This is a genomic window from Propionivibrio pelophilus DSM 12018 (genome assembly GCF_059569095.1).
This window is the reverse complement of sequence record NZ_JCANUT010000024.1, coordinates 1-49,968: the sequence shown is the minus strand read 5'-3', so window position 1 is coordinate 49,968 and position 49,968 is coordinate 1. Positions and strand designations below refer to the sequence as shown.

Genomic DNA, 49,968 nt, shown 5'->3' with positions numbered 1-49,968 from the left:
TGACCGAGGCCGACAAAGCAACGAACCGGCGCAAGTCCAGTATTCGTTCCAAGGTCGAGCATCCCTTCCTGACGCTCAAACGTCTCTGGGGCTTTGCCAAGGTGCGTTATCGCGGTCTCGCCAAGAACGCCAACCGGGCCTTCGCCATGCTGGCGATGATCAATCTCAACAAATGGGGCAGACCTCTGACAGGAGAGGTGCGTCCGGCATGAGCCGGATACGGGGAAATTCCCCGCATCCGTGCCCAAAGCCGGCGACTTATACGATGAAAAATCGATTTCTTTCACCATTTCGGCTCAATATTGAAGCGCCGCCAAGTTTTTCAGTGGCTTGTTCGGCGTTTCCTTAGATTCTTCAACGCCGAGGAATTCTTGTAGCACCTTTATATGCCGATAGTTCTGGTGCAGAGGATTTTGGAATCTGTATTTCTTTCCAAACAGGCTTTGCGTCCATTGAGGACTTTTTGCGTCTCCAAAAATCCAGCCGTCCATGTTTTTCGATTCAATGACGAATATTCCGTACTTCGAGACGATGACGTGGTCAATCTGTGTCGTGCCGTTTCTGGTCTGAAGAGTGACGTTGTTGAGCGGAAAGTAGATCTTCGGGTCCAGCAGCAATTTGTGCGCCACTGATCCGACGGCCTCGCCGATCCAGCCTTTGACGAATGATTTTAATGACATGTTCAAAAGTGTCGCTGTATGCCAGAAAGTTGGCCAAGCAAAAGGATAAACAGGGATGCGCGGCATTGGAAGCGCCATTCTTCGGGACCATGCGTAATTGGGGACGCACCACAATTGTTTTTGGCGATCGATTGTTACTCACCCGCGCTACGTTGCTACTAGTTTTAAAATGAGCTTTATATTGCGCAAAATTAGTTTTTAGTGCAAATTTACGCTCATGAAGATCGATCAAAAGTCCGCCATCTCCGAAGAGTTGCTTGCCCAGTTGCAAGACCTCGGTTTGCGCCTGTCTCGGCTCCGGATTGCGCGGGGCGTCCGGCAGGAGGAGGCCGCGCTGCGGGCCGGGATTTCCCGCCGTACCGTTGTCGCCATTGAAAGCGGGGCGCCGAGCGTTGCCATTGGCCAGATCATTCGGTTGCTGGACGCGATAGCGCCCGGCAAGACGTTGTTCAGCCTGTTCGTGGAAACCGATCCCGCGGTCGTCGCGCTGGCGCACGCCGAGCAACGTCAGCGCGCCCGCAAGCTTTCACCGGATCGCTTGAAGGAGCTGGATTTCTGATGCGGAAAGCACAGGCCGGGAAGACGCTGGGCGTTTTCATCCATCTGGCGGGCGATTTCGTTCCCGCGGGCTTGCTGACGCTGCTGGAGCAGCACGGCGAACTCCTGGCGTCGCGTTTCAGCTATGGCTTGCGCTATCTCGACCGGCACAATGCCGCGCCTGTCGATCCGGTGAGCCTGCCGATTCATGGCGCGAACACGCCCGAGAGAGGCACCGAGCTATTTCCGGCGGAAGGGCTGGTGCTGTTCGGCGGCATCCGCGACGCGGCCCCGGACGGCTGGGGGCGGCGGGTCATCGAATCGCGGCTTCAAGCGCCGCTGAACAGCCTGCCGGAATCGACCTATCTTCTGGAAGCCGGAAGTGAACGCGCCGGGGCGCTGGATATCCGCCCGTCGATTGCTTCTGCCGCCAAGGTGGCGCACGGCGCAAGCATCCAGAGCCTTGACTATCTGCTGCAGGCCGCCGAGCGGATCGAGGAAGGATTGCCGGTTCCGGGGAGTCTTGAAGACTTCTTCGACGCGGCCAGTTCGATGGGGGGCATGCGGCCCAAGGCAACCGTCCAGGACGCCGAGGGGAATCTGTGGCTCGCAAAGTTCCCGGCCCGCAGCGATACGGCGATCGATGTGCCCGTCATCGAGGCGGCGACGATGCTACTGGCGAAGGAGGCCGGCCTGGACGTGCCCCCCATCTACACCGAGGCGCTCGGGAAGAGAACGGTCATGCTGATCCGTCGTTTTGACCGGGTCCGGCAGGATGGCCGGATGCACCGTCGCCACATGGTCAGCGCGCTGACCCTGCTGGGATGCCATGAATCCGAGTCGCCGCAGCGCAGTTACGGCGATATCGCGGATCGCATCCGGCGCTACGGCGTGGCGGAAAAAATCGTGGCCGATCAGGAGGAGTTGTTCGGACGCATGGTGTTCAACATCTTCGTCACCAATGACGACGACCATCTTCGCAACCATGCTTTCCTCTGGGATGGCGAGCGTCGGGGATGGGCGCTATCGCCGCTCTACGATGTGATGCCGCGCCCGATGCTGGCCACGCAGCGAAACCTGCATCTTGGCATCGGCGCGCAAGGGCGGTTGGCGACCGTCGACAACGCGTTGTCTGCCTACGCGCGTTTTGGCCTGACGCGGGTTCGTGCTGAGGAAATCATCGATCGCATCTGGCGAATTGTGCGTCAATGGCGGATGCACTTTGAGGGTTACGGCGTACCCGGTGGGCAGATCGAGAAGGTTACCAGCGCCTTCCGGCACATCGACGAGATCCGGGGGCAATGACAAGTCATGGCGCGCAAGCGCCGCCGAGCGCCTGTTTCTACTGCCCGAAATACCGCCCCGGCCGGTGATTGACGATCAGCACCAGGTTCATCACCAGCGCGCCGAGGACCGACAGGGCGGCGCGGCGCAGGTCGGTGATGACGAAGGCGGCGCAGACGATGGCGACGTCGGTGGCCATCAGCAGCTTGCCGGCACTCCAGCCGTGGCGCTTCTGCATGAAGATCGCCAGGATGCCGATGCCGCCGAGGCTGGCCTGGTGGCGCATCAGGATCAGCATGCCGGCCCCGGCGAGCAAGCCGGCGAGGGTGGCCGAGAAAGCGGGTTCAATCGAAGCGATGGCGAACCAGCGCGGCAGCATTTCGCTGAAGACTGACAACATGAGCACGGCGCCGAAGGTCTTGAGCGTGAAGGTCTTGCCGAGGGCGCGCAGGCCGAGGGCGTAGAACGGGATGTTCAGCAGGAAGTAGAGCAGGCCGTACGACCAGCCGCTGGCGTAGTGCGCGAGGAAAGTCATCCCCGGCGTGCCGCCGGTCACCAGCCCGGAATAGCGGAAGAAGTTGACCGCCAGGGCCACCAGCAGGGTGCCTGTCAGCAGAGCCAGAAAATCCTCGAACGGGCTGTGTTTTGCTTCCTTGCGCATGTTGTTTTCCTTGGCGAGGGCGCGAAGGGTAATGGAGGTTCGGCGGCGGCGCAACGACGCATCGTTCACGGGGGACGCGGCGATTCGGGATAAACTCTCGGCTTTGCGTCCCGGGTTGTTTTCCCATGCGTCTTTTCCGTCTCGCCAAGATCTTCAGTGTTGCCCGTCGCCACGGCATCGACGAGATGATCGTCGAACACGAGCCGAGCGGCCGCCTGGCGGCGCTGTGTCGCGCCTTGCGTCTCTGGCGGCGGAACGGCGAGCCGGACGCCGTGCGCCTGCGCCGCTTTCTGGAGGATCTGGGGCCGATCTTCGTCAAGTTCGGGCAGGTGCTGTCGACGCGTCGCGATCTGCTGCCGCTCGACATCGCCGACGAACTGGCCAAACTGCAGGACCGGGTGCCGCCGTTTCCGGTAGAACTGGTTCGCTCGCAGATCGAAGCCGCCTACGGAAAACCGGCCAGCGAGGTGTTCGCCGAGTTCGACGAGACGCCGGTGGCCAGCGCGTCGGTGGCGCAGGTTCACTTCGCCCGCCTGCATCCCGAAAACGGTGGGCATGAGGTGGCGGTCAAGATCCTGCGTCCGGGCATGGAAGGCGTCATCGCTCACGACATCGCCTTGCTCGAGACGGCCGCCGGCGTGCTGGAACGCTTCTGGAGCGACGGTCGGCGCCTGAAGCCGCGCGAAGTCGTCGCCGAGTTCGCCAAATACCTTTACGACGAACTCGATCTGATGCGCGAGGCGGCGAACGCCTCGCAACTGCGGCGCAACTTCAAGGATTCCAAGCTGCTGCTGGTACCCGAGATCTATTGGGACTTCTGCACAACGACGGTGATGGTCATGGACCGGATGCACGGCATTCCGATCAGCCACACCAAGGCGTTGCTCGGGGCGGGCATCGATCTGACCGAGCTGTCGCGGGCGGGGGTGGAGATCTTCTTCACGCAGGTGTTTCGCGACGGCTTCTTCCACGCCGACATGCACCCGGGCAACATCTTCGTCGCGCTCGACGGGGCAAATCGTGGCAAGTACATCGCCCTCGACTTCGGCATTGTCGGCACGCTGACCGACGTCGACAAGAACTATCTGGCACAGAATTTCCTGGCCTTCTTCCGCCGCGATTACAAGAGCGTGGCGACGGCTCACGTCGAGGCAGGCTGGGCGCCGGCCGATACGCGGATCGACGAGTTCGAGGCGGCGATCCGCGCCGTCTGCGAGCCGATCTTCGACCGGCCGCTGCACGAGATTTCCTTCGGCAAGGTGCTGCTGCGCCTGTTCCAGACCTCGCGCCGCTTCAACGTCGAGATCCAGCCGCAGCTCGTCATGTTGCAGAAGACGCTGCTCAACGTCGAAGGGCTCGGTCGCCAGCTCGATCCGAACCTCGATCTCTGGAAGACCGCCAAACCTTTCCTCGAACGCTGGATGAGCGAGCAGCTCGGCTGGCGGGCGATGCTGCGCGGGATGCAAGACGAGGCGCCGAACTGGGCGCGTACCCTGCCGCAGTTGCCGCGGCTGGTGCATCGTGCGCTGAGGCGCGAAAAGGCAGCCGACCTCGCACCGGTCCTTGCCGAGCTGAACGCCACGCAGCGCCGCCAGAACGGCCTGCTGGCGTTGATTGCGGTCCTCCTGCTGGTGTCGCTGGCGCTGCGTTACCTGTAAAAGCCAGTTCTGGCGCCGGCCGGGCGGTGTTCCCGGTCGGCGCCGTGTTTTATCCCGAAAAACTCAGTTCTTCACCGCAAAGGCGCAAAGACGCGAAGGTTCGCAAAGAAAATCAATGGGTTGTTTGCTTTGCGATCTCTGCGTCTTTGCGGTGAGGTTTTTAAGTTTATTTGTCGTAGATCCTGTATTTTCAAGATGCCCGCCTTACTGAATCCTCCCCAGCGTGAAGCCATCCGCTACCTCGACGGCCCCTTGCTCGTCCTTGCCGGCGCCGGTTCCGGCAAGACGCGGGTGATCACCCAGAAGATCGCCTATCTGATCAACGACTGCGGCTTCAATCCGTGCAACATCGCCGCGATCACCTTCACCAACAAGGCAGCGCGCGAGATGCAGGAACGGGTTGCCTCGCTGCTTTCGACGAAGCCGGCCGGGTTGACCATCTCGACCTTCCACTCGCTCGGTGTGCGTATCCTGCGCGAAGAAGCGAAGGCGCTTGGCTACAAGCCGCAGTTCTCGATCTTCGATTCGACCGACTGTTTCGGGATCATTTCCGACCTCTCCGGCAGCGTCGACAAGGCGACGATCCGCCGCCTGCAGTCGCTGATCTCCAACTGGAAGAACGCGCTGGTCTCGCCCGACATGGCGCTGAAGGACGCGCAGAACGACACCGAAAAGCTGGCGGCGCAGGCCTACGCCAGCTACGCGGCGACGCTCAAGGCCTATCAGGCCGTCGACTTCGACGACTTGATTTCCCTGCCGGTGGAACTGTTCCGCACGCAGCAACAGGTGCTCGACAAGTGGCAGAACCGTCTGCGCTACCTGCTGGTCGACGAGTACCAGGACACCAACGCCTGCCAGTATCACCTGCTCAAGCTGCTGGCGGGGCCGCGCGCGGCGTTTACCGCGGTGGGCGACGACGACCAGGCGATCTACGGCTGGCGCGGCGCCGACATCGAGAACCTGCGCGGCCTGCCGCGCGACTACCCGCAACTCAAGCTGATCAAGCTCGAACAGAATTACCGCTCGACGGTGCGCATCCTCAAGGCGGCGAACACCCTGATCGCGCACAATGAAAAGCTGTTCGACAAGAAGCTGTGGTCCGACCTCGGCCAGGGCGACCCGATCAGCGTGACCGCGTGCAAAGACAACGAGAAGGAAGCCGAGCAGGTGGTGATGAAACTGCAGGCGCACAAGTTCGAGCACCGCACGAAATTTTCCGACTACGCGATCCTCTACCGCGGCAATTTCCAGGCGCGCGCACTGGAACAGCACCTGCGCGACAACCGGATTCCCTACCTGCTCTCGGGCGGACAGTCCTTCTTCGACAAGGCCGAGATCAAGGACATCACCTCCTATCTGCGCCTGCTGGCGAACAGCGACGACGACCCCGCCTTCATCCGCGCCGTGACCACGCCCAAGCGCGGCGTCGGTGGCTCGACGCTGGAAGCGCTCGGCAAATACGCCGGCGAGCGGCACCTGTCGCTGTTCGCCGCCGCCTTCGAGGAAGGCTTCGCACACCGCGTGCAGCCGCGCCAGCTCGGGCCGCTGCTGGAGTTCTGCCAGTTCATCAACCGCTTCGAATATCGCGCGGCCAAGGAGCCGGCGGGGCAGGTGATCGGCGACCTGCTCGCGGCGATCGGCTACGAATCCTGGCTGTACGGCGAGGAAGAGCGGCGCGTCGCGCAGACGCGCTGGGACAACGTGCAGGAACTCGCCAACTGGCTGACGCAGAAAAGCGCGGAGGATGGCAAGACGCTGCTCGAAATGACCCAGATGATCGCCCTGATCAACATGCTGGAAAAGCAGGAAGACGGCAGCCAGCCCGATGCCGTTCAGCTATCCACTCTGCATGCCTCGAAGGGGCTGGAGTTCAAGCACGTATTCCTGATCGGCGTCGAGGAGGGCGTGTTGCCGCACCGTGAATCGCTCGACCCAGTGAAGATCGAGGAAGAGCGCCGGCTGATGTACGTCGGCATTACCCGCGCGCAACGTTCGCTGCACATCAGCTACGCCGAGAAGCGCAAGCAGGGACGCGAACTGATCCCGTGTGAGCCATCGCGTTTCATCACCGAAATGGGCAAGGACGACCTGCGCTTCTCCGGCGGCAAGAGCGACGCGCCGCCGGACAAGGCGACGGGCGCAGCGAGGCTGGCGGCGATGAAGGCGATGCTGGCGGGGAAGTCAGGGTAAGGTCGCGTTTGGTGATTTCCTCAAGAGGTTGAATTCGTCATTCCGGCGAAAGCCGGAATCCATAAAATTCAACGAACTGGACCCCGGCCTTCGCCGGGGTGACGAATAGTTCAGCGTTTCCTTAGGCAATCGGCTAGTTTTGGGCCGTTGTGCTATGACCCAGATAGGACATCAAGATCAAAGGCTTGACCGTATCCAGATCTGCCAGGCTTGTCAGAGACAATTCCACGTCGCCAGTACCCCAATGGCCCTGTTGGCTGACGTCACGACCGATGGCAGGCATTGACGATAGCTCTACAGGATTCAGGTGTAGGTAGAGGAGCAGCCGGTTCTTTTGCGCCACCACCGTGGCGAAGTTCTTCAGACGCTTGAACGCCACGTACAGGCGCAGCTCTTTGCGCTGCACATCGTCGCCCAGAGTCATCACGTAGTCTTCCAGCGACGCCAGCAGTTCAGTCAGATGCGCCGGCAGCAGGGGCAACCATTCGGCAAAGGAACGGTCACGAGGCGTCGATTTGGGCGGAGCAACTTCGCCGGCCACCGGCTTGGTCTCGTTGCCGCCGACCGGTTTGCCGTTGGCGCTGCTCGTTGCATTGGCCAGTTCCAGCAACAGCAATTCGTCGCCGAAACAGCGGTAACGGATGAGCTCGATATTGCGGTTGATCTGCTGCACCGCATGCCCGTCGTATTTGGTGAAATCCGCCGCGATGCACACCAGACGCGGCGCGCTCCAATCGATGGCATCGGCCGCCGCCTTGCCGAGCTTGTCCATCGTCAGCAGCTTGAACTCGGCCTGATGGTCCATCAGCCAGTCGAGATAGAACAAGCTCTGGTTGATGACGTTCTCTCCAACCGAACGCTTGTACATCCAGGATCACCGGGCAATTGTTCTCGTCCAGCCCCAACGAATCGATGCGTCCGCCATGGGTCTTTCCGGTGGAGTATTCGGTCGCCAGAAAGCGGATGCCGAGCAAGGGGTCGAGGTTGGCTTCGATCAAGGTTTGCAGCGGTTTTTCCAGATCGGAGGCATCGCCTTGCAGTTCGGTCGCAAGAGATTGCGATGTCCAAAGCTGGGTGCCATCGCCGTCAGTGCGATCAGTCTCTCAGTCGTGGCGCTGATGGGCGTGACGTTCTACCTGATGTTCAGGAAGCCGCAGTCGAAGAAGGGTCGTTGAAAAAGGGTAACAATGGCGCGAAGGGGGCCGTACTCAGGAAGCTACTTTTCGCTCTTGTGGAGACGGCGCACGATCGGTTGCAGCAACTCCTGCTGGTTGATCGCCAGTCCGAGCAGGATCAGCGCCGTGCCGAGGCCCAGACTGGACGTGATGTCCTCGCCGTTCAGGAGGCTTCCGAGCAGCAGCGCCATCACGGGGGTGATCAAGGTGATCAGTGCGATCCGGGTGGCGCGCAGGTGCTTGATCACGTAGTAGTACATGGTGAAGGCGACGGCCGAACCGAACACGCCGAGATAGACGATCGCCATCCCCGAGCGCCAGGGCACGGAGGCCGGGATTTCGCCGCTGGTCGCCAGCCAGAGCAGGGCGAAGCACGGCGTGGCGACGCCTAGCGAGCCGACGGTAGTGGCCAGCGGCGGGCTGTCGTCGCCGATGCGCTTGAGCCAGACGAGACAGGTCGCGTAGAAAAACACGGCGAAGAGCAGCACGGACAGTCCAGTCCTGAAATGCGTGCCGCCGAGACGGGTGCCGTCAAGGAAAATGATGCCGAGGCCGCTCACGCCGAGGAGCATGCCGAGCACCTTCCATGGCGTGATCGCCTTTTCGCCGAGCAGAAAGGTGGCCAGGATGCTGGCCATCAACGGTGAAAGGCCGAAGGTTACCGAGATCAGCCCCGAATGGACGTATCGGGAGCTCCAATAGGTCAAGGCCATCGAGCTGAAAAGACCGAGACCGCCGACGACGTAGGAGTTCAGGGCGCGGGCATGCACGGGAAAGCGGGTTCGCCCGCCGAGAAGCAACACGACCGCGGTTGCCAGCCCGATCACCATGCGTGCCAGCACGGCGAATGCGAAGTTGGTTCCTTGCGTACTCCACTGGATGGTCAGCGGCGTGGTCGACCAGATGAGGATGATGCCGAGGTACGCGGCCGGGACGGGCATGTCGGGAATGCTCCGGGAAATGCATGCGCATGAGGCGTCCGGACGGGCCCTCGACGCGGACGATACAATAGCACTTTTGGCCAGCTCACATGACCGGCTGTAATTACCCCTTTGGGAGATTCACATGACAACTCCGCGCTATTCCGTCGCCTCGCTCAGTCAACTCGCCACCGAACTTTTTACGGCTGCCGGCATGGAGGCCAACAAGGCGCAGGCGGTCGCCGAAGTGCTCGTGACCGGCGACATGGTCGGGCAGCGCACGCACGGCATGGCGCTGTGTCCGCAGTATCTGGAGCAGGTCGAGAAGGGACTGATGGCCACGACCGGCGCGCCAGAGGTCGTCCGCGACTCCGGAGCGGTGTTCGTCTGGGACGGAAATTACCTGCCGGGTCCGTGGCTCGTATCGCAGGCGCTGGAGCTGGCGGCCTCGCGCGTCGCCGAACACGGGGTGGTGACCGCGGTGATTCGCCGCAGCCACCACATCGCCTGCTTGACTTCGCTGATCAAGCAGGCTACCGACCGCGGGCTGGCGGTGATCCTTGCCTCGTCCGACCCGGCCTTCGGCTTCATTGCCCCCTACGGCGGCAAGGAGCCGTTGTTCACGCCGAACCCGATCGCCATCGGCTATCCGGGCACCGAGATGCCGGTGTGGATCGACGTCAGCACCTCGATTACCACCGTCGGCATGGCGCGGCAGAAATCGGCGGCCGATACGCCGTTCGCACATCCCTGGCTGATGGACGCCGAAGGCAACCCGACGAATGATCCGCATGTTCTCGATCCGGGGGCCAACGGTTCCCTGCTGCCGCTCGGCGGGCGGGAGTACGGGCACAAGGGTTTCGGCCTGTCGCTGATGGTCGAGATGCTGACCCACGGTCTGGGCGGCTTCGGCCGTCCGGACAGCGAGAAACGCTGGGGCGCCAACGTCTTCCTGCAGCTGCTCGATCCCGACGCCTTCGCCGGGCGGGAGGCCTTCCTGCGCCAGATGGACTACCTGACCGGGCGGTGTCACGCCAACGCGCCGATCGACCCGGCCAATCCCGTGCGCATGCCCGGCGAAATGGCCCAGCGGCGGATTGCCGAGGCGCAATGTGCGGGCCTCGATGTGGCGCTGAAGGTGTTTGAGGCATTGACCGTGGCGGCAGGGCGCTATGGCGTCGCCATGCCCGCAACGCTGTAACCCGCGGCAAGAAACGAAAAAAAGGGGAGCCCGGGCTCCCCTTCCTGCCGGCAGAAAAAGGCTACCTGGCCTTGCCGACCAGGAGCGCGACCGCGGCCTTGAGTTCGTCGTCGGTCAGGCTGGCATCGCCGGCGCGCGGAGGCATGGCGCCCTTCCCGTTGATCACTGACTGGAGCAGGCTCGAATCACCGAGGGCGATGCGCGGGGCCCATGCTGCCTTGTCGCCGGTCTTCGGCGCACCGGCGACGCCGGTGTCGTGACAGGCCTTGCAGATCGTGGTGAAGACGGCTTCCGCGCTGCGTGGTTTGCCATCCGACGGTGCGACGGCCTTCTTCAGTTCGACGCGGGCGACCGGCTGGATGCGCAACTCGGCCTCGTCGGCGCTCTCCGCCGAGGGGTCACCCTTGCCGATCATCGACAACGGCCAGATGATCACGGTGAGCAGGATGCCGACTGCGATCGAGGCCAGCATGATCGTGCGGGACGAGTTTGCCGAAGACTTGGGTGTGCTTTCCATGATTTTCCCCGCGAAGCTATTAGTGGTTGCGATTCGTTTGACCGAAACGTGATCGTACCGGTTTTTGCTGTTGATTCAATCTGCTTCGTCCATGTCGAGCCAGCAATAGGTGCCGTCGAAAAACACCAGCGGCGAGGTGGCCTCGCCGCGGGCGAAGCGTTCGACGCGCCCGAGGAAGATGACGTGGTCGCCGCCGGGGTAGTGCGCTTCGTGCGTACACTCGAACCAGGCGCAGCAACCGTCGATCAGCGGCGCGCCGCCGGGACCGGTGCGCACCGGCACATCGGCGAAACGGTCGTCGTTGCGCGAGGAAAAACGGTTGGACAGGCCGCGCTGGTCGGCGGCGAGGACGTTGATCGCGTAGCGCTCGGCCTGGCGGAACGCTTCCAGTTTGGGCGAGTTCGTCGACAGGCTCCAGAGGACTAGAGGCGGGTCGAGCGAGACGGAGTTGAACGAGCTGATCGTTACGCCGATCGGCTTCCCTTCCGGGCCGAGTGCGGTCACGATGGTGATGCCGGTAGCGAAACGGCCCAGCGCGTTGCGGAATTCGCGGCTGTTGAATGTGGCGTCAGAGGGAGCGGAGGCGGTCATCGGTCGTCCGGGGCGGAAATAACGGCATGCTAAGATCGGCGCGGATCTAGGAAGTTCAGTACTGCCGCGCCCGCTCGGCGGCCATTATAGACCCGTCATTTCCTGCCTTTGTCGTCTCATGCATGATTCAGCCGTCTCCTTCGCCGCGCGCCTGATCCGCTGGCAGCGCCAGCGCGGTCGTCACGACCTGCCCTGGCAGAACACCCGCGACGCCTACCGCATCTGGCTCTCCGAGATCATGTTGCAGCAGACGCAGGTGGCGACGGTGATTCCCTACTATCAGCGTTTTCTCGAAAGCTTTCCCGATGTGCAAACGCTGGCCGCGGCGCCGGTCGACGCCGTGCTCGAACACTGGGCGGGGCTCGGCTACTACGCGCGGGCACGCAACCTGCATCGCTGTGCACAGGCCGTAGTCGAAAGGCATGGCGGCGCTTTCCCCGCCGATCCGCAGCTGCTTGCCGCCTTGCCCGGAATCGGCCGGTCGACGGCGGCGGCGATTGCCGCGTTCGCCTACGGCACGAAGGCGGCGATCCTTGATGGCAACGTCAAGCGGGTCCTGGCGCGCTGCTTCGGCATCGAGGGCTTCCCGGGGACTGCCGCGGTGGAAAAGGAAATGTGGCGCCTCGCCGAATCACTGTTGCCGGCAACGCAGATCGAAGCGTACACGCAGGGAATCATGGATCTCGGCGCGACCTTGTGCACCCGGGCGAATCCGGCGTGTGGCGATTGCCCGATGGTCGATGTCTGCGTTGCCCTGCGCGACGGACGTCAGGCGGAACTCCCGGTGGCGAAGCCTGGCAAACCCTTGCCCCGGCGGGAAACGTCGGTGCTGGTGCTGACCGATGGTCACCACGTGCTGCTGGAGCGTCGTCCTCCGGCCGGAATCTGGGGCGGGTTGCTGGCGTTGCCGGAAGAGCCGGACGCCGGGGCGGACAGTTTTGCGGCGCGTCACGGCTGCCGGTTGCTGGAAGCCAGTGAACTGCCCGCCGTGCAGCACAGCTTCAGCCATTTCCATCTGACGATCAGGTCGAAACTCCACCGCGTCGAGCGCGAGGAAAACCGGCTCGGGGAACCCGGGTGGACGTGGCTGGCGGTGGATGCCATCGATTCGGCGGCGTTGCCCGCGCCGCTGAAGCGGCTGCTGCTCGGCGCCTTCTGAATGAATCAGGAAGAATCAGGATAAGCCCGGGCCGCGGTTGCCCAGCGGCGTAACCTCGATGCCGTACTTGCGGGCGGCCTGGTAGTACAGCTCGCGCGCGGAAACGACCTTGGCGCTGCGACTGTCCTTGGTTTGTGCCAGTTGCAGGTAGCGCAGCCCGCGTTCGGCCATTTCCTCGTTCCAGCCCTTGCGGGCGAGCAGGGTGAAGATGGCCTTGCTGGCGTTGACCAGAAACTGCAGGTTGGGCACGCGTTCGGCCGCTTCGATCAGCATCCGTACCGCGGCCTCGAGGTCGCCGCTGCGCGCCGCCAGTACCCCGCGGTTGTTCAGTTCGACGATCTCGCGGCCGACCTTGGCGAGCAGCGACTGCCCGGCCTCCTCCTTGCCGGTCTTGGCGAAAACCCCCTGGATCTGGGCGATCATGCCGCGGTCCTCGTGGTTCTCGGCGGCGACCTTGCCGAGGATGGCCTGGGCGTTGGCCTCGTCGCCGGCAGCGAGGCAGGCGTGCGCCAGATCCACGGCGATCTTTTGCGAGAGAGCTGACTTGCTGCCGCCGTCGTGCATCTCCTCGTGCATCGCCAGCGCCTTTTCCAAGGCCTGCCTGGCCTTGGCCGGTTCGCCGGCCTGGTTGGCGCACAGGCTGTCCATGACCAGCGCCGCGAGTTCCCCTTGCGGGTTGCCGCGCCAGTCGCGGCGCAGTTCCTGGGTCACCTTGCGCGCGCCGTCGGTATGGCCGCGGTCGAGCATCACCCGCGTCAGGTTGGTGTAGTCGTCGATGACGCGCAGCGACGACCCCCGATGCCGTTCGAGGACCTTGCCGTAGGCCCGTTCCGCGACGTCGAGCGCGTTGTTGCGTACCGCCACGTCACCGACGACGCGCTGCCGCGTCGAATTGTTCGGCGAGATGGCCGCCGCCTTGAGCAGGGTTTCCTGCGCTTCGCCCAGCCGGCCCATTTCCTCGCGGACGCTGGCGACGAAGTCGTAGGCGGCGAGGTATTCGGGGAAGTCGTCGATCAGCGCGCAGCCGATGTTCTCCGCTTCGGCGAGTTCGTCGAGGCCGCGCAGGGCGATAGCCAGGCCCATGCGCGCCCAGGGTACGACGGCGTGCTCGAGCACCTGCTGGTAGACCGCCTTCGCTTCCTCGTGCCGCCCCAGCGCGTTGAGAATTTCCCCCTTGAAGCGGAGGATGTCGTAGAGGAACTGCTCGTCCGTACCGAGCAGTGACTCGCACGCCGCCAGGGCATCGTTGAACGCGCCGGCGTCGAGATGCCGGAAAACCCGCTCGAAGAAGCGTTTCTTGTACAGCGCCTTGATCAGCCGGGCCTGCAACTGTTCTGCGGTGAACGGCTTGATCAGGTAGTCGTCGGGGGCGAGCTCGGCGACGGAGACGACGTTCTGGTAGCTTCTTTCCGCGGAGACGACCATGTATACGGTCGACAGCGGAATCAGGTGGTTCTGCCGCAATTCCTCGAGCAGCTGCTGGCCGTCGCGCCCGTCGTCGAGGATGTAGTCGGCGAAGATGATGTCGAAGTCGTAGGCCTTGACCTGGCGCAGGACTTCGGTTGTCGTCCCCGCGTTGTGGATGGCGCTGATGTCGAGCGTCGACAGGATCATCCGCAGCGAATTGCGTGCGCTGCTGTGTCGGTCGACGATCAGCACGCGCAAGCGTTCGAGCTCCTTCCCGAGCTTTTTCCGGAGTTCGGCGGTATCGTTGGAATCGGCGGCGCCCATGGGTCAGGCACCTTACGCGACTGCCGCCATCCGATCAAGTTTCGTCGGTCGCCGCCTGGCTGCCGGCCATGCCACGGCTCTTGAAAAGGCTGAAACCTGTTATTTTTCAGCGGATTGGCGTAGAATCCCCGGCCTTCTGCGCAACCCTTCCACCCTTCCCGGACTCTCCAGAACCGATGCAGTATCCAGACCCTTTCGACGTGATCGTGGTCGGTGGCGGCCATGCCGGCACCGAAGCGGCACTGGCGGCCGCGCGCATGGGGGTGAAAACCCTGTTGTTGACGCACAATCTCGACACGCTCGGCGCGATGAGCTGCAACCCGTCGATCGGCGGCATCGGCAAGGGGCATCTTGTCCGGGAAGTCGACGCGCTCGACGGCGCGATGGCCGTGGCCACCGACGAGGCCGGCATCCAGTTCCGCATCCTCAACGCCAGCAAGGGCCCGGCGGTGCGGGCCACCCGCGCGCAGGCCGACCGCGTGCTCTACCGCCAGGCGATCCGCTCGCGGCTGGAAAACCAGCCGAATCTCACGCTGTTCGCCCAGGCCTGCGACGACCTGCTCGTCGAGGGCGACCGGGTCGTCGGCGCGGTGACGCAGCACGGTATCCGCTTCGCCGCGCGTGCCGTGGTGCTGACTGCTGGAACCTTCCTCAACGGCAAGATCCACGTAGGCCTGTCGCAGTCGACCGGCGGTCGCATGGGCGATCCCCCTTCAGTGTCGCTGGCGGCGCGTCTGCGCGAATTGCAACTGCCGGCCGGCCGGCTGAAAACCGGGACGCCGGCGCGCCTCGACGGCAAAACGATCGATTTTTCGGTAATGGCCGAGCAGCATTCGGATGATCCGCTGCCGGTGTTCTCCTTCCTCGGCAACGCGGCGCAGCACCCGCGCCAGTTGCCGTGCTGGGTGACCAGCACCAACGAGCGGACGCACGAGATCATCCGAGGCGGTCTCGATCGTTCGCCGATGTACACCGGTGTCATCGAGGGCGTCGGGCCGCGCTACTGTCCGTCGATCGAGGACAAGATCCACCGATTCGCGTCCAAGAACAGCCATAACGTCTTTCTTGAACCCGAAGGACTGAATACCCACGAAATTTATCCGAACGGTATTTCGACGAGCCTGCCGTTCGACATCCAGCTAGCGCTGGTGCGCTCGATGAAAGGCCTGGAAAACTGCCACATCCTGCGTCCGGGCTACGCCATCGAGTATGACTACTTCGATCCGACCGGCCTGCATGCCACGCTGGAGACGAAGTCGATCCGGGGCCTGTTCTTCGCCGGCCAGATCAACGGCACGACGGGTTACGAGGAAGCCGCCGCGCAGGGCCTGCTCGCTGGCGCCAACGCCGCGCTGCAGGTGACGGGCAAGGAAGCGTGGTCGCCGCGTCGCGACGAGGCCTACCTCGGCGTGCTGGTCGACGATCTGATCACCCGCGGTGTGGCGGAGCCGTACCGCATGTTCACCAGTCGTGCCGAATACCGCCTGTCCTTGCGCGAGGACAACGCCGACATGCGCCTGACCGAGATCGGGCGTCAGCTGGGGCTGGTCGGCGAGGTCCGTTGGGCCGCGTTCTGCGAGAAGCGTGAGGCGATTGCCCGCGAGCAGGAGCGCTTGCGCTCGACCTGGGTGCATCCGGCCAAGGTCGACATGGACGCCGTCACCCGACTGCTCGGCAAGCCGATCGAGCATGAGTACACGCTGTTCGACCTGCTGCGCCGCCCGGACGTGAACTACGCGGGACTGATGTCGCTGAACGTCGGTGATATGCCCGGTGCGGCCGGCATGGCCGACCCGCTGGTGATCGAACAGGTCGAGATCCAGGCCAAGTACCAGGGCTACATCGAGCGGCAGGCCGACGAGGTGGCGCGCAACCAGGCCAACGAGGAAACGCGGCTGCCGGAGGGCATCGATTACACGACGATCGGCGGCCTGTCGGCGGAGATCCGCCAGAAGCTGACCCGGCATTGCCCCGAAACGATCGGTCAGGCGTCGCGCATCCAGGGCATGACTCCGGCAGCGATTTCAATCCTGCTCGTCCACCTGAAGCGGCTGGCGCTCGAAGCGGAGCGCCGCGAGACATGAGTCAGGCGGAGCAACTGGCGCAGGGTGCAGCCGCGATGGGCGTTGACCTGCCCGCCGATCGGCAGGAAAAACTGCTCGCCTACGTGGCGCTGCTCTACAAGTGGAACCGGACCTACAGCCTGACCGCGTTGCGCGAGCAGGAGAAGGCGGTGAGCCATCATTTGCTGGATTCGCTGGCAATCCTGCCGTTCGTTCCGTCGGGCAGCCTGCTCGATGTCGGCAGCGGCGGCGGCACGCCCGGAATTCCGCTGGCCATCGCGCGTCCCGACCTGCAGGTTACCCTGCTCGACAGCAACTCCAAGAAGGCAGCGTTCCTGCAGCAGGCGGTCATCGAACTCGGTCTGGCCAATGTTTCCGTTCACTGCGGGCGCGTCGAACAGTATCATCCGGCGATTGGCTTTGCCGCGATCACCTCGCGCGCCTTCGCCGAACTGGCCGATTTCGTGACGTTGACACGCCACTTGCTGGCGCCCGGCGGCGTCTGGTTGGCGATGAAGGGAGTGTGGCCGCACGAGGAAATTTCCGGCTTGCCCGGCGATGTGCGTGTCGGCGCCGTACATGCGCTGCCGGTACCCGGTATCGATGGCGAGCGGCATCTCGTGGTGATGCACCGCGGCGCTGCGCAGTAGACAGAGCAGGACACAAGGGAGAAACGAGTTGGCAAGAATTCTGGCGGTGACGAACCAGAAAGGCGGGGTCGGCAAGACGACCACTGCCGTCAACCTGTCGGCCTGTCTGGCTGCCCTTGATCAGCGCGTGCTGATGATCGACCTCGATCCGCAAGGCAACGCCACGACCGGTTGCGGCGTGGTCAAGCGCGAAGCGTTGCCGACCGTGTACCAGATCCTGATCGGGCGTTCGACGCTGGAAAAGGCCCGCATCCGTACCGAATTCGGCTTCGACATCCTGCCGGCGAATCGCGAACTGGCCGGCGCCGAAGTCGAGTTGATCGACATCGCCGGAAGAGAGTTCCGCCTGCGCGACGCGCTGGCGCCGGTTGTCGACGATTACGACTTCATCCTGATGGACTGCCCACCGGCGCTCAACATGTTGACGGTCAACGGGCTCGTTGCGGCCCAGGCGGTGATGATCCCGATGCAGTGCGAGTATTACGCGCTCGAAGGGCTGACCGACCTGGTCGCGACACTCAAGAAAGTGCGGGCGAAACTCAATCCGCGGCTGGAGATCGAGGGGCTGTTGCGGACCATGTTCGATCCGCGCTCGACGCTGACCCAGCAGGTGTCGAACGAACTGGTCGGGCATTTCGGCGACAAGGTGTATCGCACGATCATCCCGCGCAACGTGCGCCTCGCCGAAGCGCCATCCTACGGCAAGCCGGTCATCGCCTTCGATCGCCTGTCGAGAGGAGCCCAGGCGTACGGCGCCCTGGCGCAGGAACTGCTCGATCGCCGGGAGGGCTCGCTCCCCGAGGTTGAGGTGCAAGGAGTGGCGGTATGAAGTTGAAGGGACTCGGCCGCGGCCTCGATGCCTTGCTGGGCGGCAACGACGTGGCGGGCAAGGAGCAGCAGCGGACGCTGCCGGTCGGCAGTCTGCAGCCGGGTAAATACCAGCCGCGCACGCGCATGGACAAGGACTCGCTGGAGGAACTGGCGGCGTCGATCCGTGCGCAGGGGCTGATGCAGCCGATCCTGGTGCGACCGATTGCCGGCAGCCTGGGTGACGATCGTTTCGAGATCGTCGCCGGTGAACGCCGCTGGCGTGCCGCGCAGATGGCCGGACTGAGCGAAGTGCCGACGCTGATCCGCGAGATTCCGGACGAGTCGGCGCTGGCCATGGCGCTGATCGAAAACATCCAGCGCGAAAACCTCAACCCGCTGGAAGAGGCGCAAGGCCTGCAACGCCTGATCGACGAATTTTCCATGACGCACCAGCAGGCGGCGGATGCCGTCGGACGGTCGCGGCCGGCTGCGTCGAATCTGTTGCGCTTGCTGCAGCTGGTTCCACCGGTGCAGGAACTGCTGATGTCCGGCGAGCTCGACATGGGGCACGCGCGCGCGCTGCTGCCATTGTCCGGGGCCTTGCAGATCCAGTTGGCGCAGCGTGTCGTCCAGAAGGGGTTGTCGGTACGGGAGGCGGAACGGCTTGTTCAGCATGCATTGAAACTTCCGAAGAAAACCACGGTCGAATCGCCCGACCGCGACGTCCTGCGCTTGCAGGAAGAGCTTTCCGATGCACTCGGCGCGCAGGTCGAAATCAAGACGGGCAAGCGTGGCGCGGGAAAAATACAGATTCAGTTCGCGAGCCTTGATCAACTCGACGGACTCCTGCAGCGGCTGCGTTAATTAATGCGAAACGGAATCCCGTTTTTTGTGCTGCGACAGACGGGGCTTTCTGATATAAGAAGGGATTGCGGAAATCCGTAGCTCCCAGATTTATCTTGTAATGGGACAATGTACAGGGTTATCTTTATGCAGTTGGCGGCTACCTTGATCGCGGTTGTGGGATCGGGGTTATTCCTTGGCCTGGAAGGCGAGGTTCTAGCGGCTGAAGAAGCAATTGTCCTTTGGGAACTGGAGCAGTATTTCAGTTTGCGTGGGGGCGGGTCGGCAGCAATTGGCGGATTGATTTGTGTGATTCCCAACCTGCTGTTTGCGTTGAGATTGAAATTGGTGGCCGGGCGTCGCAAGGCATCGTTTCAGGCCAATTTCATCCTTGGCGAGCTTTTCAAGGTGATGCTGACCGTCGGATTGCTGGTGGTCATCGCGAGGGGCTATCCCGGCGCACATTGGCCGTCCCTGCTGATTGGATTGGCGCTTGCTTCGCAGGCGGTGTTTTTGGCTTTTTTGAAAAAGAACTAGACATGACGACGGCTCATGACGCAGTGGAGGCGGCACCAAACGCAGGGGAATACGTCCTGCATCACCTAGGCAACCTGAATTCATCCGGCCATCCCCAGGCCACGATGTTCGATTTTTCGATCATCAATTACGACACCGTGTTTTTTGCCGTCATCAGTGGCGGACTGATGCTTTTCCTTCTCTGGCTGGTGGCCCGCAAGGCGACTTCGGGGGTTCCCGGGCGCGCCCAGGCGGCAGTCGAGATTCTTGTGGAAATGGTTGGCGGGCAGGCCAAGACGATTATCCATAACGATAACTCGCGGCGATTCGTCGCGCCGCTGGCGCTGACCGTGTTCGTCTGGGTCTTCGCGATGAACTCGATGGACTTCCTGCCGGTAGACCTGTTGCCGATGCTCTGGCAGAAAGCTACGGGTAATCCGCACGCCTACCTGCGCGTCGTTCCCACGGCCGATCTCAACGGTGCCCTCGGCCTTTCGTTGGGCGTGCTGCTGACCTGTTTCTTCTACAACATCAAGATCAAGGGGCTGGGGGGCTGGCTGCACGAACTGATCACCGCGCCTTTCGGCAATCACCCCTTGCTGTACATCCCCAACCTGGCGATGCAGATCATCGAATTCACCGCGAAAACCGTTTCGCACGGCATGCGGTTGTTCGGCAACATGTATGCGGGCGAACTGCTGTTCCTGCTGATCGCTCTGATGGGCATGGCGTTTCCGGCCATGAGCCCCGGAAGCGGCGCGATGCTGTGGTTCGGCCACGTCATCACCGGAACGCTGTGGGCGCTATTCCATATTTTCATCGTCATCCTGCAGGCATTCATCTTCATGATGCTGGCGCTTGTCTACATCGGCCAGGCGCACGATAGCCACTAGGAGACTTCCGGTTTCGCAGTACTGTTCTGTTTGTGTCATTTACCATCTGAAGGAGGAGTTATGGAGCAAGTTTACGGGAATGTGGCTATTGCCTGCGCGATGATCATCAGCCTTGGTGCCGTTGCTGCTTGTCTCGGGATCGCCCACATGGGCGGCAAGTATCTGGAGTCGTCGGCACGTCAGCCCGAACTGATGAACGATCTGCAGGTGAAGATGTTCATCCTCGCCGGTCTGATCGACGCCGCCTTCATTATCGGAACCGGTATTTCCGTCTGGTTTGCCATTTCGACGTTCCTCAAATAAGTCAGTTCTTCCTGACCTTTTCAGTAACTTTCACGGAAGGCAACGGACGTGTTTCTCAACGCTACGCTTTACGCACAGATCACTGTGTTCATCGTGTTTGCCCTGTTTACGGCGAAGTTCGTCTGGCCGCCGATCGCCAAGGCGCTTGACGAGCGGGCCGCGAAGATATCGGAGGGGCTGGCCGAAGCGGAGCGCGGGCGGCAGAGTCTGTCTCTGGCCGCCAAGCGTTCCGCGGATACGATTCGCGAAGGCAAGGAAAAAGCTGCCGAGGTAATCGCCCAGGCCGAACGGCGGGCGGAGCAGATCATCGAAGAGGGCAAGGTGCAGGCGCGCTTCGAGGCCGAAAAGGTGATCGCTTCCGCCAAGGCCGAAATCGAGCAGGAAGCGGACCGCATGCGCGAGTCGCTGCGCAGTCGCGTTGTCGATCTTGCCGTCGCCGGAGCGGAAAGGATTCTTCGCCGCGAGGTCGATGCCAAGGCGCACGCAAACATGCTGGCAGAAATCCAGAAGGATCTCTAACGCTCATGGCCGACACAGTCACCATTGCCCGCCCCTATGCGCTGGCGGTATTTCGTCTTGCCCGGGAGAAACGGGAACTGACCGAGTGGTCGAATCGTCTGCAACGCCTGGTGTTGATCGCGACGGATCCGGAGATGACCAAGGTCATCGGAAATCCCCGCTTTTCTGCGGGGCAGGTGGCCGACCTTTTCGTTTCTCTCTCAGGCGAGGCCGATAGCCGGGAGCTCAAGGCCTTCATCGGGTTGCTCGCCGAAAACGAGCGGTTCGACGTCTTGCCCGAGGTCAGCGAAATCTTCGAGCAGTTCAAGGATGAGGATGAGGGGCTCAAGGATGCGCTGATCACCAGCGCGTTCCCGCTCGATGATGCGCAACTCGCACCGCTGATGACGCAATTGGAAGCGCATTTCGGGTGCCGCCTGCAGCCGAGGATTGAAGTGGATTCGTCGCTTATCGGTGGCGTGATGGTCGCGGTCGGCGACCGAATACTCGATGCCTCTGTGCGTGGCAAGCTCGACGCCATGGCGACAGCGCTTAAGAACTAGGAGAACTAAATGCAGTTGAATCCTTCCGAGATCAGTGAACTGATCAAGAACAAGATTCAGAGTCTGGACGTTGGCGCCGAAACCCGTACCCAGGGGACGGTGGTTTCCCTGACCGACGGTATCTGCCGCATTCACGGCCTGGCCGACGTAATGCAGGGGGAAATGCTGGAATTCCCTGGCGGATCTTACGGCATGGCCCTCAACCTCGAGCGCGACTCCGTCGGCGCGGTCGTCCTCGGCGAATACGAGCACATCAGTGAAGGCGACACGGTCAAGACGACCGGGCGCATTCTCGAAGTCCCGGTTGGTCCGGAACTGCTCGGGCGCGTGGTGAACTCGCTTGGCCAGCCGATCGACGGCAAGGGGCCGATCAACGCCAAGCTGACGGACAAGATCGAGAAGGTGGCGCCGGGCGTCATTTGGCGTAAGTCGGTATCGCAACCGGTGCAAACGGGCCTCAAGTCGATCGACTCGATGGTGCCGATCGGACGCGGCCAGCGCGAGCTGATCATCGGTGACCGGCAGACCGGCAAGACGGCGGTGGCGGTCGACACGATCATCAACCAGAAGGGCAAGGATCTCATCTGTATCTACGTGGCGATCGGCCAGAAGGCCTCGACCGTCGCCAACGTCGTGCGCAAGCTCGAAGAGCACGGCGCCATGCATTACACGATCATCGTCGCAGCCACGGCCGCCGAGTCCGCTGCGCTGCAGTACATCGCGCCGTACGCTGGCTGCACGATGGGCGAGTACTTCCGCGATCGCGGCCAGGACGCCCTGATCATCTACGACGACTTGACCAAGCAGGCCTGGGCCTATCGGCAGGTGTCGCTGCTGCTGCGCCGTCCGCCGGGACGCGAAGCCTATCCGGGCGACGTCTTCTACCTGCACTCGCGCCTGCTGGAACGTGCTGCACGCGTAAACGAAGAATACGTCGAGCGCTTCACCAACGGTGAAGTCAAGGGCAAGACCGGTTCGCTGACCGCATTGCCGGTGATCGAGACGCAGGCGGGCGACGTTTCGGCGTTCGTGCCGACCAACGTGATTTCGATTACCGACGGCCAGATCTTCCTCGATACCGACCTGTTTAACTCCGGCGTGCGTCCGGCCATTGATGCCGGTATTTCGGTGTCGCGGGTTGGCGGTGCTGCGCAGACCAAGATCATCAAGAAGCTCGGTGGTGGCGTTCGTCTGGCGCTGGCGCAATACCGCGAACTGGCGGCCTTTGCCCAGTTTGCTTCCGATCTCGACGAGGCGACGCGCAAGCAGCTTGATCGCGGCCGCCTGGTGACTGAACTGATGAAGCAGCCGCAGTATGCGCCGATGACCGTGGCCGAGATGTCGATCACGTTGCTGGCCGTCAACAAGGGCTACTTCGACGGGATTGAGGTCAGGAAGGCGCTGGACGTCGAGCGACAGATGCAGGCCTTCGTCAAGCAGAAATACGCCAGTCTCGTCGATAAGATCGAGGCGACCAAGGAACTTGATGCCGACGCCGAGCAGGCGCTGTCCAAGGCGATCGAGGAGTTCAAGGCCACGTTGGTCTGATCGTCGGGGAGACAGTTGCCATGGCAAGCGGCAAGGAGATTCGTAACAAGATCAAGAGCGTCGAAAGCACGCGCAAGATCACCAAGGCGATGGAAATGGTCGCCGCGTCCAAGATGCGCAAGGCGCAGGACCGGATGCGCGCGGCTCGCCCCTACGGCGAGAAAATCAGGCGTGTGGCAGGAAACCTGTCGCATGCCCTGACCGACTACAGCCACCCGTTCCTCGAGCCTCGGGAGACCCAGAAGGCTGTCGGCGTCATTGTCGTCACCTCCGACAAGGGATTGTGCGGCGGACTGAATACCAACGTCCTCCGGATGGTTCTGGGCAAGATGAAGGAGTGGGACGCCGAGGGAAAGAAGCTGAAGGTCACCGCGGTTGGAAACAAGGGTTTCAGCTTCATGATGCGCACCGGTGCGGAAATCGTTTCGCACATGGTCGGCCTGGGCGACACGCCGCATCTGGAAAAGCTGATCGGCCCGATGAAGGTGCAGGTCGATGCGTACATGAATGGCGAAATCGACGTGCTCTATGTCGCCTATACGCGTTTCATCAACACGATGAAGCAGGAACCGGTTATCGAGCAGTTGTTGCCGTTGTCGGGCGACCTGGTGGGTGGTAACACCCGCAACCGCTGGGATTACATCTACGAGCCTGACGCGAAGCATGTGATCGACGACCTGCTGTTGCGTTACCTGGAAGCGGTCATGTACCAGGCCGTGGCCGAGAACATGGCCTCGGAGCAGAGCGCCCGGATGGTAGCGATGAAGTCGGCGTCGGACAATGCCAAGAACGTGATCGGGGAGCTCCGGCTCGCGTACAACAAGGCGCGGCAGGCGGCGATCACCAAGGAACTTTCGGAAATCGTCAGCGGCGCCGCGGCTGTCTGACCGACCGAACCAGTTAATCGATTGAGGATACGACGATGAGTCAAGGAAACATTGTTCAGTGTATCGGCGCGGTGGTGGACATCCAGTTCCCCCGCGAAGCCATCCCGAAAGTCTACGAAGCGTTGCTGCTCGACAAGTCCGAGGAGCACGGAGGGTGCGAGGCTGACCTGATGTTCGAAGTGCAGCAACAACTTGGCGACGGCGTGGTGCGCACGATTGCCCTCGGTTCGTCGGATGGCTTGCGCCGCGGGATGAAGGTCAACAATACAGGTGCGGCGATTTCCGTGCCGGTCGGTGACGCAACGATCGGCCGGATCATGAACGTGCTCGGGCGCCCGATCGACGAAGCCGGTCCGATTGCCACCGAAGAGCGTCGCTCGATTCACCAGCCAGCGCCGAAATTCGACGAGCTTTCCCCGTCGGTCGACCTGCTCGAAACCGGCATCAAGGTCATCGACCTGGTCTGTCCGTTCGCCAAGGGCGGCAAGGTGGGTCTGTTCGGCGGTGCCGGTGTCGGCAAGACCGTGAACATGATGGAACTGATCAACAACATCGCCAAGCAGCACAGCGGCTTGTCGGTGTTCGCCGGGGTCGGCGAGCGGACGCGTGAAGGCAACGACTTCTACCACGAAATGAAGGAGTCGAACGTTCTCGACAAGGTGGCGATGGTCTTCGGCCAGATGAACGAACCGCCGGGCAACCGTCTGCGCGTGGCGCTGACCGGTCTGACGATGGCCGAGCGCTTCCGCGACGACGGCCGTGACATCCTGTTCTTCGTAGACAACATCTACCGTTACACCCTGGCCGGTACAGAAGTCTCGGCGCTGCTTGGCCGGATGCCTTCGGCGGTGGGTTACCAGCCGACGCTGGCCGAGGAAATGGGCCGTCTGCAGGAGCGCATCACCTCGACCAAGGTCGGCTCGATCACATCGATCCAGGCCGTGTATGTGCCGGCGGACGACTTGACCGACCCGTCGCCGGCGACGACCTTCCTGCACCTTGACTCGACCGTCGTGCTGTCGCGTGACATCGCCGCGCTCGGTATCTACCCGGCGGTCGATCCGCTCGACTCGACCTCGCGTCAGCTCGATCCGCAGATCGTTGGCGAGGAGCACTACAAGGTCGCACGTGCGGTGCAGATGACCCTGCAGCGTTACAAGGAACTGCGCGACATCATCGCCATTCTGGGCATGGACGAACTCTCGCCGGAAGACAAGCTGAGCGTGTACCGTGCGCGGAAGATCCAGCGCTTCCTGTCGCAGCCGTTCCACGTGGCTGAAGTGTTCACCAACTCGCCGGGCAAGTACGTGCCGCTCAAGGACACCATCAAGGGCTTCAAGATGATTGTCGACGGTGAGTGCGACAACATCCCCGAACAGGCTTTCTACATGGTTGGCAGCATCGAGGAGGCGCTCGAGAAGGCCAAGACCCTTTAAGCGCAATCGGTCAATCGGTCGTCCCGTGCGCCATCGGCGCGCGGGCGCATGAAAGGAAGCCATGCCACTCAGAGTTCATGTAGATGTCGTCAGCGCCGAGGAGCAGATTTTCTCCGGTGAGGCGGAGTACGCGGTATTTCCGGGCGAAGCCGGCGAACTGGGGATCCTGCCGCGGCATTCGCCGTTGCTGACCCGAATCAGGCCGGGAGCGGTTCGCCTGAAACTGCCGGACCGTGAAGAATACGAACTGGTCTATGTCTCCGGCGGGATTCTCGAGGTCCAGCCCACCTTGATTACGCTGCTGGCCGACACCGCGATCCGGGCCAAGGATCTGGATGAGGCGGAAGCGCTCAAGGCCAAGAAAAAGGCCGAGGAAGCGTTGCAAAACCGTTCGGCAGACGTCAGTTACGCCAGTGCCGAAGCGGAACTGGCCCAGGCCATGGCGCAGTTGCAGACGCTCAGGAAGGTGCGCAAGAAGTAGTACCGGCGCCCCGTTTCTTCGGCGAAGGAGCGGGGAGTTGTCCCATTTCCTACTGTGAGGAACGGTGGCCGGCTCGTGCCTCGAGCGATGCGATGCGCTCTTCCACGCCGGATAGTCGGGTAGTGATTTCGCCCAGTTCGCTACTGAAAGCAGCTACCTCTTGGTGCTTCACCAGCACTGCTTGTTCCTCGGAGAGGTAATCGGTCACATTGCGGGTCAGGCTGGCGAAGGCACCTGACTGCCAGGAGGCAAAGGCGCGAGCGCCCTGAACCAGTCGACGCGCGGCAATGCCACCAACCACGGGGTCGAGGTCCCCTTCGACGTCCCAGCTCAGGTTCCGGAAGACGAAACCCAGGCAATCCGCCAGATCCGCCGAGCCGCTGATCTGTGCCGCAGACAAAAGCGCCGCGCGATCGCCCTTTCCTGAAAGTATCCGCAACGGCAGGTCGGCGGGCAGCGTCAGCGTCACCGTGGCCTTGCTGCCTTCGACTGCGCGGCGAAAGAGCCCTTCCGGGCTGATTTCAAGGCTCAGTGCCAGCGGCGGCATCTGCAGTGATACCACTTGGCCGCTGAATGGGGCGAGGTGCTTGCGCGCCCAGTCTTCGGCACCGATGAGGTGATTCAGCGCGGCAAGTGGAACTACAGCCAGCACGGCCTTGCCCTAATTCGTCTGCTGGATGCCGGCGATGGCCCAGCCGCGCGAGTCGTCGACCGGCTTGCTCAGGTGCCAGACCTCGTCGAAAGCCGTCGCCGGCGTGTCGTCGGCTTCGCGGATCATGCCGCTGAAGCGGACACTGGCGATGTGCCTGGTGCCATCGGTGAGCAATTCGAGCAGTTCGGCGTTCAGGGTGACGACATCCGTCTTTTGCCCCGCGTCGCCGCGCTCGGTCATCTGCATCTTGATCTCGGCAAACACCTCCGGCGTGGTGAATTCGCGAACGTCGTCGAGGTTCTTTGCGTCATTGGCGGCTTGCAGGCGAACGAAATTGAGCTTGGCGACGCGCAGGAAGGCTTCGGTATCGAAGTCGCCCGTAACGGGGGCGGCCGCACCAGCGCTCCCCGACACTGCCGGATCGACGCCGTGTTCGGGATGGTTTCCCACGGCGCCGGCATATTGCATCGGCGCCCGGGAAACCTCGGGGCGACGCTGGAGCATCCTGGAGATGGCCATCACGCCCATGACCAACAGCGCGAGCATGAGAAGTCCGCCAAATTCCTGGCTCAGGCCGAAATGCGAAAGCAGAGCACCAAGACCCAGTCCGGCGGCGAGTCCGCCGAGCGGTCCCAGCCAACTGCGGCGCGGTGTCGTCGCTGAGGTGGGCGAGCTTGGCGTACTCGGCGCAATCTGTCGCGAGGGGGCTGGCCGGGGAGCGATCAATTGTCGCTGCATGCCAAACGAACGGCTGCCCCCGAATCGTGCGGCTTCTGCTTCGTTGCCGGTCAAACCGGCGGAGAAGAATACGACCAGAACGGCGATCACCAGGTTCAAGAGAGGTCTCACGGCGTCACTCCATCAGAATTTGAACCCGCGATGCAGGGCAACGACACCCATCGTCAAGTTGAAGTAATCAACGTTCTCGAACCCCGCCTGTTCCATCATCGCCTTCAGCGTGCCCTGGTCCGGGTGGACGCGGATCGATTCGGCGAGATAGCGGTAACTGTCGGCGTCCTTGGTGACCAGTTCGCCGACACGCGGGATGATCTTGAACGAATAGAAGTCGTAGAACGGGGCCAGCGGCTTCCATACGTGCGAGAACTCGAGAACCAGCAGCCGGCCGCCCGGGCGGAGGACGCGGTACATCTCGCGCAAGGCATTGTCCTTGTGCGTCATGTTGCGCAGGCCGAAGGCGACGGTGACGCAATCGAAATAGTCGTCGGGGAACGGCAGCTTCTCCGCGTCGCACTGCGTGACCGGAAGGAGAAAGCCCTTGTCGGCGAGGCGGTCGCGGCCATTGGTCAGCATGGCGTTGTTGATGTCGGTCAGCCAGACCTGACCGCTCTTGCCGACGCGCCGCGCGAATGCCAGCGACAGGTCGCCGGTGCCGCCAGCGACATCGAGAACGCGGTATCCTTCGCGGACACCGCTGCGGTCGATGGTGAATGCCTTCCACAGCCGGTGCAGGCCGCCCGACATGAGGTCGTTCATCAGGTCGTAACGCTGGGCGACGGAGGTGAAAACGCCGGCCACGCGCCGGGCCTTTTCGGCCTCGGCGACCTGTTCAAAGCCGAAATGGGTCTGGTTCTGATCTGTCATGGTGGCTGGCAAATGAGGGCAGGAGCCGGAAATTCAACGCTTGAGCCCGCAACTCGGTGCGGGCGCGGGAGGCAGTTCGGGGCACTCGGCGGGATCGCGGCTGGCGCCGGCTTCCTTGAGCCTGTCGAGATAGGCTTGCCACAGTTCGTCGCGATGGCTGCCCAGGCCATGGAGGATGTCCCAGGAGTAAAGGCCGCTTTCGTGACCGTCGGAGAATACGGGGCGGATTGCGTAGTTGCCGACCGGTTCGATGCGCACGATGTCGACATCACGCTTGCCGATCTGCAGCTTCTCTTCGCCGATGCCGTGACCGCGCACCTCGGCGGAGGGCGAGAAGACACGCAGGAATTCGTAGCTGAGTTCGAATCTGTCGCCGTTGTCGAACGAGATTTCGAGAACGCGGGATTGCTGGTGCAGCTTGATTTCGGTCGGTGTCGGTGTTTCGGGGCGCAGTCCAGCCATGGTCGGATTCGCGAAAGAAGGGAGGCGCTATCATAGCGCAAAGTCGTAACCCCTTCTTTTGCGGCCGCCTTGCCGGATCGGTCTTTTGTCATCAAACTGTAATCCGTCCTTAATAAACTGGGAGCGTCGAAATTTCCGAAGGACCGATTGCAATGCCCGCCACGATCCTGGTCGTCGAAGACGAGCCCGCCATACAGGAGCTGATTTCCGCAGCGCTCCAGCATGCCGGCCATCGCGTGATGCGCGCCTATTCGGCGGAAGAAGCCGTGCCGCTGGTCAATGGCACCTTGCCGGATGTCGTCCTGCTCGACTGGATGCTGCCCGGAACGAGCGGCATCGAGTTTGCCCGTCGTTTGCGCAGCGACGAGCGGACGCGGGATCTGCCGGTCATCATGCTGACGGCGCGCGGCGAGGAGCAGGACAAGGTGGCCGGCCTGGACGCCGGGGCCGACGATTACCTCACCAAGCCGTTTTCGCCACGCGAACTGGTCGCGCGGATCAAGGCCGTGTTGCGGCGGCGGGCGCCCCAGATGACGGAAGATTGTGTCGAGGTCGAGGGCTTGCGTATCGATCCGGTGACGCACCGGGTGACCGGTAACGGCCAACCGCTCGATCTGGGGCCGACCGAATTTCGCCTGTTGCATTTCTTCATGACCCATCAGGAGCGGGTCTTCAATCGCACCATGCTGCTCGATCAGGTCTGGGGCGACCATGTTTTCGTCGAGGAGCGGACTGTAGACGTGCATATCCGCCGCTTGCGCGCCGTCCTCGAAACGACCGGCCACGAGCGCCTGATCCAGACCGTGCGCGGCAGCGGCTACCGCTTCTCCGCGGTGCCGGGCTGAACGAGCGAGCGGGATTCACCGGTTGATGAAAACCATCTGGATACGCACCCTCTGGCTGCTGGTCGGGGTATTTTTCCTGTTCTTCGTGCCGGCCGCGTTGCTGTACGGGCCGACGGTCGGGGTGCTGGCGTCGTGTGTCGGAATTCTGCTCCTGCTGGCCTGGCACCTCTATCATCTCGGCCTGTTGCTGGACTGGCAGGGAGGTCCGCTGGACAGGCCGCTGCCCGAGGGGCGTGGTGTGTGGGACGCGGTGTTTGCCGGCCTGCATCGCCGGGTGCGGATTCGCCTCGGGCAGCAACAGTCGCTGGCCGAAACCCTCGACCGCTTCATGCGTGCCTTCCAGGCCTTGCCGGACGGAGTGATCGCCTTCGACCGGCATCAGCACATCGAATGGATCAACGAGCGTGCCGCCGTGCATTTCGCGCTTTCTACCGCGAGTGACCGCGGCCAAGCGCTGACCAACCTGATTCGCCAGCCGGATTTCGTCGCCTATCTCGAAAACCGGCGCTTCGACGAGCCGCTGATCTACCGCGGCGGACGTGTCGCGGGGCTGGTGTTGATGCTCCAGGTCATCCCTTACGGCGAGGATCACAGCCTGCTGGTTTCACGTGACATCACCCAGATCGAGCGCATGGAAAACATGCGCCGTGATTTCATCGCCAACGTGTCGCACGAACTGCGGACGCCGCTGACCGTCGTGGCCGGTTTCTCCGAGATGCTTTCGGACAACTACGAGGATTACGGCGCGGCGGAGATCAAGCACTACCTGTCGCTGATCTGCGAGCAGAACGGGCGCATGCAGCGCCTGATCCAGGATCTGCTCACCCTCTCGTCGCTCGAATCCGGCGCGCCGCGGGGCAACGAGGAGCAGGTCGAGGTCGAACCGATGCTGCGCAGCATCCTGTCCGAAGCGCAGGCATTGTCGGGCGGGAAGCATGAAATCTCGCTGGAGGTCGAAGCGCTGTCGGTGATCGCGGGCTGTGCGAACGAATTGCGCAGCGCCTTCGGCAATCTGGTTGGCAATGCCGTTCGTTACACGCCGGCCGGCGGGAGCGTCGACCTGCGCTGGCGCGTCGTTGACGGCGTCGGCGTATTCTCGGTGACCGATTCCGGTATCGGGATTGCCGCGCAGCATCTGCCGCGGCTGACCGAGCGATTCTATCGTGTCGATAGGAGCCGCTCGCGCGAAACCGGGGGAACCGGACTCGGGTTGGCGATTGTCAAACACGTGCTGACGCGGCACCAGGCGATCCTGGAGATCGAAAGCGAGCCTGGAAAAGGCAGTTGTTTTTCGGCACGCTTTCCGAAGCACCGACTCGGGGTCTGACCGGACGCCGCTGGCAGGGGCGGTTGTATTGACTGACACGAGAGGGGCGAGGATACTTCGCGGTTTGACCGGAACGAGGGGCGTGCCATCCTCTCCAGCGGTTGCCGTGGTACTTTCCCCTAATTCGGAGCCTTATCATGAGCAAGAAGATACTTTTCCAGGACACCAGTTTCCGTGATGGCTTCCAGTCCATCTTCGGCGCGCGGGCCCTGACCAAGGATTTCATCCCCGCCGTGGAAGCCGCGGTGGCGGCGGGCATCACCCACTTCGAAGCCGGTGGCGGGGCACGTTTCCAGTCACCGTTCCTCTATTGCGGCGAATCCGCCTTCGACATGATGGACGCCTTCCGCAAGGCCGTCGGCCCGGATGTCCGCCTGCAGACCCTCGCCCGGGGGATCAACGTCGTCGCGCTTGAACAGCAGCCGGCCGACATGATCGACCTGCACGCCAAAATGTTCAAGAAGCACGGCATGACGCGCATCCGCAACTTCGATGCGCTCAACGACGTCAACAACCTCATCTACTCCGGCAAGTGCATCGCCAACGCCGGTCTCGAACACGAAGTCGTCGTCACCATGATGGAACTCCCCCGTGGCTGCTCCGGCGCGCACGACCCCGAGTTCTACATCAAGACCCTGCGCGACATCCTCGACTCCGGCGTGCCCTTCTCCAGCGTCTGTTTCAAGGACGCCTCGGGAACGTCGAACCCGCGCAAGGTGCACGAGACCATAAAGCAGGCGCGCCAGCTGCTCGGCGACAAGGTCGAACTGCGCATGCACACCCATGACACCTGCGGCACCGGCGTCGCCCAGTACATCGCTGCCATCGAAGCCGGCTGTGACGGCGTCTGCGTCGGCCGCGCCCCCTTGAGCGGCGGCACCGCCCAGCCCGACCTGTTCTCGCTGTGGCATGCCCTCAAGGGCACCCAGTACACCCTCGACATCGACGTCGACAAGGTCATGGAAGCCAACGAAATCGCCAAGGAATGCCTCAGCGAGTACGAATTCCCGCCGGAAGCCCTCGGCATCGACACCGAAGTCATCTTCAGCCCGATGCCGGGCGGCGCGCTCACCGCCAACACCCTGATGATGCGCGAAAACAAGACCTTCCATAAGTACCCGGAAGTCATCAAGGCCATGGCCGAATGCGTCGCCCGCGGCGGCTTCGGCACCTCGGTGACCCCGGTGTCGCAGTTCTACTTCCAGCAAGCCTACGCCAACGTGATGCTCGGCCCGTGGAAGAAGATCACCGAAGGCTACGGCAACATGGTCCTCGGCTACTTCGGCAAGACTCCGGTCGCCCCGGACCCCGAAATCGTCAAGATCGCTGCCGAGCAGATGAAGAAGCCGGTGTTCACCGGCGACGCCATCAAGGGCCTCGAACCGGGCATTCCGAAAGCGAAGAAAGTGCTGGAAGAAAACGGCCTGCCGGTGACCGACGAAAACATCTTCATCATCGGCGCGCTGGCGACCAAGGGCGGCAACAAGGGCCTGGACTTCCTCAAGGGCAACTTCAAGGTCTCCGTGCCGAAGAAGAAGCCGGCGCCAGCCGCGGCTCCAGCGGCTCCGGCCGCCGCACCGGCCGCCGCACCTGCGCCGGCCGCGCCCGTTGCCGCAGCGCCAGCTACCGTGGTGTCGGCAGCCCCCGGCAGCGTCGTTGCCTACAACCTCAGCCTTGAGGGCAAGACCTACCGCTTGCAGGTCCAGACGCTCTGAAGGTGCGCGGGCGAAGCCCGCGCTGAAGCGACAAAGGGGGGCAGCGTTCCGGCGCTGCCCCCCTTGTGTATTTTTAGCCGGGCTCGAAACTGACGCGTTCGAAGTCCGGGCCGACGTCAAGGATGTGCTTCAGGCGGACGCGCCAGGCGCCGTCGGTGAAAATCTCGATCGTCCGTCCCGGCCGGAACGAACCGGGCACCAGCACCAGCGATTGCTCCGTCCCGGCGGAGGCGATGGCCGACAGCAGGAAGGCGCGTTGATACAACTCGGGCAGCTTGCCGAGCGGTTCGATCGGTCGGGCACAAATGGCCGCGGGCAGGCCCGGAAGTACCTTGATGCCGGCAATCAGCCCTCCCTTCGTTTCCTGCATCAGCCAGGTGGCCTGGGCCAGGAGAAAATGCGCGCTGTCCTGAGGGCAGAGCGCCAGCAACTGTCCATGCAGCATCTTGCGCCCGCAACTGCTGCGCACCAGGCGAAAGCCGTTGGCCGACTGGTTGACCACTTCCCAGCTATCGATGCTGTAGTTTGCGGTTGCCTTTTCCTGCTGGATTTGCAGGGCCTGTTGCGTATTTTCCTGGAAGCGGAAGGCGAACAGGCTTTCGAAATCACTGCGCGAATAAATGCGGAGGTTTTCCGGTTGGCGGAATTCCTGTCCGGAAATGAAATAGTGCATTTCCTCGAAGCCGGTACACAGGCGCGTCAGTCCGGAGGCGGCGTGGCGGCGGTAGCGCCGAGCGGCGCGTGCCTGCGACCACTGGCGGCCCAGATGGTCGAGCAGGCGGGAGCACTGTTGCGGCGTGCAATCGTCACCGAGCGCCAGTTGCGCGGGCGGAATGCGTTGGCGCAATTGCTGGCGGAGATGATTGATCTGCATGGCCAGACGGCTGCTGTCGATGCGCCGGATCTGGTCGGTGTGCAGGCATTCCGCGGAGGGGCGCAGGGCGACGTCCTGCACCAGGTCGATCACGTACGGCGGCAGCGGCTCGCCGGGAATGGCCGGCAGCAGGCTGACCAGCGGCGCCCAGGCGGCGGCCCAGCGGCGCACTACGGTCTGGTCGCGCAGCGAAAGGCTGTAACTGCCGGCCATGTCGAACAGCACGCAGGCAAGATAGCCCGCCGTGCAATGCGTGTTGCCGCTGTGTGATCCGTCGACATTGGGCACCGGCAGCGTGGCGACGTGCAAGTCCTCGGCGGTACCGTAATAGCCGTGCAGGTCGATCCATAGTCCCCATGGCGCTTCCCGGCGCGCACGGTGATGCTCGATGATGGCTGCCCCGGTGAAATGGATGCAGCGGTGCAGCAAGGTGGCAAAGCGCTCGCTGCGGGAGTCGTCCGGGTCGGGCGGATTCCGTTCGGCGCAGTGGGCGTAGGCCCGGGCGGTCTTGAGCTGGAGTTGGACGGTCTGGCGAAAAACCGCATCCTCGATTTCGCCGAATGGAATCGGCTTGTTCAGGTACCGTTTGGCCAGTTCGTCGGCAACGAAGATGACCGGCAGTCGCAGATGTTCGAGGAGCTGGAAATAGTTTTGTACGTTCGGCGGGGTGGCGAGCAGGCTGTCGAGAATGACGTTGAGCTCGTGCCACGCCAGTTGCGGATTGGCCAGCGGAATGCGCGCGATGATCTCGCTGCCGGCGGCGAAATCGGGGATGGTGAGTGTGGTCGGAGCGACGGAGGCCATGGTTCTTCTTTGCTCGTTTCGTGGATATGGAATGTCCGAGTGTCAGCCTATGACGTAAGCTGTTGGCGCCCAAGGAAAAAAGTCACATAGCATCGCCCGCTTCGTTAGAGCAGTACCCGCTCGATGCCTCCCGTGTTGGCCTTCTGCACGTACTCCGCCAGCCAGTTTTCCCCGAGCAGGCGTCGTGCCATCTCGACGACGATGTAGTCGGCCTGGGTGCCGGCATCGTCGTTGTAGCGCGACAGTCCTTGCAGGCAGGACGGGCAGGAGGTGAGCAGCTTGAGTTCGCCGTCGAATCCGTCGGCGCGCAGCGCGGCGGCGCCGTTCTCGATCTCCTCCTGCTTGCGGAAACGCACCTGCGTCGAAACGTCCGGGCGGGCCATCGCCAGCGTGCCGGCTTCGCCGCAGCAGCGGTCGGAAAGATCGACGCGCTGACCCATCAGGGCGTTGGCGACCTTGATGCCGGGCTGCGTCTTCATCGGCGTGTGGCAAGGATCGTGGTACAGGTAGCGGGTGCCCTCGACACCGTCGAGCTTCACGCCCTTCTCCAGCAGGTATTCGTGGATGTCGAGCAGGCGGCAGCCGGGGAAGATCTTCTCGAACTGGTACTTCTGCAGCTGATCCATGCAGGTGCCGCAGGAGACGACCACCGTGTTGATGTCGAGGTAGTTCAGCGTGTTGGCGACGCGGTGGAAGAGCACCCGGTTGTCGGTGGTGATCTGTTGCCCGAGATCGGATTCGCCGGCGGCGATCTGCGGGTAGCCGCAGCACAGGTAGCCGGGCGGCAGCACGGTCTGCGCGCCGATCTCGTAGAGCATCGCCTGCGTCGCCAGCCCGACCTGCGAGAACAGGCGCTCCGAGCCGCAACCCGGGAAGTAGAAGACGGCGTCGCCATCGTAGTCCGGCGCGGCGACCTTCTGCGGGTCGCGGATCACCGGCACGATCGTTTCGTCCTCGATGTTGAGCAGGGCGCGCGAGGTGCGCTTGGGCAGTCCCCCCGGCATCGGCTTGTTGACGAAGTGGATGACCTGCGCGCGCAACGCCGGCTGGCCGAGGCTGGCGGGCGGCTGGCGGGTCTGCCGCTGGACGAGGCCCAGCGCTTTCGCCAGGCGGTGCGCCAGACGCTGCCCCGGGTAGGCCAGCTTGGTCATCAGTTGCCGGATCAGCCGGATGGTGCCGGCGTCCTTCATGGTCAGGAAGGCCATCGCCAAGGCCTTGCCGGGAACGAACTTCTTCTTGCCCTGCTCGCGCAGGAAGTTGCGCATGGCGATCGACACGTCGCCGAAATCGATGTCGACCGGGCACGGCTTGAAGCACTTGTGGCAGACGGTGCAGTGGTCGGCGACGTCGTTGAACTCGTCGAAGTGCTTCAGCGAGACGCCGCGCCGGGTCTGTTCCTCGTAGAGGAAAGCCTCGATCAGCAGCGAGGTACCGAGGATCTTGTTGCGCGGCGAGTAGAGCAGGTTGGCGCGCGGTACGTGCGTCGAGCAGACCGGCTTGCACTTGCCGCAGCGCAGGCAGTCCTTGACCAGCGTCGAGATGCGTCCGATTTCAGATTGTTCGAGGATCAGCGACTCGGCGCCGAGCAGCGAGAACGACGGGGTGTACGCGCCGCGCAAATCGCTGCCGGCCATCAGCTTGCCCTGGTTGAAATGGCCGTTCGGATCGATGCGTTGCTTGTACTCGCGGAACGGGCGGATTTCCTCCTCGGTGAGGAATTCCAGCTTGGTGATGCCGATGCCGTGCTCGCCGGAAATGACGCCGTCGAGCGAACGTGCCAGGTGCATGATGCGTTCGACGGCGCGGTTGCCGGTCTGCAGCATGGCGTAGTCGTCCGAGTTGACCGGGATGTTGGTGTGCACGTTGCCGTCGCCGGCGTGCATGTGCAGGGCGACGAAGACGCGGCTGCGCAGCGTCTGCTTGTGGATCGCGTCGATGCGTTCGAGAACGGGTTGAAAGACCTTGCCGTCGAAGATCGTTTCCAGTTGCGGGCGCAGTTCGTTTTTCCACGACACGCGCACGGAATAATCCTGCAGGCGGTGGAACAGCGTCGGTGCTGGCGCCTTGTTGGTCAGCTTGCCGCCCTGCACGCCGTACTCGGCAAACTGCACCTCGGCAGCGGCCAGCGGCAGGTCGAGGTGGTCGAGCAGCCATTGCCAGCGGGCGCGCACGGCGACGACCGCGTCGAGCGCGGCCTGCCGGCAATCACCGATCAGCACCTCAGCGTCGATCGTCGCGTCGGTGCTGCGCAGCGGCAGGTCGCCCTGGAGGAAGGCCGTCAGGTTGTCGCACAAGGCCAGCTTGTTCTGGATCGACAGCTCGATGTTGATGCGCTCGACCCCGTCGCAGTAGTCACCCATGCGCGGCAGCGGGATGACCACGTCCTCGTTGAGCTTGAAGGCGTTGGTGTGCTTGGAGATGGCCGCCGTGCGCGAGCGGTCGAGCCAGTATTTCTTGCGTGTGTCGGCGTCGACGGCGATGAAGCCCTCGGCCGAGCGCAGGTTGCTCAGGCGCACCACCTCCGAGGCGGCGCCCATCACGGCCTTTTCGTCGTGGCCGACGATATCGCCGATCAGGACCATCTTCGGCCGCCCGTGGCGCTTGGCCTTGGCGGTGTAGCCGATGGCCTTCACGTAGCGTTCGTCGAGGTGTTCGAGGCCGGCGAGTTGCACGCCCGCCGCGTGGCCGGCGCCGCCGGGCTTGAAGTAGTCGGTGATCTCGACGATCGCCGGCACCGCCTCGCGAACCTGGCCGAAGAATTCGAGACAGACCGTGCGCGTGTGCGGCGGCATCTTGTGCAGCACCCAGCGCGCAGCGACGATCAGACCGTCGGTGCCTTCCTTCTGCACGCCGGGCAGGCCGGCGAGGAACTTGTCGGTGACGTCCTTGCCGAGGCCCGTCTTGCGGAAGGTGGCGCCGGGGATTTCGAGCAGCTCGGGCGCGCCTCGCAGCGTCACGCCATCCTTTTCGAAGCGGCGGATCTCGAAGCGGGCGACCTCTTGCTCGTGGATCTTGCCGAAGTTGTGGCCGAGGCGGGTGATCTCCATCGGCAGGCCGTCGACGTCGACCATCTTCCACCACGCCAGGTTGTCGAGGGCGGTGCCCCACAGCACGGCCTTCTTGCCGCCAGCGTTCATCGCGATGTTGCCGCCGACGCACGAGGCGCTGGCCGAGGTGGGATCGACGGCGAAGACGAGGCTGGCCGCTGTCGCCGTATCGGCCACCCGGTCGGTGACCACGCCGGCACCGGTGCGCAGCGTGGCGTACGGACGGTCGCAGCCGGGCAGGGTAAGTTCTTCCACCGGGCCGATGTCGATCAGCTTCTCGGTGTTGATGACGACGGACCTGGGCGTCAGCGGCACGGCGCTGCCGGTGTAGCCGGTGCCGCCGCCGCGCGGGATGATGGTCAGCCCGAGCTCGATGCACTCGCGCACCAACGGCGCGATTTCGTCCTCGCTGTCCGGGTAGAGCACGACGAACGGGTACTCGACGCGCCAGTCAGTGGCGTCGGTGACGTGCGTGACCCGCGCCAGTCCGTCAAAGGCAATGTTGTCCTTGCGCGTGTGCCGCGACAGCGTTTTCAGCACGCGCTGGCGCAGTGTGGCGGTGTCGTCGAAGTGGCGGGCGAAGGCGTCGACCGCCGCGTGTGCCGCGGTGCACAGATCGAAGACCTTCTCGTTGCCCAGACGCCGCTTGTCGACTTCGCGCAGGCGGTGGCGCAAGGCCTCGATCAGCGCAGCGCGGCGCTGGCGGTTGGCCAGCAGGTCGTCTTCGAGGTACGGATTGCGTTGCACGACCCAGATGTCGCCGAGCACCTCGTAGAGCATCCGCGCCGAACGGCCGGTGACGCGCTGGCTGCGCAGTTCGTCGAGGATTGCCCAGTTTTCCGCGCCGAGCAGGCGGATGACGATTTCGCGGTCGGAAAAGGACGTGTAGTTGTACGGGATTTCCCGCAGGCGAGCGGTCATGGCGGTGCAGGGGCGTGTTTCAAAAGCTGATTCTATCAGCCGGGGAAAACTGCTGCAGCTGCCCGCTTTTGCTCGCTCTGAAGCTCAATGCGCCCTGAATGGTTTGGCGGCGAGGTCAAAGACCCAGCGGTCGGGGAAACCACGTGCGACGATTCGGCGCAAGCCTCGGAAAATCCGAGCAATATGCCGTCATCGTCATGCCAGCAAACCAGGTTTTTCGCTTTTCGCCCGTTTTCCAGCGCGGCAGGAGAGATCCGTGTCCATCTGGCGTCGGCATCCGCGGAGCTCAGTGGTCGCGCTTTCCGTCTCTCCCGCCCACGAAACCGAAGGTAGTTGGTTAGTGCCCAGGCGAGCAGTAGAGCGCAGAGTGCTATGCCGAAAGGCATGACGTGATAAGTAAAATCAACGAGCCCGTTCAAACCGGCCAGCTCGATCCACTGATGCTCGGCAATCTCACCTCCCCAATACCAAAGAAAAAGAGTCAGGAGCGGGCGCCAGAGATACAGCCAGACCGACCAGCCGATTCCTGTCGCCAGAAGCATGGCATTACGCGCGGTCTTGGGCTGTCCTTCCGGGCGGCGAAAGATCAGTGGGTGTCCATCCGCGCAGCGGACACGGATATGGGGAGGTAATGACATTTCTTGATCGGTCTCGTTTAGCGCAAACCCCGGTCCGGACTCGTCCAGAGCCCGCGCTGTTCCTTTTTGCGAAGCAGCGCCTTGGGGAACGCGACCACGGCGGTGAACATATTGATCATCCAGTAGGCAAACGGATACCAGATTACGTAGAAGTAGTTTTGCCACAGGCGATGATCGTAGCGGGTGTCGAGCAGCATGGCGACGCAGGTTTGCAGCATAGCCGTGACGGCTATAAGCAATCCTGTCCAGCCTGGGAGCAAGGTTCTTACCTTGAGTTCGTTCGGCAAATCGATAACGAGTCCGAGCAGGAACATGGCGATGGTCCAGACCATCAAGTACGACCACGCCAGACTGAGAGCGTATTCAATATACACCGGCCACATGCGCCGCTTGGTCCACTGTTTCCAGATGCCGCGAAACTTGAGGATGGCTTGCGCGCCTCCGGTAGCCCAACGCAAGCGTTGCTTCCAGAGCCCGCGCAGGGTTTCCGGCATCAGAATCCAGCACGTCGCCGCAGGCTCGAAACGTACGTCCCAATGCGCGAGCTGAAGTTTCCAGCTAATGTCGATGTCTTCTGTCAGAGTTTCGCGTGACCAAAAACCGACATCTGTCAGCGCTACCTTGCGGAACATGACACACACGCCGGAAACGCTGAACAGTCGACCGTAGGTACGCTGGGCGCGTTTGATGATGCCAACGATTGACGAGAATTCGCCGACCTGGATGCGTCCGAGAAGCGTCGATCGGGTGCGAAGACGGGGATTTCCTGTTACGGCTCCGACACGAGGGCTTCCAATGAAGTGGCGGATCATCCAGCGTGCGGCACGTTGGTCCAGCAGCGCATCGCCGTCGATGCCAAGAATGTATTCGGCATCCGTCATCAGCGCTGCAACAGTCAAACTCACCGCCTTGCCCTGATTCGTCTGCTGGTGAATGACGCGCAATCGGGGATGCTCGGCACAAAGGCGATCGAGAATCTCTGCCGTTCTGTCACGGCTGCCGTCATTGACCGCAATGACCTCCATGTTCGGATAATCGTGGGCCAGCATGTTAAGTATCGTTTCCTCGGCATGATCCTGTTCGTTGAAGCAGGGAACGACCAAGGCGATTTTCGGAAAGCTCTCGAGTCGAGGCGGGTGCGCGGGATCGGAAGCACGCTTCTCATAGCGGAACCAATAGGCGATGCTCCCCGTGATCCAGACCCATGACATGAAAAGGGGGTAGAGGAAGCAGAAATTGAAAATGAAGGCCGACGAACCTTCAAGCAGCAAGGCCCGTATTTCTGTCGATAGCGTCATTGGGCGTACCCCCGGATCGACAGTTCCTTCCTGATCGTTGTGATTTCCGGATGGTTGGCGAAAGGATCGTCCGGGTAGTAGCCGAAATGCCTAATGCCCGCGATGCGCAACCGGCGCATCCAGCTGGCGATCTCCTCGGAGGGTACGGGCTCGTCGGGCGCCCAGCGTTTGGCCTGCAACTCGAAAATCACTTTCTGCTCGGCCCCCTTCTCGCTGCGTATTACCTGAATCAGGCGATCCAGCCAGGCGTTCGCATCGGTGGCCTTTTCCATATACGGCATTGCCATGACGGCGACCCAGTCGAAACGGCGGAGGGCATCGGGAAGTGATTGCGAAAACCACGTCTGCGCTTGTGGATTCAAGATGGGTTCCGCGTAATAATTGCGCGCCAACATGACAGGCTTGCGGAAATTCTCGACACGTCGACGCAGCTCTTCGGCGAACCACGAGAGATGCTCCGTCTTGGCATCGATCCACCGTTGCATCATTTCAGGATTCGCTCGGATGGTCGTCACGTCGCCGGGAAGACCCAAGCGCGTGGCGTAATAGTCACGCGCGAAAACGCTGTCGTCTTCCTGGTCGGAAAGAACTGCGTCATCGTGGATGAGAATCCCGTCGAAGTAAGCGTGGCGCCCGAGATCCTCGTAGATCTCCGCGACGTATTCACGCACCTCGGCTGAAAAGGGACTCAGTCGGGAATAACCAACACCCGCGCTGCCGTCAGCGGCGACGACCTTGTGGCTGTGCAAAGGATGACCCGATGGAGGTACGAAGGCGGTCAGCGGCAACCAGGCGAAAACTCGAGATCCGGTTCGCGAGGCGACTTGCCAGCTGACCCGGTTGAACAGATCAGCCTTGACCGGCAGATGGCGATTGGAAAAATAGAGCCGACTGGCGACACCCGCGGCATTGTCATCCGCAAAAGCCTGAAGAAAGACGGCGGTTACTCCTGCCGCCTTGACCCGATCGAGCAGCAGGCCCAGATTTTTCTCCTGTTGCCGTGGGTCCGGATCGTAGATGTAATCGAGATCCACGTGCATGACACGCATCGCGCGTTTGCTCTGCGTGCCGAGCGTTTGAGCCAGGTCGGCAGCCGGCATGTCTTTCTGAATGTAGTAGCGGCGGATATCGGAAAGTCCGTTCGCCAGGAGGTTATCGCCATCGTCCAGATTCATCGTAATGAACATGCCGAGCTCTCCTGCAATGCGCTGGGCCTCGCCGTTGTATCGCCCGTAGGGCCAAACCATGACCCGAGGGCGCTTGCCGGTCAGTGCCTCGATGAAGTCGCTGTTTCGCGAAAGGTCCTGACGAATCCTTGACTCGTAGACCAAGTCACTTTCGTAAGATGAACTCGTGGAACTGTACGCACGGGTTGTTGCCGCCGGCATTTCATTTCCTTGGGGATTGCCCGGGATTCCGCGATGCAGGTCGTAGGAGTGGGAGGCGATTTCGACCAGGCCGCTGGCAGCAATTTCCTTTAGCTGCTCGAGGGTCAGGAATCGCTGCCGATCCACTTGGCGGGTGCCATACATCACTTTCTCCCGCTGCTCCAACCAGGAACCGACCACAGCCAACGTGGCTGGGTATTGGTAAGCCTTGAGCAGAGGAAATACCAGCTTGTAGAAACTGGCGTAACCGTCGTCGAAAGTCAGCAGCACGGCCTTCGTTGGCAATTTGCTGACACCATTGCGCGCGTCGACCAGTTCCTGCACGGAAATCACGTTGTAGCCATTGGCTTTCAACCACTCGAAGTGATCAGCAAGGCGACGTACGTTGATGTCGTCGGGTGCGGCGAGCTTTTCTTCAATGGAAACGACGTCGTGGTAGCTGATGACCTGAAAGGTCTCCGCCTGCACGAATAAGGTTGCGAACAAGAGGATGAATTGCAGGACTGCGCGCAACATCAGAAATACCCCTCGAAGCCGATCGTTCCGGTGTAGTAGGAGGCGTTTTCCCCGTCAAAGGGATAGCGGGTGCGAGCAATCGACCAGCGCAGGCGAAACGCATCGGTAAGAGCGATGTCCTGCCCGTAGCCGATGTTGCTCATCGGGTGAGCGGAAAAACCCGCCTGCCAGACCTCGCCTCCCGTTATCCATACCCTGTGCCACAGGGAGGATTTCCTGGTCGTCATGTCGTGCCAGGAGCGAAATTCAAAAGCGACAGTACCGGAGATTTCCGTTTGACGCTCCGGCGAAAAATACGCTGCTTCCGGGTTGCTATTGCGCTGACCGCCGATTCGGATGGCGGCCGAGAGACGGCGATCAAAATCAGCGTAAAGACCTTTGTTCAGGAAAAGATAGGCTTCCGATCGCCGGTTATCATCAAAATCGGTGAGACGATAACCCCCTCCGAGATCGAGATTCTCGTCTTGGCGCCAACGCAAGCTCCAATCCACCCTGTCGGCCGTGATGCCGTTTTCCACCGCCCGCGCCTGCCGGAAAAATGTGTTCCTCTCGATCGCAAGGTTTGTCGTCCAGAGGTCGGACAGCGAGTGACTTGTTTCAAGCCTGCCGTAACCGTTACTGCCGGCTTCAACTTCCGCTGTCCAGTCGACAGCCATGTATCGCAAGCCCGCGCTCGCATTGCTGGCGGTTACGCTGGCAACGGGATTGCTCCACAGGTCACGGTAGCGTCCGAAAGCTCGCCAATGATCATCGCCAAACGGTTTGCTGTAAGCCTTCAGGTCGAATTCACGCGTCCGGTTTCCTGCAACAGAGTCTTGATCGTTGCCAAAGGTGGCATCGCCAACAACGTAATGGCTGTCGCGCAATTCCAGACGGCGCCGTGATTCGCGGACGCTGCGCCGAGCCAACCCGTCGTCGTCCTGCTGACCGACAATCTGGCGCAACAAGGTGGCATCACCTTGGTCGAGGTGAGCATTTGCCAGACCAAGACGAGACTCGAGGCGCCCGGACTGTTCGCCCAGGACAATCCGGAACTGTTCTTCGGCCCTGCGCGGTTGCCCTCGCCATGCAGCCAGAATTCCAATGGCCTCGGTTGTGTCTAGCGAAGCCGGGGCATCGGCTTGCAACGAATCCAGGCGCAATTGCGCCTCGGCGTAGCGATTGCGATAAGCGGCGAGCATGGCTTGCGTAAGACGCGCTGACGTATAGTCGGCCGCCTTCGCCGGAATTCCGTGATCCGTCCGGGCCAACATGGCGACCAGCTCCCGGCATGCTTTCTCGGCCTCGTCGAAACGCTCAAGGTCGGCCAGCGCATAGATCCATCCTGACCAGCTCTCATAGGAATCTGGCGTTTCTTCCACCAGCTGGTGAAACATTCTTTCGGCCTCTGCGTAACGACCTGTCGAGGAATGGCAAGATGCTGCTGCCCGACGAATTTCAGACGGGATCTCGTGGCTGTCAGCGACCAGACGCTCATACTCCTGGATGGCCTCGGAACAGTATTGGCGGAGTTGATAGGCAAGGACCAGATTGCCGCGGATGTTGCCAATCATCTCGTGTGAAGCGGCGCGTGTAATTGCCTCATCGCGCGCGGCGCGGAGGATGGCGATGGCGTGGTCCGCATTCCGGAAACGCAGCGAAGGCACGTCTGGATCGCCCGCGGACCAACGGATACGTTGAACACCCTGATCTTTCAGCAGGCGGAGATATTCGTCGCTCGCCAGACGAATATCCTTCCCTTCCAGGCTGCTCTTCGCGAGTTGCGGAGAGCCGAGGTCGGCCAGAATCATGCCGATCGCCTTCGGTGCGTCCCGGTTGTCTGGGAAAAGTCTTTGAATTTCCTGATAGGCGAGGAGTGCCTCGCCCAATAGCCCGGAGTGGCGCAGAACGTAGGCCCGCAGGTCCAGTATCCCCATGTGCCCGGGATAACGATCGAGCAATTCGGCGGACAGCATGAGCGCTCGGGGGTAATGTCCAAGTCGCAGATATAGATGAACCAGGCCCATTCCGCTTTCGGCTGCGGCACCGAACCGATCGTCCAGAAGACCATACAGCCGTTCGGCGCGAGGCATGTCGGCAAGCGCGACGGCCGAACGAAAAAGCGCCTCCAGAGCATAGTGCGGCGCCTCTTTTTCGGTACGGGTATCAACACTGCCTAACGCGGCCGTATGCTCACCACTGCTGCTGGCAACTGCCGCATAGTCGAACTGATAGCGGAGTGTATCCGGGAACCTATTCTTGAGTTCTGCAAGTATGAGCAGCGCCTCTTTCCCTCGCCCCTGTTCATTCAGAGACAGGGCCCGGCGGTAGTCGTCCTCACCGGAAACAGCCGATGCTGTCTGGCAAATCAATAACAAGATCCAGGAAATCAAGTGCTTCTTCAACAACACCTCACGAGTCAATTTCACATCAAGCTGCTTGTTCATCGGGAAACGATCCGTCACCGAGACGTAGAAGGAGGTGCGAGAGAGCTCTCGCTCTCTTGGCGCATCATGTGGCGGTCTCTTGAGAGGGATCAGGCGGCTTCGTGCGTCGGCAATATGGAAAGCAAGATCGCCTGCAGATCACAACGCCGCGGATTGTTCTTCTTTTTCACGATTTCGCCTGTTAAATAGTTCACACAAGCCATCGTTGTTCCCGCCCGGGGTGTTCCCTTTGTCTTCGGGTCTGAGCTTGAAGGACGGAGGTGCATTGATGGGCGGCCGCGTTTATATCACGATGCGCGGAGAACCACCATTGCCGGAGCGCTTTGTGGTGCTGCAAGGTTCCGCTGTAACCGTCAGGAGGTCGGGGGTGTTCACTCCCCGAGATACGCCTCGCGCACCTTCGGATTAGCCAGCAGCTTGTCGGCATCGTCGGTGAGGGTGATCTCGCCGCTCTCCATGACGTAGCCGCGCTGGCTGACTTCGAGCTCCAGCTTGGCGTTCTGCTCGACGAGCAGGACCGTCATGCCTTCCTTCGCCACGCTGCAGACGACCTCGAAGATCTTCTGCACCATCAGCGGGGCAAGGCCCATCGACGGTTCATCGAGCAGCAGCAGCTTCGGCCGGCTCATCAGCGCCCGGCCAATCGCCAGCATCTGCTGTTCACCTCCTGACAGCGTGCCGGCCAATTGCTGGGCGCGTTCCTCCAGGCGGGGGAACAGCGAGAAGACGTGCTCGATGTCGTGGGCGATTCCTTGCGTGTCGTTGCGGCAGTAGGCGCCCATCAGCAGGTTTTCGACGATGCTCATGCGCGGAAAGACGCCGCGACCCTCAGGCACCAGGGCGATGCCTTCGGCGATGAGCTGGTGCGGCGCGAGCTTGGCGACTTCCTTGCCGCAGTAGCGGACACTGCCGCCGGCAGCATCGAGCAGGCGCGAGAGCGCCTTGAGCGTGCTGGTCTTGCCCGCGCCGTTGGCGCCGATCAGCGCGACCATCTCGCCCTGGTTGACGTGGAAGGAAATGCCGCGCACGGCCTGGATGCCGCCGTAGGCGACGCGGAGTCCGGTAACCTCAAGCAACGCTGCCTCCCAGATATGCTTCGATGACTTTCGGGTTTTTCTGCACCACCGCCGGGACGTCCTCGCAGATCTTCACGCCGTAGTCGAGCACGGCGACACGGTCGCACAGGCCCATGACCAGTTTGACGTCGTGCTCGATGAGCAGGACGGTGATGCCGTCGTTGCGGATGCCTTCGATCAGCACGCGCAACTCGGCTGTTTCGCTGCCGTTCATGCCGGCGGCGGGTTCGTCGAGCGCCAGCAGTTTCGGTTCGGTGGCCAGTCCGCGGGCGATTTCCAGCCGGCGCTGGTCGCCGTAGGAGAGGTGCCTGGCGAGGTCGTTGGCCCGGTCGGCAACGCCGACGTAATGCAGCAGTTCCTCGGCGCGGCGGTGGATGTCGGCTTCTTCGCGCCGCGTCTTGGGATCGCGCAGCACCGCACCGACGACGCCGGCTTGCGTGCGCACGTGCCGCCCGACCATCACGTTTTCCAGCGCCGTCATGTTGCCGAACAGGCGGATGTTCTGGAAGGTGCGGGCGATGCCGCTCTGCGCGGCGAGGTGCGGCGCGCTGGCGCGCAGCTTGTAGCCCTCGAACAGCAGTTCGCCGCCGTTAGGATGGTAGAGGCCGGTCAGTACGTTGAAGAAGGTCGTCTTGCCGGCGCCGTTCGGGCCGATCAGGCCGTAGATTTCGCCTTTGCGGATGGTCAGCGAGACATCGGTGAGCGCCTTGACCCCGCCGAAATGCTTGGAGATCGCGTTGGCGATCAGCAGCGTCGGTTTCATGCGCTCTCCTTGTCCGTGCCGGAGGAGAACTCGCGGCGACGGATCGTCGAGGGCCACAATCCGGCCGGGCGGTAGAGCATCACCAGCACCAGTGCCAGGCCGAAGAGCAGCATGCGCAGGGCTTCCGGGTCGAGCAGGATCTTGCCGAACAGCGCTTGCTGGAGCGGCCCCGCGCTGTGGCGGAAGAACTCGGGCAGGACGGTGAGCATGACCCCGCCGAGGATGACGCCGGGGATGTGGCCCATGCCGCCGAGCACGACCATGCACAGGATCATGATCGATTCCATCAAGTTGAACGACTCGGGACTGACGAAACCCTGGAAGCCGGCGAACAGGCCGCCGGCGACGCCGCCGAAGCTGGCGCCCATGGTGAAGGCCAGCAGCTTGATGTTGCGGGTGTTGATGCCGCAGGCCTTGGCGGCGATCTCGTCCTCGCGGATGGCTACCCAGGCGCGGCCGATGCGCGAGTCCTGCAGGCGGATCGAAACGAAGATGATCAGCAGCGCCAGCGCCAGGAACAGATAGTAATAGGCGTGCAGTGACGGCACCGTGATGCCCAGTACGTCCAGCGGCGTGGCCAGGGTGACCCCGCCGAGATGGATCGGGTCGATGCTGGAGATGCCTTGCGGCCCGTTGGTGATGTTCACCGGCGCGTTGAGGTTGTTCATGAAGATGCGCACGATCTCGCCGAAGCCGAGCGTGACGATGGCCAGGTAGTCGCCGCGCAGGCGCAGTGTCGGCGCGCCGAGCAGGGCACCGGCGATGCCGGCCAGCACGGCGCCGCAGGGGATGATGATCCACACCGGCAAATGCAGCCCGAAGTGCGGGCTGGCCAGCAGGGCGTAGAGATAGGCGCCGACCGCGTAGAAGGCGATGTAGCCCATGTCCAGCAGGCCGGCGAAGCCGACGACGATGTTCAGGCCAAGCGCGAGCATGATGTAGAGCAGGGCGAAATCGACGATGCGCAGCCAGGAGTTGCCGAGCGTGCTGCCGACGAGGAACGGGAAGACGGCGAGCACGAGGCCGATCCCGACCGTGGCGACCATCGCCGCACGCTTGTCCTGGCGCAGGGAGTCGAAGGTGAGTGTCATCATGCCCGCTCCGCCACGCGTTCGCCGATCAGGCCGGACGGCCGGAAGATCAGCACGCCGATGAGTACGAAGAAGGCGAAGATGTCCTGGTAATGGCTACCGAGGAAGCCGCCGGTCAGGTCGCCGATGTAGCCCGCGCCGAGCGATTCGATGATGCCGAGCAGGATGCCGCCGAGCATCGCCCCGGCGAGGTTGCCGATGCCGCCAAGCACGGCGGCGGTAAAGGCCTTGAGGCCGAGCATGAAGCCCATGTAATAGTGCGCGATCGAGTAGTTGGCGGTGACCATCAGCCCGGCGACGGCAGCCAGCGCCGAGCCGATGACGAAGGTCGCCGAGATGATCTGGTTGATGTTGACGCCCATCAGCTGGGCGATCGCCGGATTCTGCGAGGTGGCGCGCATCGCCCGGCCGAGGCGCGTGCGCTGGATCAGCAGCGTCAGGCCGGCCATCATCGCCGCGGCGATGAGGACGATGAACACCTGCAGGCTGGTGATCGTGGCGCCGAATATCTCATGTGCGGACGTCGGGATGACCGGCGGGAAGGCGTGGTAGTTGCGGCCCCAGATGAGCATGGCGAGGTGCTGGAGGATGATCGAGATGCCGATGGCGGTGATCAGCGGCGCGAGCTTTGGCGCGCGGCGCAGCGGCCGGTAGGCGATGCGCTCGATGGTGAATCCGATGGCCATGCAGACGCACGCGGCGGCGGCCAGCGCTAGCGGCAGGAGGATGACGACGGGCAGGCCCGAAAAAGCCTTGACGAAAAACAGCGCGACCATCGCGCCGATCATCACCACCTCGCCGTGGGCGAAGTTGATCAGCCCCAGGATGCCGTAGACCATCGTGTAGCCGAGCGCGACGAGCGCGTAGATGCTGCCGAGTACGAGGCCGTTGATGATTTGCTGGACGAAAATATCCATCGCTTTGGACTATCCAAAACAGAAATGACGAAACTCGGGAGGACGGCCCCGTTCAGGGACCGTCCCGGGGGAGCGAACTGGCGTTACGATTTCTTCTCGCCGTCAGCCTGCGGGGCTTCCGCCGCGACCGGCGCTGCCGGTGCGCCGCCGCCGACCGTCTCGCGGTATTCCCACTTGCCGCCCTTCACCTGGTACAGGGAGATCGCGCCACCCTTCAGGTCGCCTTTCTCGTCGAACTGGATCTTGGCGGTCACGCCCTGGAAGTCGGTCTTGCCGATTTCCGGCAGGTACTTCGCCGCGTCCACCGAACCGGCGCGTTTCATGGCGTCGACCATGACCATCACTGCGTCATAAACGTACGGCGCGTAGAGCTGGATCTGGCCGTACTTGGCCGAGAAGGCGTCGCCGAACGCCTTGCCGCCGGGCATCTGGTCGAGCGGCACACCGGGCAGCGAGCAGTACTGGCCTTCGCTGGCCTCGCCGGCGAGCTTGATGAATTCCGGCGTGCAACCGCCGTCGCCGGTCAGGAATGCCGCCTTGAGCCCGAGCGATTTCATCTGCTTGGCCATCGGTCCGGCCTGTGCGTCCATGCCGCCGTAGAAAATCACGTCGGCCTTCGTCGACTTGATCTTGGTCAGGATGGCGGCGAAGTCGGTGGCTTTGTCGTTGGTGAACTCGCGGGTCGCGATCGTGGCGCCGGCATCCTTCGCGCCTTTCTCGAATTCATCAGCGAGACCCTGGCCGTAGGCGGTGCGGTCATCGATGATTGCCACGCGCTTGCCAGCCAGTTGTTTGGCGGCGTACTCGCCGAGCACCTTGCCCTGCTGCACGTCGTTGGCCATCACGCGGAAGGCGGTGGCGAAGCCCTGCTGCGTGTATTTCGGGTTGGTCGCCGAGCCCGAAACCTGCGGGATGCCCGCGTCGAAATAGATCTTCGAGGCCGGGATGGTCGTGCCGGAATTCAGGTGCCCGACGACGCCGTTGACCTTGGCGTCGACCAGTTTCTGGGCAACGATTGTGCCCTGCTTCGGATCAGCCTGGTCGTCCTCGGGCACGAGTTCGAGCGTGATTTTGGCGCCGCCGATTTCCAGCCCCTTGGCGTTCAGTTCGTCGATGGCCATGCGCGCGGCGTTCTCGTTGTCCTTGCCGAGGTGCGCCTGTGGTCCTGTCAGCGGAGCGACGTGGCCGATCTTGACGGTGATCGCTGTTGCCGCAGGAGCAGCCGGTGCCGCGGCGGTCGGGGCAGGCGCCGGCGCGGCGGCCTTGGGTTCTTCCTTCTGGCCGCAGCCAAAGAGGGCAAGCGCGGCAGACAGCGCCAGGGACATACGGGAAACGCGCAGGGTATTCATTTCAATCTTCCTCCGGAGCGGTAGCGGAAAAATAGTCACGGGGCAATTCGGTGGCCTGGGTCGTTGCCGGTGGCCGCAGAACACGATCGGCGGGGCAAGGCCTGCTGGGTTCTTATTGATCAGGCCCGAATAAGTTTTTACGCGGCATAGCGAACCTGTTTGTCCTGAAAGAAGGCCTTGATGCGTTCAGGCGAACGCTCAAGTTCGGTCATGTGCTGGGTCGCGGCGGAGCGGAGTTTGGCTTTGGTACGGGCTGGGACTTTTGACCCCATCGCCTGTTTGAGATCGGCATTCAATCGTTCCTCGGGGTTTAATTCCGGGCTGTAGCTCGGCAGGTAAAACAGTTCGATCTGCTCGGCGTGTTCGGTCACCCATTTTTTCACCGGCTTGCTGTGATGGACACGCAAGTTGTCGAGGATCAGGAAGACCTTCTTCTTGCCGGCGTCTTTGATCAGGGCGCCG

General features: G+C 62.5%; 47 protein-coding genes. 24 read left to right on the top strand and 23 right to left on the bottom strand.

What is annotated here, in order from left to right; genetic code table 11:
- Positions 1-212, top strand: a 212-nt coding sequence (locus tag BO74_RS11470) for a transposase (protein ID WP_496442467.1), incomplete at its 5' end; no start/stop codon positions are given.
- An 84-nt stretch (positions 213-296) separates the two neighbouring features.
- On the opposite strand, the gene BO74_RS11465 is transcribed toward BO74_RS11470, so the two are convergent.
- On the bottom strand, positions 297-746 hold the full coding sequence (locus BO74_RS11465; protein ID WP_496442465.1) for a nuclease-related domain-containing protein: 450 nt from the start codon (positions 744-746) through the stop codon (positions 297-299).
- A 151-nt stretch (positions 747-897) separates the two neighbouring features.
- On the opposite strand from BO74_RS11465, the gene BO74_RS11460 reads away from it, so the two are divergent.
- Together BO74_RS11460 and BO74_RS11455 are read left to right on the top strand one after the other, a co-directional pair.
- A complete protein-coding gene (locus BO74_RS11460; protein ID WP_496442463.1) occupies positions 898-1,239 on the top strand; it encodes a helix-turn-helix domain-containing protein in 342 nt (113 codons plus the stop codon).
- Positions 1,239-2,522, top strand: coding sequence for a type II toxin-antitoxin system HipA family toxin (locus tag BO74_RS11455; RefSeq protein WP_496442461.1), 1,284 nt, complete (start codon positions 1,239-1,241; stop codon positions 2,520-2,522). The genes BO74_RS11460 and BO74_RS11455 overlap by 1 nt, the downstream gene beginning before the upstream one ends.
- A 37-nt stretch (positions 2,523-2,559) precedes the next feature.
- Here the strand turns inward: BO74_RS11455 and BO74_RS11450 are convergent, their stop codons facing one another.
- On the bottom strand, positions 2,560-3,162 hold the full coding sequence (locus BO74_RS11450) for a YitT family protein (protein WP_496442459.1): 603 nt from the start codon (positions 3,160-3,162) through the stop codon (positions 2,560-2,562).
- Between the two features lie 125 nt (positions 3,163-3,287).
- On the opposite strand from BO74_RS11450, the gene ubiB reads away from it, so the two are divergent.
- Positions 3,288-4,820 carry a ubiquinone biosynthesis regulatory protein kinase UbiB gene (gene ubiB / locus BO74_RS11445; RefSeq protein WP_496442457.1) on the top strand — a complete coding sequence of 511 codons (1,533 nt, stop codon included), beginning with the start codon at positions 3,288-3,290 and terminating at the stop codon, positions 4,818-4,820.
- A gap of 195 nt (positions 4,821-5,015) precedes the next feature.
- Complete coding sequence (locus BO74_RS11440) at positions 5,016-7,010, top strand: UvrD-helicase domain-containing protein (RefSeq protein ID WP_496442455.1); 1,995 nt, start codon at positions 5,016-5,018, stop codon at positions 7,008-7,010.
- 133 nt (positions 7,011-7,143) lie between these two features.
- Here the strand turns inward: BO74_RS11440 and BO74_RS11435 are convergent, their stop codons facing one another.
- Entirely contained in the window at positions 7,144-7,878 is a 735-nt protein-coding gene (locus BO74_RS11435; RefSeq protein WP_496442453.1) for a DUF5655 domain-containing protein, read from the bottom strand.
- Here BO74_RS11435 and BO74_RS11430 point away from each other — a divergent pair.
- The gene (locus BO74_RS11430; protein WP_496442451.1) at positions 7,871-8,185 is read left to right on the top strand and encodes a hypothetical protein; all 315 of its coding nucleotides are present in this window, start codon (positions 7,871-7,873) and stop codon (positions 8,183-8,185) included. The two genes, BO74_RS11435 and BO74_RS11430, sit on opposite strands and share 8 nt — an antisense overlap.
- A gap of 41 nt (positions 8,186-8,226) precedes the next feature.
- On the opposite strand, the gene BO74_RS11425 is transcribed toward BO74_RS11430, so the two are convergent.
- A complete protein-coding gene (locus BO74_RS11425; protein WP_496442449.1) occupies positions 8,227-9,126 on the bottom strand; it encodes a DMT family transporter in 900 nt (299 codons plus the stop codon).
- Positions 9,127-9,250: 124 nt separating this feature from the next.
- On the opposite strand from BO74_RS11425, the gene BO74_RS11420 reads away from it, so the two are divergent.
- Complete coding sequence (locus BO74_RS11420) at positions 9,251-10,306, top strand: Ldh family oxidoreductase (RefSeq protein ID WP_496442447.1); 1,056 nt, start codon at positions 9,251-9,253, stop codon at positions 10,304-10,306.
- Between the two features lie 61 nt (positions 10,307-10,367).
- Here BO74_RS11420 and BO74_RS11415 read toward each other — a convergent pair whose 3' ends face one another.
- Positions 10,368-10,823, bottom strand: coding sequence for a c-type cytochrome (locus tag BO74_RS11415; RefSeq protein ID WP_496442445.1), 456 nt, complete (start codon positions 10,821-10,823; stop codon positions 10,368-10,370).
- 75 nt (positions 10,824-10,898) lie between these two features.
- Positions 10,899-11,414 carry a flavin reductase family protein gene (locus tag BO74_RS11410; protein ID WP_496442444.1) on the bottom strand — a complete coding sequence of 172 codons (516 nt, stop codon included), beginning with the start codon at positions 11,412-11,414 and terminating at the stop codon, positions 10,899-10,901.
- 118 nt (positions 11,415-11,532) lie between these two features.
- On the opposite strand from BO74_RS11410, the gene mutY reads away from it, so the two are divergent.
- Positions 11,533-12,573: an A/G-specific adenine glycosylase gene (gene mutY / locus BO74_RS11405; RefSeq protein ID WP_496442443.1), complete on the top strand. Its 1,041-nt coding sequence runs from the start codon at positions 11,533-11,535 to the stop codon at positions 12,571-12,573.
- Between the two features lie 15 nt (positions 12,574-12,588).
- On the opposite strand, the gene BO74_RS11400 is transcribed toward mutY, so the two are convergent.
- A complete protein-coding gene (locus tag BO74_RS11400; protein ID WP_496442442.1) occupies positions 12,589-14,304 on the bottom strand; it encodes a response regulator in 1,716 nt (571 codons plus the stop codon).
- 176 nt (positions 14,305-14,480) lie between these two features.
- Between BO74_RS11400 and mnmG the strand changes: the two genes are divergently transcribed.
- The 13 genes from mnmG to BO74_RS11335 all read left to right on the top strand — a co-directional run bounded on the left by mnmG (position 14,481) and on the right by BO74_RS11335 (position 25,795).
- Positions 14,481-16,388 (top strand): tRNA uridine-5-carboxymethylaminomethyl(34) synthesis enzyme MnmG, encoded by a 1,908-nt coding sequence (gene mnmG, locus BO74_RS11395; protein ID WP_496442440.1) that lies wholly within the window; start codon positions 14,481-14,483, stop codon positions 16,386-16,388.
- The gene (gene rsmG, locus BO74_RS11390; protein WP_496442438.1) at positions 16,385-17,017 is read left to right on the top strand and encodes a 16S rRNA (guanine(527)-N(7))-methyltransferase RsmG; all 633 of its coding nucleotides are present in this window, start codon (positions 16,385-16,387) and stop codon (positions 17,015-17,017) included. The genes mnmG and rsmG overlap by 4 nt, the downstream gene beginning before the upstream one ends.
- A gap of 28 nt (positions 17,018-17,045) precedes the next feature.
- Entirely contained in the window at positions 17,046-17,846 is an 801-nt protein-coding gene (locus tag BO74_RS11385) for a ParA family protein (protein ID WP_496442437.1), read from the top strand.
- Positions 17,843-18,691, top strand: coding sequence for a ParB/RepB/Spo0J family partition protein (locus BO74_RS11380; protein ID WP_496442435.1), 849 nt, complete (start codon positions 17,843-17,845; stop codon positions 18,689-18,691). Before BO74_RS11385 ends, BO74_RS11380 begins: the two co-directional genes overlap by 4 nt.
- A gap of 126 nt (positions 18,692-18,817) precedes the next feature.
- On the top strand, positions 18,818-19,207 hold the full coding sequence (locus BO74_RS11375; RefSeq protein WP_496442433.1) for an ATP synthase subunit I: 390 nt from the start codon (positions 18,818-18,820) through the stop codon (positions 19,205-19,207).
- 2 nt (positions 19,208-19,209) lie between these two features.
- The gene (atpB, locus tag BO74_RS11370) at positions 19,210-20,079 is read left to right on the top strand and encodes a F0F1 ATP synthase subunit A (protein WP_496442431.1); all 870 of its coding nucleotides are present in this window, start codon (positions 19,210-19,212) and stop codon (positions 20,077-20,079) included.
- Between the two features lie 60 nt (positions 20,080-20,139).
- Complete coding sequence (gene atpE, locus BO74_RS11365) at positions 20,140-20,382, top strand: F0F1 ATP synthase subunit C (protein ID WP_496442430.1); 243 nt, start codon at positions 20,140-20,142, stop codon at positions 20,380-20,382.
- 48 nt (positions 20,383-20,430) lie between these two features.
- Positions 20,431-20,901 carry a F0F1 ATP synthase subunit B gene (locus BO74_RS11360; protein ID WP_496442428.1) on the top strand — a complete coding sequence of 157 codons (471 nt, stop codon included), beginning with the start codon at positions 20,431-20,433 and terminating at the stop codon, positions 20,899-20,901.
- A 5-nt stretch (positions 20,902-20,906) separates the two neighbouring features.
- On the top strand, positions 20,907-21,443 hold the full coding sequence (locus tag BO74_RS11355) for a F0F1 ATP synthase subunit delta (protein WP_496442427.1): 537 nt from the start codon (positions 20,907-20,909) through the stop codon (positions 21,441-21,443).
- 9 nt (positions 21,444-21,452) lie between these two features.
- On the top strand, positions 21,453-22,991 hold the full coding sequence (atpA, locus tag BO74_RS11350) for a F0F1 ATP synthase subunit alpha (RefSeq protein WP_496442426.1): 1,539 nt from the start codon (positions 21,453-21,455) through the stop codon (positions 22,989-22,991).
- 20 nt (positions 22,992-23,011) lie between these two features.
- Positions 23,012-23,878, top strand: coding sequence for a F0F1 ATP synthase subunit gamma (gene atpG, locus BO74_RS11345; RefSeq protein ID WP_496442424.1), 867 nt, complete (start codon positions 23,012-23,014; stop codon positions 23,876-23,878).
- 35 nt (positions 23,879-23,913) lie between these two features.
- Entirely contained in the window at positions 23,914-25,314 is a 1,401-nt protein-coding gene (gene atpD, locus BO74_RS11340) for a F0F1 ATP synthase subunit beta (RefSeq protein ID WP_496442422.1), read from the top strand.
- A 61-nt stretch (positions 25,315-25,375) separates the two neighbouring features.
- The gene (locus BO74_RS11335) at positions 25,376-25,795 is read left to right on the top strand and encodes a F0F1 ATP synthase subunit epsilon (protein ID WP_496442420.1); all 420 of its coding nucleotides are present in this window, start codon (positions 25,376-25,378) and stop codon (positions 25,793-25,795) included.
- 49 nt (positions 25,796-25,844) lie between these two features.
- On the opposite strand, the gene BO74_RS11330 is transcribed toward BO74_RS11335, so the two are convergent.
- Genes BO74_RS11330 through BO74_RS11315 form a run of 4 tightly spaced genes read right to left on the bottom strand, consistent with a single transcriptional unit; the run spans position 25,845 to position 28,511 of the window.
- Positions 25,845-26,447, bottom strand: coding sequence for a ubiquinone biosynthesis accessory factor UbiJ (locus BO74_RS11330; protein WP_496442418.1), 603 nt, complete (start codon positions 26,445-26,447; stop codon positions 25,845-25,847).
- A 9-nt stretch (positions 26,448-26,456) separates the two neighbouring features.
- The gene (locus tag BO74_RS11325; RefSeq protein ID WP_496442416.1) at positions 26,457-27,296 is read right to left on the bottom strand and encodes a Tim44 domain-containing protein; all 840 of its coding nucleotides are present in this window, start codon (positions 27,294-27,296) and stop codon (positions 26,457-26,459) included.
- Between the two features lie 12 nt (positions 27,297-27,308).
- Complete coding sequence (ubiE, locus tag BO74_RS11320) at positions 27,309-28,049, bottom strand: bifunctional demethylmenaquinone methyltransferase/2-methoxy-6-polyprenyl-1,4-benzoquinol methylase UbiE (RefSeq protein WP_496442414.1); 741 nt, start codon at positions 28,047-28,049, stop codon at positions 27,309-27,311.
- Between the two features lie 33 nt (positions 28,050-28,082).
- The gene (locus BO74_RS11315) at positions 28,083-28,511 is read right to left on the bottom strand and encodes a gamma-butyrobetaine hydroxylase family protein (protein ID WP_496442412.1); all 429 of its coding nucleotides are present in this window, start codon (positions 28,509-28,511) and stop codon (positions 28,083-28,085) included.
- Positions 28,512-28,663: 152 nt separating this feature from the next.
- On the opposite strand from BO74_RS11315, the gene phoB reads away from it, so the two are divergent.
- From phoB to BO74_RS11300, 3 genes are all read left to right on the top strand, one after another.
- Positions 28,664-29,356 (top strand): phosphate regulon transcriptional regulator PhoB, encoded by a 693-nt coding sequence (gene phoB / locus BO74_RS11310; protein ID WP_496442410.1) that lies wholly within the window; start codon positions 28,664-28,666, stop codon positions 29,354-29,356.
- Between the two features lie 25 nt (positions 29,357-29,381).
- Positions 29,382-30,683 carry a phosphate regulon sensor histidine kinase PhoR gene (gene phoR / locus BO74_RS11305; protein WP_496442409.1) on the top strand — a complete coding sequence of 434 codons (1,302 nt, stop codon included), beginning with the start codon at positions 29,382-29,384 and terminating at the stop codon, positions 30,681-30,683.
- 137 nt (positions 30,684-30,820) lie between these two features.
- Entirely contained in the window at positions 30,821-32,398 is a 1,578-nt protein-coding gene (locus BO74_RS11300; protein ID WP_496442407.1) for a hydroxymethylglutaryl-CoA lyase-like TIM-barrel protein, read from the top strand.
- 73 nt (positions 32,399-32,471) lie between these two features.
- Here the strand turns inward: BO74_RS11300 and BO74_RS11295 are convergent, their stop codons facing one another.
- The 12 genes from BO74_RS11295 to BO74_RS11240 form a co-directional block, all read right to left on the bottom strand.
- On the bottom strand, positions 32,472-34,076 hold the full coding sequence (locus tag BO74_RS11295) for a cyclic-di-GMP receptor FimW-related protein (RefSeq protein WP_496442406.1): 1,605 nt from the start codon (positions 34,074-34,076) through the stop codon (positions 32,472-32,474).
- A gap of 104 nt (positions 34,077-34,180) precedes the next feature.
- A complete protein-coding gene (locus tag BO74_RS11290) occupies positions 34,181-38,044 on the bottom strand; it encodes a DUF3683 domain-containing protein (protein WP_496442404.1) in 3,864 nt (1,287 codons plus the stop codon).
- Between the two features lie 35 nt (positions 38,045-38,079).
- Complete coding sequence (gene pgaD / locus BO74_RS11285) at positions 38,080-38,682, bottom strand: poly-beta-1,6-N-acetyl-D-glucosamine biosynthesis protein PgaD (RefSeq protein WP_496442402.1); 603 nt, start codon at positions 38,680-38,682, stop codon at positions 38,080-38,082.
- A 17-nt stretch (positions 38,683-38,699) separates the two neighbouring features.
- Positions 38,700-39,953 (bottom strand): poly-beta-1,6-N-acetyl-D-glucosamine synthase, encoded by a 1,254-nt coding sequence (gene pgaC / locus BO74_RS11280; protein WP_496442401.1) that lies wholly within the window; start codon positions 39,951-39,953, stop codon positions 38,700-38,702.
- 23 nt (positions 39,954-39,976) lie between these two features.
- Entirely contained in the window at positions 39,977-41,881 is a 1,905-nt protein-coding gene (pgaB, locus tag BO74_RS11275) for a poly-beta-1,6-N-acetyl-D-glucosamine N-deacetylase PgaB (RefSeq protein ID WP_496442399.1), read from the bottom strand.
- Between the two features lie 2 nt (positions 41,882-41,883).
- Positions 41,884-44,310 (bottom strand): tetratricopeptide repeat protein, encoded by a 2,427-nt coding sequence (locus BO74_RS11270; RefSeq protein ID WP_496442397.1) that lies wholly within the window; start codon positions 44,308-44,310, stop codon positions 41,884-41,886.
- Positions 44,311-44,681: 371 nt separating this feature from the next.
- Entirely contained in the window at positions 44,682-45,386 is a 705-nt protein-coding gene (locus BO74_RS11265) for an ABC transporter ATP-binding protein (protein WP_496442395.1), read from the bottom strand.
- Positions 45,379-46,149, bottom strand: coding sequence for an ABC transporter ATP-binding protein (locus BO74_RS11260; RefSeq protein ID WP_496442393.1), 771 nt, complete (start codon positions 46,147-46,149; stop codon positions 45,379-45,381). Before BO74_RS11260 ends, BO74_RS11265 begins: the two co-directional genes overlap by 8 nt.
- Positions 46,146-47,195 carry an ABC transporter permease subunit gene (locus tag BO74_RS11255; protein ID WP_496442468.1) on the bottom strand — a complete coding sequence of 350 codons (1,050 nt, stop codon included), beginning with the start codon at positions 47,193-47,195 and terminating at the stop codon, positions 46,146-46,148. The genes BO74_RS11260 and BO74_RS11255 overlap by 4 nt, the downstream gene beginning before the upstream one ends.
- Before the next feature lie 44 nt (positions 47,196-47,239).
- Positions 47,240-48,157 carry a branched-chain amino acid ABC transporter permease gene (locus tag BO74_RS11250; protein WP_496442391.1) on the bottom strand — a complete coding sequence of 306 codons (918 nt, stop codon included), beginning with the start codon at positions 48,155-48,157 and terminating at the stop codon, positions 47,240-47,242.
- Between the two features lie 83 nt (positions 48,158-48,240).
- The gene (locus tag BO74_RS11245; protein WP_496442389.1) at positions 48,241-49,506 is read right to left on the bottom strand and encodes a branched-chain amino acid ABC transporter substrate-binding protein; all 1,266 of its coding nucleotides are present in this window, start codon (positions 49,504-49,506) and stop codon (positions 48,241-48,243) included.
- 137 nt (positions 49,507-49,643) lie between these two features.
- Positions 49,644-49,968 (bottom strand): transposase (locus tag BO74_RS11240; RefSeq protein ID WP_496442387.1); only part of this gene is annotated, 325 nt, incomplete at its 5' end.

Bases quoted from the DNA above. Each gene is read 5' to 3' on its own strand.
- BO74_RS11465 (WP_496442465.1), bottom strand. From the start codon at position 746: ATGCCGCGCATCCCTGTTTATCCTTTTGCTTGGCCAACTTTCTGGCAT.
- BO74_RS11460 (WP_496442463.1), top strand. From the start codon at position 898: ATGAAGATCGATCAAAAGTCCGCCATCTCCGAAGAGTTGCTTGCCCAG.
- BO74_RS11455 (WP_496442461.1), top strand. From the start codon at position 1,239: ATGCGGAAAGCACAGGCCGGGAAGACGCTGGGCGTTTTCATCCATCTG.
- BO74_RS11450 (WP_496442459.1), bottom strand. From the start codon at position 3,162: ATGCGCAAGGAAGCAAAACACAGCCCGTTCGAGGATTTTCTGGCTCTG.
- ubiB (WP_496442457.1), top strand. From the start codon at position 3,288: ATGCGTCTTTTCCGTCTCGCCAAGATCTTCAGTGTTGCCCGTCGCCAC.
- BO74_RS11440 (WP_496442455.1), top strand. From the start codon at position 5,016: ATGCCCGCCTTACTGAATCCTCCCCAGCGTGAAGCCATCCGCTACCTC.
- BO74_RS11435 (WP_496442453.1), bottom strand. From the start codon at position 7,878: ATGTACAAGCGTTCGGTTGGAGAGAACGTCATCAACCAGAGCTTGTTC.
- BO74_RS11425 (WP_496442449.1), bottom strand. From the start codon at position 9,126: ATGCCCGTCCCGGCCGCGTACCTCGGCATCATCCTCATCTGGTCGACC.
- BO74_RS11420 (WP_496442447.1), top strand. From the start codon at position 9,251: ATGACAACTCCGCGCTATTCCGTCGCCTCGCTCAGTCAACTCGCCACC.
- BO74_RS11415 (WP_496442445.1), bottom strand. From the start codon at position 10,823: ATGGAAAGCACACCCAAGTCTTCGGCAAACTCGTCCCGCACGATCATG.
- BO74_RS11410 (WP_496442444.1), bottom strand. From the start codon at position 11,414: ATGACCGCCTCCGCTCCCTCTGACGCCACATTCAACAGCCGCGAATTC.
- mutY (WP_496442443.1), top strand. From the start codon at position 11,533: ATGCATGATTCAGCCGTCTCCTTCGCCGCGCGCCTGATCCGCTGGCAG.
- BO74_RS11400 (WP_496442442.1), bottom strand. From the start codon at position 14,304: ATGGGCGCCGCCGATTCCAACGATACCGCCGAACTCCGGAAAAAGCTC.
- mnmG (WP_496442440.1), top strand. From the start codon at position 14,481: ATGCAGTATCCAGACCCTTTCGACGTGATCGTGGTCGGTGGCGGCCAT.
- rsmG (WP_496442438.1), top strand. From the start codon at position 16,385: ATGAGTCAGGCGGAGCAACTGGCGCAGGGTGCAGCCGCGATGGGCGTT.
- BO74_RS11380 (WP_496442435.1), top strand. From the start codon at position 17,843: ATGAAGTTGAAGGGACTCGGCCGCGGCCTCGATGCCTTGCTGGGCGGC.
- BO74_RS11375 (WP_496442433.1), top strand. From the start codon at position 18,818: ATGCAGTTGGCGGCTACCTTGATCGCGGTTGTGGGATCGGGGTTATTC.
- atpB (WP_496442431.1), top strand. From the start codon at position 19,210: ATGACGACGGCTCATGACGCAGTGGAGGCGGCACCAAACGCAGGGGAA.
- atpE (WP_496442430.1), top strand. From the start codon at position 20,140: ATGGAGCAAGTTTACGGGAATGTGGCTATTGCCTGCGCGATGATCATC.
- BO74_RS11355 (WP_496442427.1), top strand. From the start codon at position 20,907: ATGGCCGACACAGTCACCATTGCCCGCCCCTATGCGCTGGCGGTATTT.
- atpA (WP_496442426.1), top strand. From the start codon at position 21,453: ATGCAGTTGAATCCTTCCGAGATCAGTGAACTGATCAAGAACAAGATT.
- atpG (WP_496442424.1), top strand. From the start codon at position 23,012: ATGGCAAGCGGCAAGGAGATTCGTAACAAGATCAAGAGCGTCGAAAGC.
- atpD (WP_496442422.1), top strand. From the start codon at position 23,914: ATGAGTCAAGGAAACATTGTTCAGTGTATCGGCGCGGTGGTGGACATC.
- BO74_RS11335 (WP_496442420.1), top strand. From the start codon at position 25,376: ATGCCACTCAGAGTTCATGTAGATGTCGTCAGCGCCGAGGAGCAGATT.
- ubiE (WP_496442414.1), bottom strand. From the start codon at position 28,049: ATGACAGATCAGAACCAGACCCATTTCGGCTTTGAACAGGTCGCCGAG.
- BO74_RS11315 (WP_496442412.1), bottom strand. From the start codon at position 28,511: ATGGCTGGACTGCGCCCCGAAACACCGACACCGACCGAAATCAAGCTG.
- phoB (WP_496442410.1), top strand. From the start codon at position 28,664: ATGCCCGCCACGATCCTGGTCGTCGAAGACGAGCCCGCCATACAGGAG.
- phoR (WP_496442409.1), top strand. From the start codon at position 29,382: ATGAAAACCATCTGGATACGCACCCTCTGGCTGCTGGTCGGGGTATTT.
- BO74_RS11300 (WP_496442407.1), top strand. From the start codon at position 30,821: ATGAGCAAGAAGATACTTTTCCAGGACACCAGTTTCCGTGATGGCTTC.
- BO74_RS11295 (WP_496442406.1), bottom strand. From the start codon at position 34,076: ATGGCCTCCGTCGCTCCGACCACACTCACCATCCCCGATTTCGCCGCC.
- BO74_RS11290 (WP_496442404.1), bottom strand. From the start codon at position 38,044: ATGACCGCTCGCCTGCGGGAAATCCCGTACAACTACACGTCCTTTTCC.
- pgaD (WP_496442402.1), bottom strand. From the start codon at position 38,682: ATGTCATTACCTCCCCATATCCGTGTCCGCTGCGCGGATGGACACCCA.
- BO74_RS11270 (WP_496442397.1), bottom strand. From the start codon at position 44,310: ATGAACAAGCAGCTTGATGTGAAATTGACTCGTGAGGTGTTGTTGAAG.
- BO74_RS11260 (WP_496442393.1), bottom strand. From the start codon at position 46,149: ATGAAACCGACGCTGCTGATCGCCAACGCGATCTCCAAGCATTTCGGC.
- BO74_RS11255 (WP_496442468.1), bottom strand. From the start codon at position 47,195: ATGGTCGCCACGGTCGGGATCGGCCTCGTGCTCGCCGTCTTCCCGTTC.
- BO74_RS11250 (WP_496442391.1), bottom strand. From the start codon at position 48,157: ATGGATATTTTCGTCCAGCAAATCATCAACGGCCTCGTACTCGGCAGC.
- BO74_RS11245 (WP_496442389.1), bottom strand. From the start codon at position 49,506: ATGAATACCCTGCGCGTTTCCCGTATGTCCCTGGCGCTGTCTGCCGCG.